The organism is Vibrio kasasachensis (genome assembly GCF_050337565.1).
GTDB classification, from domain to species: domain Bacteria; phylum Pseudomonadota; class Gammaproteobacteria; order Enterobacterales; family Vibrionaceae; genus Vibrio; species Vibrio kasasachensis.
Genome location: NZ_JAKJTB010000008.1, coordinates 57672 through 115342, shown reverse-complemented (window position 1 = coordinate 115342; position 57671 = coordinate 57672). Strand labels below are relative to the sequence as shown.

The window sequence follows — 57671 nt, the reverse complement described above, 5'->3', positions numbered from 1 at the left end:
AAGAGTGTTGGCTATTGTTGAACCTTGCTCCTTTATGTATTCTATGACGATCTATTATTGTCTGTTCTAACTGAACTCACACTTTCCAAGATAACCGGATATCATCGATGCAAGAGCAATATAACCCGCAAGATATTGAACAGAAGGTTCAAGAGCACTGGGACAACAACAAGACCTTTGTTGTAAGTGAAGACCCAAATAAAGAAAAATTCTACTGTCTATCAATGTTCCCATACCCAAGTGGTCGACTGCACATGGGTCACGTGCGTAACTACACTATCGGTGATGTTGTCTCTCGTTTCCAACGTCTGCAAGGCAAAAACGTAATGCAACCTATCGGTTGGGATGCATTCGGTCTACCAGCAGAAAACGCAGCAGTCAAAAACAACACTGCACCAGCGCCTTGGACATACGAAAACATCGAATACATGAAAAACCAGCTTAAACTGCTCGGTTTTGGTTACGATTGGAATCGTGAATTCGCAACGTGTACTCCTGAGTATTACCGTTGGGAACAAGAATTCTTCACTAAGCTTTACCAAAAAGGCTTGGTTTACAAAAAAACTTCGTCAGTCAACTGGTGCCCGAATGACCAAACGGTACTAGCAAATGAGCAAGTTGAAGATGGCTGCTGTTGGCGTTGTGATACCCCTGTAGAACAGAAAAAGATTCCTCAGTGGTTCATTAAAATCACAGAATATGCACAAGAGTTACTTGACGATCTAGACAACCTTGACGGTTGGCCTGAAATGGTAAAAACCATGCAGCGCAACTGGATTGGTCGCTCTGAGGGTGTAGAACTGTCTTTCTCTGTTAAAGGGGAAGAAGCACCACTAGAAGTCTACACAACGCGTCCTGATACACTAATGGGTGTGACGTACGTTGGAATTGCAGCAGGTCACCCTCTAGCTGAGAAAGCGTCTGAGACGAACCCTGAGTTAGCAGCATTCGTTGAAGAATGTAAAAATACAAAAGTAGCTGAAGCAGAACTTGCGACAATGGAGAAGAAAGGTATGGCTACGGGCCTTACCGCTATCCATCCATTAAACGGTCGTGAAGTACCTATATTTGTTGCTAACTTTGTTTTGATGGACTACGGCACTGGCGCAGTAATGGCTGTACCAGCTCACGACCAACGTGACTACGAATTTGCTACCAAATACGCACTAGATATCGTCCCTGTAATCAAACCTGCCGATAATAGCGAGCTTGATGTTTCAGAAGTTGCTTACACTGAAAAAGGCGTACTGTTCAATTCTGGTGAATTTGACGGTCTAGATTTCCACGCAGCTTTTGACGCAATTGCAACGAAACTTGAAGCCGAAGGTAAAGGCACCAAAACAGTAAACTTCCGTCTACGCGACTGGGGTGTCTCTCGTCAACGTTACTGGGGTGCACCAATCCCAATGGTAACAACTGAAGATGGCGAAGTTCACCCAGTACCGACAGACCAACTACCCGTAATTCTTCCAGAAGACGTGGTAATGGATGGCGTAACAAGCCCAATCAAAGCAGACAAAGAATGGGCGAAAACTACCTTCAACGGCGAACCAGCACTACGTGAAACCGATACCTTTGATACCTTTATGGAATCATCTTGGTATTACGCACGTTACTGCTCACCACAAGCTGATGACATCCTAGATCCAGAAAAAGCAAATTACTGGCTACCAGTAGACCAATACATCGGTGGTATCGAGCACGCTTGTATGCACCTATTGTACTCGCGCTTCTTCCACAAATTGCTTCGTGATGCTGGCTACGTAACTTCTGACGAACCGTTCAAACAACTACTGTGCCAAGGTATGGTATTGGCAGATGCATTCTTCTACACCACAGAGAAAGGTGGTAAAGAATGGATTGCACCAACGGATGTAACCATTGAACGTGATGGTAAAGGTCGTATCGAGAAAGCAATTGATAATCTAGGTCGTAACGTTGAGCACTCGGGCATGATCAAAATGTCTAAGTCGAAAAATAACGGTATTGACCCGCAAGAAATGGTCGATAAATACGGCGCTGACACAGTACGTCTATTCATGATGTTTGCATCACCTGCAGACATGACGCTTGAATGGCAAGAGTCAGGCGTAGAAGGCGCAAATCGCTTCCTAAAACGTGTTTGGAAGTTAGTGAAAGTACACTCTGAAAAAGGCGCAGCAGAAGCAGTAGATGCTGTAGCACTTTCTGGCGAGCAAAAAGCGCTTCGTCGTGACGTTCACAAAACTATCGCCAAAGTAAGCGATGACATTGGGCGTCGCCAAACCTTCAATACCGCTATCGCAGCAATCATGGAACTGATGAACAAGCTAGCGAAAGCACCGCAAGAGTCAGTGCAAGACCGCGCTATTCTTGATGAAGCTTTGAAAGCGATTGTCACAATGCTATACCCTATGACTCCGCACATTTCATACGAATTATGGAGTGCGCTGGGTGAATCAGACATCGATAACGCTTCTTGGCCAACGTTTGATGAAAAAGCACTCGTTGAAGATGAAAAAACTATTGTTGTTATGATCAACGGTAAGCTACGTGCCAAGCTAACGGTTGCAGCTGACGCAACAGAAGAGCAAGTGCGTGAACTTGGTCTAAACGATGAAAATGCGACTAAGTTCCTTGACGGTTTAACAATTCGAAAAGTTATCTACGTTCCAGGTAAACTACTAAACATCGTTGCTAACTAAATTTATTGCGAACTAATCGTATTAAATAAAGCCTTAAACAGGGTAGTATCACTACCCTGTTTATTTATCTCAAACCATTCTCCTGAGTGGCTTCAGATAAATAATCAATAACAGAGAGCCGTACGTCAATGCGTCTATTTTCCCTATCCTCAATTAAGTTAACTAGTGTAGTACTAGCAGCCACCTTACTGACTGCTTGTGGTTTCCATTTAAGAGGCGATTACTCTATCCCTGAAGAACTCGACACCATGTCTCTCACCAGTTACGACCAATACAGCACGTTTACTCGTATGATGCGTGGTCAGCTACGCATGAGTGAAGTCACCATAGTACCACCAGCGGCAAACGTACCTAATCTACACCTGCTCAGCGAAGGTGTGAGTGAGCGTACTCTCTCTCTTTATCAAAACACTCGTGCGGCAGAGAAAGAGCTGACCTTCAATGCATCATACCGAGTTACCATTCCGGATCTCGGTTCGCGTGAGTTTACAACTAACGTAACTCGCAGCTACTTAGACAACCCATTAACCGCACTGGCAAAATCAGTAGAACGCGACATGATTGAAGATGAGATGCGTAAGCTTGCTGCTAGCCAAATCATTCGACAAATGGCACGCCTAAAATCAGATATCGAAGCTGGCACTATGCTAACCGGTCAAGAAGTTGATGAGCAAAAAGCTCAGCAAAGAATGGAAGAAGAACAAGACCGTATTCAAACGATTGAAAATGAGACTAACTCAATTGATCTTGAGCAATAAGAGTCATTAATGCGTATTTTTGCAGATCGCTTAACGGATCAATTAAACAAGCAGCTCCATCCTATCTATCTGTTGTTTGGTAATGAGCCTCTACTCATTCAAGAGTCACGCCAAGCCATTCAACAGGCAGCCAAACAACAAGGCTTTGATGAACGGTATCGATTCGCTCTCGATACCGGCTTTGATTGGAATCAAGTCTATGACTGTTGCCAAGCACTAAGCCTATTCTCTTCTCGTCAATTGATTGAGTTGGAATTACCTGAAGCGGGCGTCAATGCGGCTATAGCTAAGGAATTAATTAATGTAGCTGAGATGCTACACCCTGATATCCTATTAGTATTGATTGGCACTAAGCTCAGTAAAGCGCAAGAGAGTGCTAAATGGTTTAAAACTCTTAATGGTCAAGGTTGTTGGGTCAGTTGCCTAACCCCTGACTTACAGCGCTTACCGCAGTTTGTGCAAGCTCGCTGCCGAGCCTTAGGTTTAATGCCTGATGCTGAAGCAGTGCAAATGCTAGCGCAGTGGCATGAAGGCAATCTATTTGCCTTAACTCAAAGCCTTGAGAAACTGGCTTTGATCTACCCTGACGGACAACTAAATATGGTTCGTTTGGAAGAATCATTAAGCCGCCACAACCATTTCACCGCGTTTCATTGGATTGATGCGCTACTTGCAGGTAAAGGGAATCGCGCACAACGCATTTTACGCCAGCTAGAAGCCGAAGGTGTCGAGGTCGTCATTTTGGTGCGTACCGTTCAGAAAGAGTTAATACAGCTACTGCAAATGCAGATGCAAGCCCAAAACAGCTCAGTTCCTCAAGTGTTTGATAATTATAGAATCTGGCAAAACAAGCGACCACTTTACTCTGCAGCAATGCAGCGCCTAACTGTCGCTCGCCTACAATCCCTGCTACAACTATTGGCTCAAGCTGAAGTATTAAGTAAAACTCAGTATGACCAGTCAAGCTGGCCACTATTGCATCAACTAAGTGTCGAGCTTTGCTTACCGCAAGTGAAGCTATAAAAAGCGTGTTATAATCCGCCGCCTAATTTAGCGCCAATAACTGCGATTCATCGCCAAGTTTCATTGAGGGTATCAATTTGCAACACCAACAACTAAACGTATTTCTTGTAGACAAAATAGACGACATGAAAGCACTAGATATTAAAACTATCGACGTGCAGGGAAAATCTAGCATTACGGATTTTATGATCGTTTGTACCGGAACTTCAAAACGTCATGTTGCCTCAATTGCTGACTATGTAGCGCGTGAAGCAAAACTAGTCGGTCTCGAACCACTCGCAGTAGATGGCGAAGCAGAAGGTGAATGGGTCGTAGTCGATATGGGTGATACCATCCTACATGTGATGCAAGAAGAACAACGCGAAATATACCAGCTCGAAAAACTCTGGGCTTAAGCTATGAAATTACAGTTAATCGCTGTTGGCACGAAAATGCCCAAATGGGTTGAAGAAGGTTTTCAAGAATACCGTCGACGCTTTCCATATGACATGCCTCTAGAGCTCATTGAGATATCTGCAGGTAAGCGTGGTAAAAACGCTGATATTGCCCGAATTTTGCAAAAAGAAGGCGAAGCAATGTTAGATGCCGTGCCAAAAGGCAATCGAATTGTTACGCTCGATATTCCAGGAAAAAAATGGGATACGCCGCAACTAGCTGAACAGTTAGAAAGCTGGAAGCTCGATGGTAGAGACGTGTCAATTTTAATTGGAGGACCTGAAGGTCTTTCACCGGCATGCAAAGCCGCTGCAGATCAAAGCTGGTCTTTATCCGCCCTAACTTTGCCACACCCTCTGGTACGTATCGTCATGGCAGAGAGCCTGTATCGTGCGTGGAGTATTACTGCAAACCATCCATACCATCGAGAATAAGCGTACATGTTGAGGAAGCGCAACAAAATCAGAGACTACCAAGAGGAATCTCGTCTGTTCTCCAGCCGAGCTATTGTCGCATTTCTTGGTATTGTCGTGATGATGGGTCTTTTAGTGGTTAACTTATACAACATTCAAGTTAACCAATATCAAGACTACAAAACTCGCTCGAATGACAACCGAATCAAAGTCGTCCCAATCTCGCCTAACCGCGGTCTAATTTACGATCGTAATGGTGTGTTGCTGGCAGAAAACCGGCCTGTATTCAGTTTGGAAATAACACCAGAAAAAATTAAAGACATGGATGGCACTATCATACGCCTCCAGCAAATATTGGACATAACACCAGAACAAGTAGAGCGCTTCCAAAAAGAGCGCCGTCAAACGCGTCGCTTTAAATCCATCCCCATTCTGACTCAGCTTTCACAGGAACAGGTTGCCAAGTTCTCGGTCAACCAACATAAGTTCCCTGGTATTGCGGTAAATGCAAACCTTAAACGTCATTATCCTTTTGGGGAAATACTCACCCATGTGATTGGCTACGTTTCACGTATCAATGACCGTGATATGCAACGTTTAATCCGCGAAGAGAAAGACGCCAATTACCAAGCAACTCGAGATATCGGTAAGCTAGGTATTGAACGCTATTACGAAGATCTGTTGCACGGCACCGCTGGCTACCAAGAAGTTGAAGTCAACAGCCGTGGACGAATCATCCGCGTATTAAAATATGTACCGCCGACACCGGGTAAAGACATCGTTCTCAACCTCGATATAGATCTGCAAACCTACATCCACAGCTTACTCGCCGGTCGTCGTGGTGGCGCCGTGGTACTCGATCCTCATGATAATGGCGTCTTGGCTATGGTTTCGAGCCCAAGTTACGATCCAAACCCATTTGTGCATGGTATCTCAGGTAAAGCCTACCGTGCTCTCTTAGACAATAAAGATCGCCCTCTTGTAAACCGAGCCACGCTAGGGATCTACCCTCCAGCTTCCACAATTAAACCAATGATGGCTGTCGCGGCGCTGCAAGAAGGCGTGATTACGCCATACACGACTCGTAATGACCCTGGGTTCTGGAAGATACCAAACTCAAAAACCAAGCCATTTCGCGATTGGTTGCGTTGGGGGCATGGTAAAGTCAACGTTCTCAAGTCGATTGAAGAATCTGTCGATACCTTCTACTACCAAGTTGCTTATGACATGGGCATTGACCGGATCTCACGTTGGATGATGATGTTTGGTTTTGGTGACTACACTGGAATTGATATTCATGAAGAGAGCAAAGCTAACATGCCAACTCGTGAATGGAAAATGGCTCGTCACCGCACACCTTGGTATCAAGGCGATACTATCCCAGTAGGTATTGGGCAAGGCTATTGGACTGCGACTCCAATTCAAATCGCCAAAGCAACATCAGTCGTCGTCAACAAGGGTCAAGTGATCGCTCCTCACCTACTTCGTGCCACGGTAGAGAATGGTGACGAGTACACCAATAGCACAATGGCGGAAGTCATCACTTATCCACCAATCACTGGCGTAAAAGATCGATATTGGGATATTGCTCAAGAAGGTATGCGTTTAGTAAACCATGGTAAGAAAGGTACCGCTCGTCGAGCATTTGCCAAGACAAAATACGTTAGTGCGGGTAAATCAGGTACCGCGCAAGTATTTGGTTTGGGTGAGAATGAAGAGTACAACGCGGATGAACTCGCGGAACACTTACGAGATCATGCACTCTTTACTGGTTTTGCACCCGTCGACGAACCACAGTTGGTTGTCACTGTGGTACTTGAGAATGCCGGTGGTGGTTCAAGCAACGGTGCCCCTGTCGTGCGTAAAGTGTTCGACTATGTATTAGTAGATAAGAACAAGGAAAAGTAATGGATTTTGCCCAAGCTACCGGACAAAAACGATCACTGTTTGACCGTTTGCATATCGATTTGCCCCTCTTACTCGGTATTTTGGTACTGATGGGCTTCGGTTTGGTTGTGATGTACAGCGCTAGTGGGCAAAACTTCGCTATGATGGATCGCCAAGCAATGCGTATGGCACTCGCGCTAGGGGTGATGGTCTTACTCGCGCAAATTCCACCTCGAACCTTTGAAGCATTGGCACCATTCATGTTTTTTTGTGGCGTGATATTGCTCATCTCGGTGCTGTTTTTCGGTGAAGCATCGAAAGGCGCACAGCGTTGGTTAAACCTAGGTTTTGTTCGCTTTCAACCTTCTGAACTACTCAAACTCGCTGTGCCGTTGATGATCGCGCGGTATATCGGACGTCGCTCACTTCCGCCGACATTTCAAACCATTGTTGTTTCGCTGGTGATGCTTTTTGTACCAACTATCTTGATCGCAAAACAACCTGATTTAGGTACTTCGATCCTAATAGCCGCGTCGGGAATATTTGTCATTTTCCTTGCCGGCATCAGTTGGAAAATTATCTTCGCGGCTATTTGTGGATTGGGGGCATTTCTCCCTGTGCTGTGGTTTTTTCTCATGCGCGAGTATCAGAAGGTGCGAGTCCGTACTCTTTTTAACCCCGAATCTGACCCATTAGGCGCGGGATATCATATCATCCAGAGCAAAATTGCTATTGGTTCAGGTGGCGTTGCAGGCAAAGGCTGGCTTCAAGGAACCCAATCACAGCTAGAGTTTTTACCAGAGCGCCACACCGACTTTATTTTTGCAGTTATTGCTGAAGAGTGGGGATTGATCGGCATTCTCGTTTTACTCAGCCTGTACTTGTTTATTATCGGACGCGGTTTATTCCTCGCGAGCAAAGTCCAATCTGCTTTTGGTCGTATGATCGCAGGTAGCATTGTTTTAAGTTTTTTTGTTTACGTATTTGTAAACATTGGTATGGTCAGTGGCATTCTCCCAGTGGTTGGGGTTCCACTACCTTTAATTAGTTATGGCGGCACCTCCATGGTTACCCTAATGGCCGGTTTTGGTATTTTGATGTCTATACATACTCATAGAAAAGCATTCTCGAAGGCAAATTAATGAAAACATTCCACAAATTCGCCTCTTTGGCATTAGTAAGCAGTGTTATCGTTGGTTGTTCATCTTCGCCTTCTGAGCCTGAAGCGACTCCTACGAGTCCTCCACTCTCTCAATCTGATCGCTATCAAGCTGAGCGGTATGAACTCAAAGATGACGTAGCGCCTGAAAAACCGATGTCTGTCGAACATATTGAAGAGACAATACCTCAATATGAACCCTACAGTTTGGGAGGCAACAAAAATTACACCGTACGAGGCCAACGCTATCAGATTGTTAAAAACGTAGAAGGTTTTAAACAACAAGGGCAAGCCTCCTGGTATGGCAAGAAATTCCATGGGCACCAGACGTCTAATGGCGAAGTCTACGATATGTACTCAATGACAGCAGCACATAAAGAACTGCCACTACCAAGTTACGTAAAAGTCACCAATAAAGACAATGGCAAAAGTACTATTGTTCGCGTCAATGACCGCGGTCCATTTCATTCAGGTCGTATCATCGACCTCAGTTTTGCAGCAGCAACCAAGCTGGATGTGATTAAAACCGGCACCGCCAATGTCGCTATTGAGGTGATCACGGTAAAAAGACCGACCGAAAAAGTTAAGATACAAGCACTACCTCAATACCAAATTCAGGTGGCTTCATCACAACATCAAGATCGAGTGGAAACTTTAGCGCAAGATCTGGGTCATAAACTATCAGTGGCAAGCTCAGTAAATTCTAATAAAGAGATTTACCGTGTGATATTGGGTCCATTTGATGACTATGCTCTGACGCAAAAAACGTTAGAACAAGTTAAACTATTGGGCTATTCAAGTGCCTTCATCCGAAAAAATTAGTTCCCAACGCATTCAGATCCCCTCCTCGACTAGTTTGAGCCATGGTTTCTGTTAAGATATGGTCAGTTCAAGATAATTCTGTAGTCAATATGAAAAAAACAACGTTACTAAAAACCGTTTTTGCGTCTTCTATTGCGCTTTCAACCACTTTTGCATCACAAGTGATTGCATCGCCAATTGTAGTACCAGATCCACCACAAATCGCCGCAAAAGGCTACGTGTTGATGGATTACCATTCTGGTAAAGTGCTCGCAGAAAAAGAGATGAATACTAAGCTGTCTCCAGCAAGTTTGACCAAAATGATGACTAGCTATGTCATCGGTCAAGAGTTGGCTCGTGGCAACATCCAAGAAAACGACGATGTCACCATTAGCAAAAATGCTTGGGCAAAGAACTTCCCTGATTCTTCGAAGATGTTTATCGAAGTAGGAACCACTGTAAAAGTAAAAGATCTTAACCGTGGTATTATCATTCAATCAGGCAACGATGCATGTGTAGCAATGGCAGAGCATATCGCAGGCTCAGAAGATGCCTTTGTTGACCTAATGAATGCTTGGGCAAATACGCTAGGCATGAACGACTCGCACTTTGCTAACGTGCACGGTCTAGACAATGATTCTCTTTACTCAACACCATATGATATGGCACTACTAGGCTCGGCACTGATTCGTGACGTACCAGAAGAGTACCGTATTTATTCTGAGAAAAAGTTCACTTACAACGGCATCACTCAGTACAACCGTAATGGTCTACTGTGGGATAAAAGCATGAATGTGGACGGCATCAAAACAGGTCACACAAGCAATGCCGGTTACAGCTTAGTAAGCTCTGCAACCGAAGGTAAAATGCGCCTAGTTGCGGTAGTAATGGGCACAAAAAATGCCAACGCGCGTAAATCAGAAAGCAAAAAGCTACTGAGCTACGGCTTCCGCTTTTTCGAAACAGTAGCCCCACATAAAGCGGGTGAAACATTCGTAGAAGAAAAAGTATGGATGGGAGACAAAGATATGGTTGCCCTTGGTTTAGACCAGGATACCTATGTCACTCTACCGCGTGGTCAAGCCAAAAACCTTAAAGCAAGCTTCGTACTTGAAAAAGAGTTAGAAGCACCAATTAATAAAGGCGACATCGTCGGTAAGCTATACTACCAATTAGACGGTGAAGATATTGCACAATACCCTCTTCTTGCGCTTGAAGACGTGCAAGAAGGCAGCCTATTTAGTCGCCTATGGGATTACATTGTAATGCTGGTTAAAAGCTTCTTCTAATCTCGGCAACAATTGATAGTTATGAAGCCGCCTATGGGCGGCTTTCTGTTTTAGCACCGATCATAGTGTTAATCTTGAGATTCAATCTGATTGGCAGTAATATTCCGCGCAGCTCAGATCCCTATTCCAACTTGGAGTTTTCAACATGTTGAACATCAACTCAGACGCTAAACTGAAAGACCTGCTTGAGTTTCCTTGTCCTTTCTCATACAAGGTTATGGGCTATGCAAAGCCTGAACTACCAGAGAAGGTACTTGCAGTTATCCAACGCCATGCTCCAGGTGACTACAGTCCTAAAATTAAACCAAGTGCAAAAGGTAACTACCACGCTGTTTCTGTGACCATCACAGCAACATCTATCGAACAGGTAGAAATACTTTACAAAGAACTTGGTGAAATCGACATTGTCCGCATGGTTCTATAACTTTATTTTAAAGAATAAATTATTTTTGAAAGCAGCTTTGGCTGCTTTTTTGTTATTTATCAGTCAGATAAAAACCCTGCATTAGTAGTAGGGTTAATAATGTGTTATCAGCATATAGTTCAAAGTGTCAAAGCGGTTTATAATCCAAGCACTTTATTGATAAAAGATGGACTCAGGAATGCAACAAACTCTGGTTGTGAAGCATCTTGGTAAACAGGACTACGAGCCTATTTGGCGTGCTATGCATGATTTTACCGATCAGCGTACAGACGAAACGCGTGACGAAGTTTGGTTTGTCGAGCACAACCCTGTCTTTACCCAAGGTCAAGCTGGAAAAACAGAGCATTTGCTGAATACAGGCGATATTCCAGTGGTACAAAGCGATCGTGGTGGTCAAGTAACTTACCATGGTCCAGGTCAGCTGGTGGTCTACTTCCTAATCAATCTACGTAGGAAAAACTTTGGTGTGCGAGATCTCGTTACACACATTGAAAACCTCGTGATCAATACACTGAAAGCATACAATATCGATGCGGCAGCTCGACCCGACGCCCCTGGCGTTTATGTCGATAATAAAAAAATCTGCTCACTGGGTTTACGGATCCGCAAAGGCTGTTCGTTTCACGGGCTGGCCTTAAACGTTAATATGGACCTTTCTCCATTTCAAAGAATCAACCCATGTGGTTATGCCGGAATGGAAATGATCCAAGTAAACCAACTTGGTGGGCCAGAAAATGTTGACCGCGTCGCCGAGCAATTATTAAAAGAACTCGTTGCTTTGTTGGATTACCAACAGATAGAAACCAGTAACGCAGTCCCAAACGATAAGAAACTGAAGTATGAGTAAACCAATCCAAATGGAAAAAGGCATCAAATACCGTGATGCTGACAAGATGGCATTAATTCCAGTCAAGAATATGCCGACAGAGCAGAAAGAAATTCTGCGTAAGCCAGACTGGATGAAGATCAAGCTACCAGCAGACAGTCAACGTATCCAAGATATCAAATCAGCGATGCGTAAAAATGATCTGCACTCTGTTTGTGAAGAAGCCTCATGCCCAAACTTAGCGGAATGTTTTAATCACGGTACTGCTACTTTTATGATTTTGGGCGCGATTTGTACTCGTCGTTGTCCATTCTGCGACGTTGCACATGGTCGTCCCATGGCACCAGAAATCAATGAACCACAAAAGCTCGCGCAAACGATCCATGATATGAAACTGAAGTATGTGGTAATCACTTCAGTAGATCGTGATGATCTGCGTGATGGTGGTGCACAACATTTCGCTGATTGTAATCGTGAAATTAGAGTCTTGAATCCACATATTAAGATTGAAACTCTGGTTCCTGACTTCCGTGGTCGCATGGACGTTGCGCTTGATCTTATGAAAGACAATCCGCCAGATGTGTTTAACCACAACCTAGAAACTGCACCTCGTCTATACCGTAAAGCTCGCCCTGGTGCTAACTATAAATGGTCACTCAATCTTCTTAAAAAATTCAAAGAGCAGCACCCTGAGATCCCGACTAAATCTGGGATTATGATGGGTTTGGGTGAAACCAAAGAAGAGATCGTTGAAGTGCTTAAAGATCTGCGTGACCACGGCGTAACTATGCTAACCCTAGGTCAATACCTAGCGCCAAGCCGCCATCACCTTCCAGTAGAGCGTTATGTACCGCCAGCGGAATTTGATGAGCTGAGAGACATTGCCCTTGAGCTTGGCTTTACCCATGCCGCTTGTGGTCCATTTGTTCGCTCTTCTTACCATGCAGATCTTCAGGCACAAGGTATCGAAGTGAGCTAGTCGACACAACTTGGATTGATTTGAAGACCAGCCATACGCTGGTCTTTTTTTTGTCCTAATTTCATTGCTATATCTTGCAGCTCTTAATATGCACTTCTAGTCTTATTAAGGTGTTTTGATTTCGCTGACCGGCAAATGAACACGCGCGAAAACAATAATAGGATAAATAGCCATGGAAAAACTTGCTTTGCTTGCCATAAGCGCTAGTACACTTTTACTTGGGTGCAGTTCCCCCTCACAACAAGATAATTATCGAGAAGCATCATTTGAACTATGCAATACCGAAGTAGATATATACTCCGTCAGTGATGATGGCAGAGTACGTATTCTTTGCTCTGATGGCTCTAAATTCGCCCTGACACAGCAAAATACCCTAGAGACTATGCGTGATATTAATATCGACTATTGCGACGGCGAAGGATTGGGAAAGTTTAGCGAAAGCTCTCGATATTACTCATTCAAATGTAAATCTGGCACACTGCTGAGCATTTACAAGTAGTGGCAAACGCCGCTAGAAACACAAAAGGAGCCCTAAGGCTCCTTATACCCAAGAAACTTGAAGGTGCAGGTAGGCGGCAAGTAAGAAAGTCCCCTGAGCATAGGTGAACTATGTGATTGGGGCGCGCGAACACAGCCAACACCGCTGCAACTTCAAGTATGACGGATATATCAAACTATTTTCAAATTGAATGGCTTTTACTTCAAGGAAAAGGCGCGCAGTTTACCGTTGTAAACGAGCACCTTTGACACAGAAATAGAATCATTCAAGCAGAAAATTAGGCGTAAACTGGTAGACGCTTACAAATTTCAAGCACTTTAGCTTTCGTAGCTTGAGTAACATCATTATTGCCGATGTTATCTAGGACGTCACACATCCAGTTTGCCAGGTCTTTTGAATCTTCTACGCTAAAGCCACGGCGAGTAATAGCTGGCGTACCAACACGTATACCTGATGTTACAAACGGGCTACGTGGATCATTTGGTACAGAGTTTTTGTTTACCGTTATATTCGCTGCGCCTAACGCTGCATCTGCATCTTTACCTGTGATGTCTTTGTCGATTAAATCAACAAGGAACAAGTGGTTCTCAGTGCTGTTAGATACGATCTTATAACCACGTTCTTGGAACTGAGCTACCATAGCTTTTGCGTTCTGTACTACGCGCGCTTGATATGCTTTAAATTCCGGTTCCATCGCTTCTTTGAACGCCACCGCTTTACCAGCGATTACGTGCATTAATGGACCACCTTGACCACCAGGGAATACAGCTGAGTTCAGCTTCTTGTACATGTCTTCGCCAGCATTAGACAGGATCAGACCACCACGAGGACCAGCTAGCGTTTTGTGCGTTGTTGTTGATACTACGTGTGCATGTGGTACCGGTGTTGGGTATACACCAGCTGCAATTAGACCCGCTACGTGCGCCATATCAACAAACAGGAACGCGTTTACTTTGTCTGCGATTTCACGCATGCGTTTCCAATCAACGATTTGTGAGTATGCAGAAAAGCCACCGATGATCATCTTCGGTTTATGCTCAATTGCCAACGCTTCCATTTCGTCGTAGTTGATTTGACCAGCTTCATCGATGCCGTAAGGAATAACGTTGTAGTGTTTACCAGAGAAGTTTACTGGTGAACCGTGCGTTAGGTGACCACCGTGCGCCAAACTCATACCTAAAACGGTATCGCCTGGATTTAATAGCGCCATGTACACTGCACTATTTGCTTGAGAACCTGAGTGAGGTTGAACGTTAGCATATTCACAACCAAACAGTTGGCATGCGCGGTCAATTGCTAGAGTTTCTGCTTTATCAACGTACTCACAACCACCGTAGTAACGCTTGCCTGGGTAACCTTCAGCGTATTTGTTAGTAAGCTGAGAACCTTGGGCTTCCATTACACGTGGGCTTGTGTAGTTTTCAGAAGCGATAAGTTCAATGTGTTCTTCCTGGCGAAGTGTTTCTTCTTGGATAGCTGCGAACAATTCCGCATCGTAATCTGCGATGTTCATATCACGCTTAAGCATCTGTATCTCCTGACTCAGATTTAGACTGAAAGTTGCAAAAAACTGGCAAACGACCCCGACGCAAACGTTTTCGTCACCGTATTGGCGCGCATTTTAACTAATTTGATCTTGGTCATAAAGAGAAAATTTCAATTTTCTCATGCAGTTTTTTCATATTGAATTTCAAGGTTTATCATGTAGACCTAGATTTCATGTGACTTGAGCCACATAAAGCTTCACACCTTGTAAACGACAATTACATAGGTTTACCTCAAATTGCCTTCTCAAGCTACCGAAAAGCTGATCTTTTCAATACTATGCACACCTTTCGTTCAACCAATCAATAATCTTTGATGGCAAAAAATACACGTAGAGAATACCCAACAGCGATTCAAGAGAGAATTGCTGCTAGTTATTTCTCTATCAGCAGGATTCTTGTTTCATAGGGACGCAATGCTACCATGCTACCTTCAAGTTGAAACGCTTGATTGTCATAGTTAGTGAGTAAGCACTTCGCATTCGCGAGTTCAATATTCGCTGGGAGCTCACACTGAGCTTGCTCAGCATAATAGTTACTAATGGAAATAAGCTGCTGCGTGGCACTCTCTCGCAAATAGACATAACACTGATTGTCTTGTGGCAACAAATCTTGGAACGAGCCTTGAGTAATCACAGGCTGCTGTTTACGTAGTTCAATCAATCTTTTGTAGAAGTAAAACACTGAGTTTGTGTCTTTCAATGCGGCTTGCGCATTAAGATGTAAGTAGTTACTTGCAACCTCAAGCCAAGGCGTACCTTGAGAAAAGCCAGCGTGCAATGAATCATCCCATTGCATAGGTGCGCGGGAATTATCACGCGATTTTTGCGTTAAAATCGCCATCATTTCATCATGGCTCACACCTTGCTGGTTAACCATAATGTCGTACATATTGGTACTTTCAACATCTTGATATTGGCTGATCTCTTGATAACCTGGGTTGGTCATACCCAGCTCTTCACCTTGGTAGATATACGGTGTGCCTTGCATCATATGCAGTGATGCTGCGAGCATTTTTGCTGATTCAACTCGGTATTGTTGATCATCGCCTAAGCGGCTCACAACGCGGGGCTGGTCATGGTTACACCAAAATAGCGCCCCCCAACCATTACCACTTAAGCCAGTTTGCCAATGATTGAAAATCTGCTTTAGTTGAATGAAATCAAATGGCGCATTACTCCACTTCTCACCGTTTGGGTAATCGACTTTCAGGTGATGAAAGTTAAACACCATAGACAATTCTCTACCATCCAGTGCCGAATATTGCTGGCAATGCTCCAGTATTGTCGATGACATTTCCCCCACGGTGACACTGCCATATTTTTGGAACACCGCTTGGCTGATCTCTTGCAAATATTCATGCACTCGGGGACCGTCAGTATAGAAACGGCGCCCGTCACCAATATCATCATTGGGGAAATCTTGCTGCTTTGAAATCAAGTTAATGACATCTAAACGAAAACCATCCACGCCTTTTTCAGCCCAAAAACTAATTACTTTTTTTACTTCTTCCCGCACGGCTGAATTTTCCCAATTTAAGTCCGCTTGTTCAGTAGCAAATAGATGCAGATAATATTGGTTAGTGACTTCATCCAACGCCCAAGCGCTGCCACCAAATTTAGATTGCCAGTTATTCGGCACACAGCCTTCAACGGGGTCTTTCCAAATATAGTAATCTCGGTAAGGGCTATTCATGTCTCCTAGAGCTGACTGAAACCATTGATGCACCGTTGAAGTATGGTTAACAACGATATCCATAATAATGCGGATGTCACGTTGATGTGCCTCTTTCAGAAGCAAATCAAATTCTGCCATGTCACCAAATTGCGGGTTTATCGAGTAGTAATCCGAAATATCATAACCATTATCCACCATCGGCGATTGATAGACAGGTGTTAGCCAGATGGCATCAATACCTAGTGTTTTTAAATAATCGAGCTTGGAAATAATACCACGAATATCACCAGTGCCTTTATCCGCCGAGTCACAAAAGCTTTTCGGATAAATTTGGTAGATGGTGGCACTTTTCCACCAATCTTGCTGCTGTTTCATTATTGTCATAACGGTTATCACTTACCAAGTTGAGCTAACATCCGGCTCAGGAAAACCCACGACATCGCAATCCATTGTCGTGGGTAAAGAAAATTATGCGTTGGCTGTCTCAAGCTCGCCTTTTGCTTGCGCGCGCTTGTAGAAGAATAAGGTCAGAATTGCAGGGACAACAATGGCAACAAGCATTGCCACTGCATAGATACCCCAATACTGTGGCTGGATAGATAGAATGCCCGGCAAGCCACCCACACCGATACCATTAGCCATCACACCCGCCATGCCACAAATAGCCGCTGCAGCCGCAGAACCTACCATTGCACTGAGCATTGGGAATTTGTACTTTAGGTTAATACCGTACATGGCAGGCTCTGTTACACCTAGGTATGCAGAAATCGCTGCCGGTACTGAAATATCACGCTCACCATGTTTTTTACTGATGATAATGATGCCAACGACCGCTGACGCTTGAGCAATGTTTGAAAGTGCAATCAATGGCCAAATTGGCGTGCCGCCTAACTCTTGCATCAGTTGTAAATCCACTGCATTGGTCGTGTGGTGAATACCGGTAATAACCAATGGTGCATACAAGAAACCAAAAATTACGGAACCAATCACGGCAAAATCGCCCATCATTGCTGCTTTAGCTGCAAATGCCACACCATCACCTAACATACGACCGAATGGACCAATTATTGAGTGTGCTAGCACCACTGAAATGATAATCGACACAAACGGTACAACGACGAGATACAGGTAAGATGGAACGATGCGTTTTAAATTGGTTTCAATAAATGCTAGAGCAACACCCGCTAACATCGCTGGGATCACCTGAGCTTGATAACCGACTTTCTCAATCACAAATAAGCCGAAATCCCACACTTCTGGCACTTGCTTACCAATTAAGTAAGCATTCATTAGCTGAGGAGAGACAAGCGTGACCCCTAAAGTAATACCAAGAATAGGCGTACCACCAAGTTTCTTCACTGTTGACCAACACACGCCAACTGGTAGGAAGAAGAAGATAGCTTCACCAATCAGCCAAAGGAAGCTATGCACCGTTGCCCAGAACTGGCTAATTTCCGTAAGGGACTGACCATCAAACATTTTGATGTCACCAATCACGTTACGAAAACCTAAAATCAAGCCGCCGGTAATAATTGCAGGAAGCAGTGGTACAAAGATTTCAGCTAAATGAGAAATACCACGCTCAAGAATATTCATGTTTTGGCGAGCGGCGTTTTTAGCATCATCTTTCGACGCTTCAGATTGACCTGATAGCTCAATCAGTAACTTATAAACTTCATCGACTTCAGTACCAATCACCACTTGAAATTGACCCGCATTGGTAAAACAGCCTTTTACTAGGCTCAAGCTCTCTAAACCTTGTTTATCGGCTTTGTCTGTATCATTTAATACGAAGCGAAGACGCGTAAGACAATGGCTCACACTGGCAATATTTTCAGCTCCGCCGACGAGTTCGATCAGACGCGCGACTTCTTGTTTTGCAATCTTACCCATAACCTTGTCCACCTTAATTGGAGTCATTCTGTTATCGTTATTGTGTAAATGGGAACATTCCCATTGATTGCTCATTATATTGACAGAATTGATTAACCCACAAAATGGGAACAGTCCCATTAATTGAATGTGATCACAGTATAATTTTAAATCAGTTTAAAAAGAGTGGCTTATTAATAAACAGGTTTTTGAGTAAGGTGAGTCAGCGATCCTTCACCATCAATATGAGATATCAATAACTTAGCCGCTTTTATGCCGGCTTTGGCATAACCAGGGTCAATACTGAAAACATTCGGGAACAGGAAGGAAAGTAGCTCATTGCCGCCAACTCCGGTGACAATCACATCTTCACGATTAAGCTCTTGTAGACGCTTTATCACTCCAAGTGCGAGCGTATCACTGGCGCAAACAATCGCTTGAGTTTGTTCATTGAGCACCTTGTCGACAAGTTGGTAGGCACTTTCATGATGAAGATCACCAGTTTGATAGTTGGCGACCAACTGGTGCGTCTGACACCATTCAAGATAAGAGTCTAAACGTAACTTACCTGTTGTTCGGTCGCTGGAGTTGACCCCAATATAGGCAATATTCTCAACCGACTGTTGGCTCAAATATTCCAACGCTTGGGTAATCACACCATGGTTATCATAGTTAATCGAAGATACTTGCTGAGTATCCATCGCAATCACAACGGCTCGATTTTTCCATTGCTCTAACTGGGTAAGGTCAAAATTACTAAAACCAAATACGATCACACCATCTACATTACGTCGCTTAAGGACACTAAGGTGCTCGCTGGTTTTATCGCGATCAAACTGACTTTCCATCATCACAACATCGTAGCCTTCTTGATAGAGCGCTTGTAGCATGCTACCGACAGCTTTGTTCTCTGATGGTGAATCTAGACGAGAAATAATCACCCCAACCACGCGCTGGCTACCACTTCGCATTAATTGCGCCGACTTAGATGGCACATAGCCTGATTCGGCAATCACCTGCTCCACCTTAATACGAGTTTCAGGTTTTACTTTAGGATCGTTAGTTAATACACGAGAGACCGTCGACTTACCAACGCCAGCAATACGCGCAATATCTAAAATAGTCAGTTTTTTATTCATACTTCAGGGGTTCAATGAGAATGATTTGATAGTCAGCGGCTAAGGTTTAGCTAACCAACCTCAGCCAGAGCTAACATTAATGACTTTCGCAGTTTTTGTAAACTTGACGACCTAGCTCTAAGCGAGCGTAATCACCTTTAGTATATAAATTCACAGGCTTGATATCAGTTTGCGCGTTTTCCGGCAAAATGTAACGCGTCCCTGAACCAGATGGTACTTGGATTAATGCATAGTCCACACCATCCACTTGCACTAGCGCCCCTTGTTCTTCAATCAAATAATCAGCTTTAAACTGCTTACCTTCACTGCATTCATAGCGGTAGCTATAATTATTTGGGTCATTGTTAGTCATTGCGTCGTTGCTGCTCGAACAACCTACAAGTAGCACAGCGCTTGCAATGAATATGCCTGCTCTGATCATGATCACCTCCAATTAAAAAAGGCTGCGATTGCAGCCTTTAAATAATAGTCTATTTACTTAGATAGTTAGGGACATCACAAATACTATCAAGCACAACACTCGCGAGAGCCTCGCCTTGCTCAGTAACTGGTTTACCTGTACGCACCAATATTTTGCTTCCTACACCCGCAGATTCAGCAGCCATCATATCTTCTGCTTTGTCGCCAACCATCACTGAGTTAGCCATATCAATATCTAAAAAGTCGCGTGCAGAAATAAACATACCTGGTTTTGGCTTACGGCAATCACAATCTTCTTTGTAGATACCTTGTCCGTGATCTGCATGGTGTGGACAGTAATAGATACCATCTAGCTCTACACCATTATCAACAAAGTTCCAATCCATCCACTGTGTTAGAGACATGAATCGATCTTCACTAAACATTCCGCGAGCAATACCTGACTGATTGGTAACAAGCACGAGCATATAACCCATCTGTTTTAGCTTTTTGGTCGCTTCGAATACACCTTCGATAAACTCAAAGTCATGCTCATCATGTACATAACCGTGGTCAACGTTAATTACGCCATCACGGTCCAAAAAGACTGCTGGTTTCGCCAAAATTTGCTTCTCTGTCTGCTTTCTATGCCAAGAATTATTGCACGCTTTATTTCTTTCATCACTATCTAATTACCTAATCGTTTGCCTGAAACGAACTTTTAGCCGTCTAGACGTAGAAATATCTATTGACACTAATTCGACAAACCCATAGCATCATCTAACAAATGAGATGTAGATCAACATAATATACTGTCAAAGACTCGAGCATAAGCAGGTTTCTCAATGATTGAAATTAATCAGGTAAATAAGGTTTTCTACCAAGGCAAAAAGGAAATTATTGCTTTGGAAGATATTAACCTCCATATCTCCCAAGGGACTATTTTTGGGGTGATCGGCGCATCCGGCGCTGGCAAAAGTACCCTGATCCGCTGTGTGAATATGCTTGAAGCACCAACTAGTGGTGAGATCATCGTCGATGGGGTCGATTTAACCAAATTAGGTAAATCGCAACTGAGCGAAGCTCGTCGTAACATTGGTATGATTTTCCAGCATTTTAATCTGCTGTCTTCGCGCACTGTTTTTGAAAACGTCGCACTGCCTTTAGAGCTAGCAGGTAAAGACAAAACTCAAATCAAAACCAAAGTCACCGAACTTCTACAACTAGTTGGTCTCGTAGACAAACACGAAAGCTACCCATCAAATCTAAGTGGTGGTCAAAAACAACGTGTTGCAATTGCACGTGCCTTAGCATGCGAACCAAAAGTTTTATTATGTGATGAGGCAACGAGTGCACTTGACCCGGCAACCACCCAATCGATTCTTGAATTGCTACGTGAGATAAACCGTCAACTACAAATCACTATTTTGCTGATCACTCATGAAATGGATGTCGTTAAAAGCATCTGCCACGAAGTAGCGATTATTGGCGACGGTGAACTGGTTGAGAAAGGCACGGTAGGAGAGATTTTTGCTCACCCTAAAACAGAGCTCGCACACGACTTTATTCGTTCAACACTCGACTTGTCGATTCCTGAAGACTATCAAGTTCGTTTACAACCAACGCATGTAGAAGATAGCTACCCGCTGGTTCGGTTGGAGTTTACAGGCGCAACTGTAGATGCTCCATTGATGAGCCTAATATCTCGAACGTACAATATCGACGTGAATATTCTGAGCTCAGATCTCGATTATGCTGGCGGCGTAAAGTTCGGCATGATGGTCGCTGAGTTATTTGGTAGTAAAGAAGATCACAACAACGCGATTGAATTCTTGCGTGAACATAACGTTAAAGTAGAGGTGCTTGGCTATGTCCTTTAATACAATTTCTGATTGGCTAAGCTTGAACACTGATCTTTTGCTTGGCGCAACATGGGAAACGCTATACATGGTGGCTGTGGCGGGCGTGGTTGGTTTCGCAATTGGTATCCCTCTCGGTGTTATTCTGCATACCACTAAAAAAGGTGGTCTGTTAGAAAACCCAAGACTTAATAGCATTTTAGGCGCCGTTGTAAATGTAGGTCGTTCTGTGCCTTTCTTGGTTTTGATGGTCGCGATTATCCCGATCACTAAGTTACTCGTAGGCACATTTATCGGTACAACAGCCGCAATCGTCCCGTTGACTATTGGAGCAATTCCTTTCGTTGCCCGCTTAATTGAAAGTGCGCTTCTCGAAGTTCCAACTGGGTTGGTTGAAGCTGCTCAAGCCATGGGTGCGACCCCACTACAAATTATTACTAAGGTTTTGCTTCCTGAAGCAATGCCAACCATCGTCAACTCAGTCACCATTACCATGGTAACGCTAGTAAGCTACTCAGCGATGGCCGGCACAGTTGGTGGCGGTGGCTTAGGTGACGTAGCAATTCGCTATGGATTCCACCGCTATGATGTGGTGATAATGGCTGTCACTGTCGTGATGCTAATTGTGTTAGTACAAATTATTCAGTCTATCGGTGATGCCGTTGTGCGCCGTGTAGACCACAGGTAAAAATTCATATAAGGAGATAGTTATGAAATTTAGTTTAAAGAGTTTACTTGCTATTGCAGTAGCATCATCAGCACTAGTACTTTCTGGTTGCGGTGAAAAGGAAGTCGATACCAGCAAGATTAAAGTGGGTGTTATGGCTGGTGCAGAAGAACAAGTGGCAGAAGTGGCAGTAAAAGTAGCCAAAGAAAAGTTTGGTTTAGAAGTAGAGCTAATCATCTTCTCTGATTACGTAACACCAAACGCAGCACTTGATGATGGTTCGATTGACATCAATGCTTTTCAGCACAAACCATACCTTGATCAACAAATTGCTGACCGCGGCTATAAACTAGCGATCGCTGGTAACACATTTGTCTACCCAATCGCAGGTTACTCTAAGCAAGTTAAATCGGTTGAAGAAATTCAAGATGGCTCTCGTATCGCGGTACCAAACGATCCGACTAACCTAGGTCGCTCACTACTGCTGCTAGAGCAACAAGGTTTACTTAAGCTACGTGAAGACATTGGTCTACTTGCTACCGTGCGTGACATCGTTGAAAACCCTAAAAACATTACTATTGTTGAACTGGATGCGGCTCAACTGCCACGCTCACTTGACGATGTAACGCTTGCGGTAATTAACAATACTTACGCTAGCTCTATCGATCTAACACCTCAACGTGATGGTATCTTTGTTGAAGATAAAGAATCACCATACGTGAACATCATTGTTGCTCGTGAAGACAACCTAAATGCTGAAAACGTAACAAACTTTGTTAAAGCATACCAATCTGAAGAAGTATACACAGCCGCTTCAGAAATCTTTAAAGGTGGCGTAGCGAAAGGCTGGTAATCCGGTTTGTTATGTACCCAAGAAACTTGAAGATGCAGGTAGGCGGCAAGTAAGAAAGTCCCCTGAGCATAGGTGAACTATGTGATTGGGACGCACGAACACAGCCAACACCGCTGCAACATCAAGTATGACGGGTATAGCGCTTAAAACAAAAAGGCTGGCACATAGTGTCAGCCTTTTGTTTAACTCATTTTTGCTCTTATTAATCAAGCCATGAACTCTTCTTCTCAATATTTCTACTCAACTCCGCTACTTTTGTACCGCTTTAAATCTAGGGTTTGCTTTGCAAATCACGTATAAGCGACCACGACGCTTAACAATTTGACAATCTGGATGACGATTTTTGGCACTTTTCAAAGACTTTAGTACTTTCATTTCTATTCCTTAAATTGACCAAAACGACGATTGAAGTTGGCAATTCTGCCCTCAGTCTGAACCACGCGTTGCTTGCCGGTATAGAAAGGATGCGACTCTGATGACACATCCAAGGTGCAATATGGATAGGTTTTGCCATCTTGCCAATCAATGGTGCGCTCGGTCTGCAACGTCGAACCGACAATAAAGTACTTATCAACGCTAGTATCATGGAATACCACCTTGCGGTATTCCGGGTGGATATCGGCTTTCATCTATTACCTCATATTAACTTGTTATGTTATAACATACCAAATGATAATTATTATCAAATAAAGTTGCAAGCACATTTTTTGTTCCTCGGATTGCCGCATACTTGAGTTCGAGTGTGTGCTATCTTGTGCGGGATTTTTTCACTGAGATAATGGCATGCATACCATTGACCCAATTGGCATAATCGAAAGCCCATATAAAGAGAAATTTGCCGTACCAAGACAACCACGTCTAGTGCCTACAGCCACCGCGCGCGTAAGGTTAGTCGGTGAAGTTAACTGCGCTGAAGCGATTCGCGGTATCGAACAATTTAGTCATATTTGGTTATTATTTCTGTTTGATCAAAATTTAGCTGCTGGCTGGAAACCCACCGTACGTCCACCTCGTTTAGGTGGAAATGAACGTATGGGCGTATTGGCAACTCGTTCAACTTTTCGCCCTAATGGAATTGGAATGTCTGCGGTTGAATTGAAAGGCATTCACCAAAAAGGCGACCAATTTTACCTAGAACTTGGTAGTGTCGATTTAGTCGACGGCACACCGATAGTGGATATAAAACCTTACATCCCCTACTCTGATGCAATTATTGATGCCAAAGGTGGATACGCTAATCAAGAGCCCGAAAAAGCGCTTGTTTGCTTTTTGCCAAGTGCAGTTGATAGTTTAGAGCAGCTTGAAAATGCTCACCATATACGCCAAGTGATTGAGCAGGTATTGGCACAAGATCCTCGTCCAGCGTATAAAAAAAACAAACCAGATAACAAAGAATACGCTGTAAACTTGTTCAATTTGAATGTTAAATTCACCGTAAACGATAACTTAGTGTCTGTAACCGTCATTGACCCCTTTTGACAAAGACGATTGGCTGATATTATAAACGGCTAAATTGAACTCCCATTGCGGGATCGCCAAACTCCTAACCATTTCGGTTGGAGTCTTAACTTTAATAAACGGATAAATTGAATGCGTACCAGTAATTATCTTCTTTCTACTCTGAAGGAGACTCCAAACGACGCAGAAGTAGTGAGCCACCAGCTCATGCTACGTGCAGGTATGATCCGTCGTCTAGCTTCAGGTCTATACACCTGGCTACCAACTGGTCTACGTGTATTGCGTAAAGTCGAAAACATCGTTCGTCAAGAGATCGACAATGCAGGTGCAATCGAAACTTTGATGCCCGTTGTTCAGCCGTTTGAACTTTGGGAAGAGACAGGTCGCTCTGAAAAAATGGGCCCTGAGCTACTTCGCTTTACTGACCGCCATGTTCGTCCGTTTGTACTAAGCCCGACAGCTGAAGAAGTTATCACTGCACTGGTTCGTAACGAAGTCAGCTCTTACAAGCAGCTTCCGTTAAATCTGTACCAAATCCAGACTAAATTCCGTGACGAACGTCGCCCACGTTTTGGCGTTATGCGTGCACGTGAATTCTGCATGATGGATGCATACAGCTTTGATATCGATAAAGCGGGTCTAGAGAAATCTTATCAAGCAATGCACGATGCCTACTGTAAGGCATTCGATCGCATGGGTCTTGAGTACCGCCCTGTACTGGCTGATTCAGGTGCAATCGGTGGTAGTGGCTCTCAAGAGTTCCACGTATTAGCTGAAAGTGGCGAAGATCTAATCGCATTCTCTACTGAATCTGATTACGCGGCAAACATCGAGAAAGCCGAGGCCCTAGCGCCTACAGCTGAACGTGCTGAGCCAACTCAAGAGATGACGCTTGTTGATACACCAAATGCAAAAACTATTGCAGAATTGGTTGAACAGTTTGATCTTCCTATCGAGAAAACCGTTAAGACGCTATTTGTTAAAGCATCTGACGAAATCGACGCACCGATCATTGCGCTAATTGTTCGTGGTGACCACGAACTAAACGAAGTAAAAGCTGAAAACTTGCCACAAGTAGCTTCTCCATTAGAGATGGCAACGGAAGGCGAAATGCGCGATCTAATTGGTGCAGGCGCAGGCTCACTAGGCCCTGTCGGTCTTGAACTGCCATTCATTGTTGACCGCAGCGTTGCGGTAATGAGCGATTTCGGTGCAGGTGCGAACGTTGACGATAAACACTACTTCGGTATCAACTGGGGTCGTGATGTTGAACTTGGTCAAGTTGAAGACCTACGTAACGTCGTTGAAGGCGATCTGAGCCCATGTGGCCAAGGTACGCTAATGCTTAAGCGTGGTATCGAAGTTGGTCACATCTTCCAGTTAGGTACAGCCTACTCTGAGAAGATGAATTGTGGCGTACTTGATTCGAACGGTAAGAACTCAATTCTAGAGATGGGGTGTTATGGTATCGGTGTTTCACGTGTTGTGGCATCAGCTATCGAACAGAACAACGATAAATACGGCATCATCTGGCCTGACGCTCTAGCGCCTTTCCAAGTTGCTATCGTACCAATGAACATGCACAAATCTGAGCGCGTTCAAGAAGCCGCTGAGAAGCTATACGCTGAATTAACAGCTATGGGCATCGAAGTGCTATTTGATGACCGTAAAGAACGCCCTGGTGTAATGTTCTCTGACATCGAGCTGATCGGTATTCCACACACTATCGTGATTGGTGATCGCAGCATCGACGAAGGTAACTTCGAATACAAGCACCGCCGCAGCGGTGAGAAAACAGCTGTGGCAATGGCTGATATTGTTGAACACGTTAAAGCTCAACTCGCTTAATTGCTTTATTGTTGTTAGAAACATGAAAAAGGCTGACGATATCGTCAGCCTTTTGTTTTATACATCATAGAAGGTTTAGTTGAGCGGTTCTGTTGGCGCTTGACTCGCGACTTTTTTGGGCGCAAATGCCACATCCACTAGCTCATCTTCGTTGCCATCAACTAACTCACCAAAATGGAAAATACCAAACTCACCCGGCTTCATTCGGTGCCAATTTTCATTGTCTGTTAGCGGTTGCGTCGCAATCACTGAAACGACATCATTGGGTGTGGTCTCTTCATGAAAGTTAATCGTGACATCTTCATCAATCAATGTCGCTTTACCAAATGGCGCTCGACGAGTGATCCAATAAAGATGATTAGTACAGTATGTCATCACATACTCACCATCAGAAAGCAGCATATTAAATACTCCTTTCTCTCGTAATCGGTCACAACACTGGGCAATAAAGCGGAATACGCCAACCATATCTTGTGGCGGCTCTGGATAACGTTCCTCTAATTGCTTCAGCAACCAACAAAAAGAAAGCTCACTGTCTGTTTGTCCAACAGAGCGAATACGCCCAGTTTGCAGATCTTGATAGTCACTCAGTTGACCATTGTGAGCAAAAGTCCAATAACGACCCCATAGTTCGCGTGTAAACGGATGCGTATTCTCCAAATTCACCGCACCACGGTTAGCTTGACGAATATGGCTAATCACCGCGAGACTTTTTATCGGGTAATTTTGTACCAGCTCTGCAATTTTTGAATCGCAACTAGGGTTAGGATCTTTGAAAGTTCGAAAGCCTTTGCCTTCGTAAAAGGTGATCCCCCACCCATCACGATGTGGACCGGTATTTCCCCCACGCTGCATTAAGCCAGTAAAGCTAAAACAGATATCCGTTGGTACATTTGCGCTCATACCAAGCAATTCACACATGGCTTACTATTCTCCCTCTAAATCAACCAGCATCAGCAATCGTTAATCATAATATGTGATAAACGATTATACCCAAGTAACCCCAAGATGCTTAGTTCAGCGAGAGTTGTTAGGTTTGCAGGCAAGGCGTCGATTTGAAAATCTAGTCGCTCTAAATTAAGAATCGATAACGTAGTCTGCGAACCTAACAAACTCGCCCTGTGGGAGTCTGTCACTGGAACCATTTTTGCGTCAAACAACTCGGAAATAGATGATTATTCCACGTCGTTGTTTTCCTTGAACTGGTACCAGTGACAAGACTCTGAATCCTGCATCTTGAAGTCACTTGGGTATACCTGATGTTGACTTAAACCGTGTGGTTTGAAACGGAGATTACTTCTCCATTTCCTTTTCAATTAGCTGAATCACAATATGGATGATCTTGATATGAATTTCTTGAATTCGATCGGCGTAACCGAAATGAGGCACTCGGATCTCGATATCCGCACACCCTGCCATTTTGCCGCCATCTTTACCCGTTAGCGCGATCGTCTTCATGCCTTTTACTTTTGCCGCTTCAATCGCATTAAGGATGTTACCTGAGTTACCAGATGTCGACAGACCGAACAGCACATCACCTTTTGAACCTACCGCTTCAAGGTAACGAGAAAACACAAAGTCATAACCGAAATCGTTGCTTACGCATGATAGATGACTAGGGTCTGAAATAGCGATACCTGGATAACCTGGACGGTTTTCACGGTAACGACCAGTAAGTTCTTCAGCAAAGTGCATCGCATCACAGTGAGAGCCACCATTACCACAAGACAAGACTTTACCGCCTTGCTTAAATGAATCAGCAATCAGTTTCGCCGCTGCTTCAATTTGTGCAATGTTGTGATCATCACTAAGGAACTTGTTCAGTACGTCAGCAGCTTCAGTTAGCTCACTTTTAATCAAATCCTGGTACATAAGCCTTCTCTTAAATCAGTATTAATGGGGATTTTCTACCCCTAACAGTTCTGAGTTTACTCGAACCATCTGTACTGTCGATAGTTAGCAGGCAACATTTCGGTGATTCTTGAGATTTCCCGTACACAAATTGGTCATTACCACACAAATATAGAATCTTTACTCTACTTAGATCACTTTTTAGACAACTGAGAGTTTTACATTTTGTTAATAAGTCGATTACAATTTAACTGGTTAGACCACTAAATTAAAACAGACGATAAAATAAGTAATCGGTCTGAAAAGGAAATCGATATATGGATATCTTGCTCTCTATACTTGGCTTTGCTGCGGTACTTGGTATATGCCTCTATCACCGAACATCCTTAATGATCGCCTTAGCAGCATTGACCACGACAATGGTCGCGCTAACACTGCTGGGCGGCTTGGGTTCCTTTAGTTGGGTTCTCTACCTTGCTGCCTCCACTGTGCTAACCATTCCATCAATTAGGCAATCATTGATCAGCCGGAAAGCATTAACACTGTTTCGCAAGGTCCTCCCTGCAATGTCTCAAACCGAAAAAGAAGCGCTCGATGCGGGCACGGTTTGGTGGGAAGCCGAGCTATTCAAAGGTAAACCTGATTGGAACAAGCTGCAGCAAATAAAAGCACCGAAGCTTAGTGCAGAAGAAAAAGCATTCTTAGATGGTCCTGTAGAAGAAGTGTGTGCCATGGTAAATGATTACCAAGTCACCCATGAACTTGCCGATCTCCCTCCACAAGTGTGGCAGTTCCTTAAAGAACATAAGTTCTTCGCCATGATCATCAAAAAAGAGTATGGCGGTCTTGAGTTTTCAGCCTATGCACAATCATTGGTGTTACAAAAGCTTACCGGTGTTTCTGGCGTCCTTTCTTCGACAGTAGGTGTGCCAAATTCATTGGGTCCCGGCGAACTACTGCAACACTACGGCACCAAAGAGCAAAAAGATCACTACTTACCTCGCCTTGCGCAAGGTAAAGAGATCCCGTGTTTTGCTTTAACCAGCCCAGAAGCTGGGTCAGATGCGGGAGCAATTCCCGATTATGGTGTGGTTTGTTACGGCGAATGGCAAGGTGAGAAAGTTCTTGGTATGCGTCTTACTTGGAACAAACGCTATATTACTTTAGCACCCGTTGCGACAGTTTTAGGACTGGCATTTAAACTACGTGACCCAGATGCCCTGCTTGGTGATACTGAAGATCTCGGCATTACTTGTGCGTTGATTCCAACCCATCTAAAAGGGGTTGAAATTGGCAATCGCCACTTCCCGCTTAACGTTCCATTCCAAAATGGTCCCACAACGGCTAGCGAACTGTTTGTACCCATTGAGTACATCATTGGTGGGCAGAAGATGGCAGGTCAAGGCTGGCGTATGTTGGTGGAATGCCTCTCTGTTGGTCGTGGTATCACCCTGCCTTCAAACGCAACGGGCGGCATTAAAACCGCAGCACTGGCAACCGGTGCATACGCGCGAATTCGCCGTCAGTTTAAACAGCCGATTGGTCGAATGGAAGGTGTCGAAGAGCCACTAGCGCGCTTAGCAGGTAATGCCTATGTGATGGATGCAGCCAGTGAACTCACCGTCGCAGGTATCGATTTAGGTGAGAAACCTTCGGTGATTTCCGCCATTGTGAAGTACCACTGTACCCATAGAGGTCAGAGTTGCATTATCGATGCGATGGATATCGTAGGCGGTAAAGGGATCTGTATCGGTCCTGCTAACTTCCTTGCGCGTGGCTATCAAGGTGCGCCGATTGCTGTCACGGTTGAAGGGGCAAATATACTCACCCGTTCAATGATCATCTACGGTCAAGGCGCGATTCGCTGCCATCCTTATGTATTAACTGAAATGGATGCCGCCTATTCAGAAAACAGTGATGCATTAGAGAAGTTCGATGCCGCATTAGCAGGTCATGTTAACTTTACCATTAGCAACCTAGTACGTAGTTTCTGGCTAGGTTTAACCGATGGTCGTTTATCTACCTCTCCGGAAAAAGATGAAACCCAACGCTACTATCAGCAGCTCAACCGTTATAGTGCCAACATTGCGTTGTTGTCCGATATTTCAATGGCAGTATTAGGTGGTTCACTCAAGCGTAAAGAACGTTTATCCGCTCGTTTAGGTGATGTATTGAGTCAACTTTACTTAAGCTCTGCTACCCTGAAACGCTATGATATTGAAGGGCGCAATAAACCAGATCTACCATTGGTTCATTGGGGCATGCAAGATAGCCTATACCAAACTGAACAAGCGATTGAAGGTCTACTGGAGAACTTCCCTAACCGAGTGATAGCAAAACTAGTGAAGTTTATTGTTATGCCACTTGGTCGCACACGCAAAGCACCAAATGACAAGTTAGATAGCCAAGTAGCACAACTGCTGCAAACGCCAAGTGATACGCGCTCTCGCTTAGGTCGCAACCAGTACCTAACCGCCAGCGAGTTCAACCCAGCAGGCCGAATCGAACAAGCACTGCATCTGATCTTGGATGCTGAACCATTGTTTAACAAAGTCTGCCAAGCTCTAGGCAAACGTAAGCCATTTATAATGTTAGATAAGATCGCCGAGCAAGGTCTAGAGATGAGCGTAATCAATCAACAGGAAGCCGAGCTACTTATTGAAGCTGAGAAGCAACGTTTGTATGTGATTAATGTTGACGATTTTGAGCCACAAGAGCTGGCAGCGAAACCGTTACAACCAATGACAATGGAAGAAGTTGCCTAGTTGACTACTACAAAAAGAAAAAGAGCTGCAATCGCAGCCCTTTTTCTTTAGTCAATTCAATGTTGATGCAAACGTTGATACCTTATTTCTTTGGCATTTCCAACTGCATTTCTGGAATAGCAGCCCGCTTTGCTTTCATCTTACGCATGACAAACCAGACCACCAAGCCCACCAATACAATCACTACATTACCAATGGCAATGATCGCGATACTCATCTTACGTTGTTCATCTCGCGCTTCTTGAATTCTTTGCTCTTCCACAAGCTTGCTCTGTTTAATGCGCTCTTGTTCTTGCAAACGGCGAGTCTCAGCCAAATCGATATCTTTCACCACACTGTAAGTATGTTGAGAAAGTGGGAACATTAACTCACGTCCGGAACCAAGATCGGTAGCAAATAGGTCACCAATCCATGAGTATTCACCAATAACACCAGAGTATGGAATGTTCATTGCCACTTTCATCGCATATTCCGAAGCCGCAACACCTTCCACCGCAATAACTTCACGCTTAGCATCAGTATGTTCGATATGGGCAGCTAAACTGCCCGGTTGAATCATACCTTGCTCGCCAGAGAAGATAACTTGATGTACCTGATCTTCTTGTCGTGATTGAATAAATGCTAACTCAATTGGATTGGGGTATACCAATACCTCTTGCTCTTGAGCTCGTAAGAACACACCATTACCTGATGTGATTCGCACCCGATACTTACCTGGCTGGGGAGATATGGGAAGTTTTACTGTAAAGACGCCGTCACCCGCTTTTTCATCCAGTTGTTGACCATCATCGGCAAACTCACCAATTTCAACGGGGACGGGACGCGCCTCTTTAATAAGCGACTCTTCGTTTTCAACAAACTTGGTAAAAGTGATCTTCAGCTTAACCCGATCAAGAAAATCTCGCAGCACCAATGGCTGACCGTCAGAAGTTAATCGTGCCGTAAACTTGAGTTCTTCGTTTTGGAATAATCGTTCCGGCAGTACGTCAGCAGATAACTTAAGATGAGAGATCAACTTAATCTTGTTTTTCGGCGTCACTTTACCAATTGCTTGCCAAGGACCCGACATTGGGTTGTCTATTGAGATAATATCCATCGAAGGTTCTTGATACCAACGCACCTTCTCAACATTTTTATGAGAATAATATTTCTTTCCATCTGGTCGAACGAGTACCACAGGTTGTGAGTTTTGCGCACGATAGATCACAAATGTGATCTGTTTAATACTGGGATCAACTCGAAAGCGGTTATCCAATAACGACATTGAGGAGCTCTGGGCTGCGTAACCCAATGAACTGACTAAAAGCCCTAGCAGGGCAAATCCTATCCTCAACATCCGATCTCCTATTGACGCCAAAGGCAACTACCGCTTTTATTCACGATATCTAAACGACTGTTATGTGCTTCTATTTCATCGGCGGTTGCACGTAAAACCTTTAGCGTTTTTCGCTGTTCAGAAACACGTTTTATCGACTCACCTCCCACACCCTCACCACCAGCGTTGAATTGCAAAGAAGTCTGTCCACCTGTCATCAATAGATAGACATCAGCCAAAATCTCCGCATCGAGCAATGCCCCGTGGAGAGTTCGATGAGAATTATCAATGCCGTAACGAGTACACAATATATCAAGATTGTTACGCTTACCTGGGAAGATTTTCTTCGCCATCGCCAACGTATCGGTGACTTTGCAGTATTGTGTTGTTTTGCCTATGCTTGGATTGAGTTTTTCAAACTCATAATCCATAAAGCCCACATCAAAGGGCGCATTATGGGCAATTAACTCAGCGCCGTTAATAAATGCTAAAAATTCTTGGTGCACATCTCGATATTCTGGCTTATCGCGCAAGAATTCGTCGGTAATACCGTGTATCTCAACCGCTTCTGCTTGAATTTCACGATCGGGTTTTATATAGACGTGAAAATGCCGACCGGTCAATTTTCGGTCAATAATCTCCACCGCACCGATTTCGACAATACGATGCCCAAGGTAATGAGGTCCGCCATCTTGGTTCATACCTGTGGTTTCGGTATCGAGTACCACGATACGATGCTGATTCGAATTGTTACTGGTATTCATTACAAACTCTGTGTCAGACTATCAGTCATTATATGCAAGCTCTTATAGTATCAAATCATGACGAAACAAGTGGAAATTTTCACAGATGGTTCTTGTTTAGGCAATCCAGGGCCTGGGGGCTATGGCATAGTGTTGCGTTACAAGCAAAATGAAAAGACCTTAGCAAACGGCTACACACTAACCACCAATAATCGAATGGAAATGATGGCGACCATTGTCGCATTAAAATCCTTGAAAGAACCGTGCGAAGTGATTTTAACCACCGATAGCCAGTATGTTCGTCAAGGCATCACGCAGTGGATTCACAACTGGAAAAAGCGTGGCTGGAAAACCGCTGACAAGAAACCAGTAAAAAATGCCGACCTTTGGCAACGTTTAGACAGTGAATCACAACGTCATAAAATCGACTGGCGCTGGGTTAAAGGGCATGCTGGTCATCGCGAGAATGAAATGTGTGACGAGCTAGCTCGAGCCGCAGCCGAGAATCCTACAGATGAAGATATCGGCTATATCCCAAATTAATTTGATTTGGATGAAACTTTGTAATTGACGCCAACTGGCGTCAATTTTCGTTTTAACTTCCAGTGGGGTCTGATGGGTTTTAACGGATAGGTCCGTTTACGTGCAACTATATAGTACACACTGCCAAAAGGGGCAGCCCAATCACCGATACTGTTCTCTAACCATGTCCACATCGTGCGCGAGCGCTGCATTGGAAACAGTCCATATCGGTCACACTCAATCACCTGATAGTTTAAAATTCCTAGCCAATCTTTAATTCTACTTGGAGTAAACATCCGCCCACTCCAAGGCAAGTTATTCTTCCGCCAAGGCATCAAACTGGCTAACCCCGTAAAGCTAATTGGGTTAAAGCCAGTAATAATCAGGTAACCATCATCCATCATCACTCTATCCACTTCTCGCAACATGCGATGTGGGTCATTGCAGTAATCAAGTTGATGGGCAAGAATAGCAGTATCAAAACTTTTCTCTAAAAAGGGTAAATCATAGCCATCTGCAATCACATTATGCAATGGATTGTGGATATCTAGGTTAACTTGATGTTGAATATTGCAATTACAGCTCGTTAATTCACAACTCAAGCCACCTAGCTTAAGCATGTGGTAACCAAAAAGCTTGGGGCACCACTCATCAAGCCGAGTTTGGATAGATTCGTTAACCCATTGACCATTTTTCAATTGAGCCCAAGAATGGGGCTGAATAAGTTTTTTTTCACTGCGTGCTGGTTTCATAGCTAGCTCACTTTGAAGTATGGAGACCCAACCATGTTAGACATCAAAAGCATACCTGCATTTAACGACAATTACATCTGGCTGATCAAAAATAGCGATCGCCGTTGTGCTGTCGTCGACCCGGGTGATGCAGCTCCCGTGTTGGCTTACCTCCACGCCCATGAGTTAACTTTAGATGCAATTTTAATTACCCATCACCACAATGATCATATCGGTGGCGTACCAGAGCTGGTCCGCCAATTCCCTGGAGTTGATGTTGTGGGACCTGCTGATGAGCCTGTGCCAACGTTAACTCATCCTGTTACCCCGGGGGATCAAATCAATTTGTTTGATGAAATATTTTTGGTCTTGGGCTTAGAAGGGCACACTCTCGGTCATATCGGCTACGTGGGCGATGGCAAACTATTTTGCGGGGACACTTTGTTTTCAGCCGGCTGTGGGCGAGTGTTTGAAGGTACCATGGAGCAAATGTACCAATCTTTGCAAAAGCTCGTCAGCCTTCCTGAAGAAACTTTGGTGTATTGCGCGCATGAATACACCGCGAGTAATGTCGCTTTTGCGCTTGCTGTAGAACCTGACAATCGCCAGTTACAAGATTATCGCGATGAAGTGAACCGCTTACGTGCGCAAAATCGACCAACATTACCAAGCACAATTCGCCGTGAAAAATGGATTAATCCATTCTTGCGCATTAATGAACCAAGTGTCATAAAGTCCGTCAATAGCCGAACTACTCAATTTGATCCAATATCAATTTTTACAGCGTTACGTGAGTGGAAGAACGAATTTTAACGTTTTCTTGCTTGTCAGATAACCAAAGTCGCAAGTATTATCAGCAGCCAATTTTTATAAGGGCTGTACCATGCGATTTAAACATAGCTGGGTGCTTGCACTGGTTTTAGCCGGTTGCCAATCTACCCAGCCCACTACTCAAAAGTCAGATGTAGACAAAACATCCGACAAACATTCTACTGTTGTGGTAGCTCCAGCCCCATCGGTGACTACACCCGTAGAACCAAAAGTAGTTGTTACGCCTCAGTCACAAGAAGATGTATGGCAACGTATCGCTATGCAACTTGACATGCCAATTCCAGACCACAAAAAAGTGGATTACTACCGAACTTGGTATTTAAAGCACCCAAATCATCTCAAAACGGTTTCACAACGCGCTCAGCCTTTCCTATTCCTTATTACTGAGCGAATTGAGCAACGTGGCTTACCACTTGAACTCGCGCTATTACCTATCGTAGAGAGCTCATTTGACGCATTTGCCTACTCACATGGCAGCGCCGCAGGTCTTTGGCAATTTGTGCCTTCAACAGGCAAGATGTACGGTCTAGAGCAGAACTTCTGGTACGATGGCCGACGTGATGTACCCGCAGCAACCGATGCCGCGCTCGATTTCCTAACGGACTTAAGCCAACGCTTTGATGGTAACTGGTCACATGCGATTGCTGCGTACAATAGCGGTGGCGGTCGTGTTTCAAGTGCCATCAGAAAAAACAAGAAGCTAGGCAAGCCTATTGATTTCTTCTCTTTAGACCTACCAAAAGAAACTAGCAGTTATGTACCTAAGCTACTCGCTTTAGCCGACATCATTGCCAACCAAGAAAAGTATGGTATCGATATCCCAGCAATTGCTAACAAAAAGGTGGTTAGCATTGTTCAACCGAAAGAGCAACTAGACCTAGCGATTGCTGCAAACTACGCTGGTATTTCTGTTCGCGAGTTACAAGGCTTGAACCCAGCTTATAATCAGTGGGCTACCGCACCAGATGGCAATACTCAATTACTTTTACCGATAAGTTCACTGGAGAAGTTTAATTCTGAATTGAACGCGAACCGCGGCAAAGGAATGAAGGTCGTTCGATACAAGGTCAAATCAGGCGATACGGTAAGCGTGCTTGCCCGTAAATACAGTACTACCGACAAAGTCATTCGCAACGCGAACAATATGAGTAATAACAACATTCGTATTGGGCAACACTTATTGATTCCAGTTTCAACCAAAGACGACCAAGCTTATACATTAAGTGCGTCAAATCGATTGGCAAAAACGCAATCGACGGCTCGTGGAAAATACAAACTAACCCATACTGTGAGTAAAGGTGACAGTTTATGGAGTATCGCTAAAAAGAATAAGATCTCCCATACCTCACTGGCCAAGTGGAATGGTATGGGACCACGCGATACATTGCGTATAGGTCAAAAACTGGTTATTTGGAAAAATAGCTCTGATGGCGCTATCATTCGTACTGTGTTTTACAAAGTACGCAGTGGTGACACCGTGAGTGGTATTGCCAATAAATTTAAAGTGAAAAGTCACGATGTCGTGAAGTGGAACAATCTACAACAGAAAAAGTATCTACAACCCGGTCAAAAACTTAAACTATATGTCGATGTAACTAAGGTTAGCGTATGACGCCATCAAGCAACCCTTTGACAATGCTAGTCGATATTTTTCGATCGCCTAGTGCTTGCTTTATCGCCCTGCACCAACGAGGCATGTGGGGCTGGCAACCGTTCATAGTATTGCTTGTAACCCCTTTCCTTTTTTGGGGCGCCTATTTTGACTTGGTTGATTTTGAGTGGCTCAAGCTAAGCTTGATTCCTCAACTACAGCAGGTTAGCCCGAATCAAATTGAGTTGCTTGACGCAAATACCTTAATGGCATCCGAAATTATCTTAGATATTTTCGGGCGCATCACGACAATCGTTTTACTCGCGTTCTGGTTCTTTTTTGCTACGAAACCAAGCCAACACCAACATGGCTTTTGGCAATGGTTCGCGGCAAGCTGCGTGGTCATTTTCCCAGCAGTACTGGGCGATCTAGCCAGTTATGTCAGTGCACTACTAAAGCATGGGCAAGTATTAAGTTATGCAGCTGATTTAAATAGCCTTAACGGTTTACTTAAACTGCCAATGACCAGTGATTGGTTCGAATTTGCCAATGCATTCCCGTTATTAATGCCTTGGTATATCGCTCTGGGTTATGCTGCTGTAGGAGCATGGACAGAATTTGAACGCGGTCAAGCGCTCGCGATTTCTGCTTTACCTTGGGTCGCCTACTTTACCGCATGGGCTTTATATTTAACGATTTTCTAATGTTTTAAAACATATATTCGTTAATGCAAATGAAAGTAAATCTCTATCGGATTATGATCAGAGGCGTCAGAGATTGGCGCCTTAGCTTTTTCTAGTATTAGGTCACGATAAAACACATGGTCAAGTGGCAACCCATTAAGAAACTGCTTACGATGGTCCGGCTGATAGAGCACCTCTTTAACGCCTAGGTTCTCTAAGACCGATTTCATCACAGTTAAACGCTCTTCGCTCCAACTATTAAAATCCCCCGCAATTATCATCGGACCAGAATGCTTCGACAATGCTTTCGTCAGCTCATTTAACTGGCGATGATACTCTTGTGTTCCATAAGTGAAGTTAATTGCATGGATATTGACCACAGCCAACACTTCACCATTAGAGAGCGGGTAAGTCGCGTATATGGCAGATTTAGGTAACCTTAACCATGGCTCCATCTCAGTATAAGCACAAGCCAACTTTGGTAATTGATGGGCTAAATTGAGTACGCCAGCTGAAGTATCAAACGCTTTAAACGCATCGACAATATTACCGCTCCACTTTCCGTTATCAATCCAAGCACGCAAGTCCGTCGTCATACTTGCCTCTTGCAATAGCAGTAATTGTTTATCTTTCGCCAAAAATTGTAATGCACTTTGCCAACTGGAGCGATTTTGCTTGTAAATATTCCACACAAGTACGTTCAACTTACCTTTTTGGTCAATGACATCGGGTAATGGATTGTGATAGCAAGCAAGCTCAGGGGCTTCAACTGTCTGAGATAATGTCGATACTTTAGCCGAATCTGGCAACGTAAAAATGATTTGGAAAGCCATTATGGTTACTGCGATCGCAATAACGGGGAGTGCAATTAATATTTTTTTTCTCATAACACGGATATCTCTTATCCAGCTAAATGCAGTTAAATATCCTTATCGAGTGTAGCAAAGGTCATTCACTTTTGACCCATAAAACAAAAGAGCCTTACGGCTCTTTATCGGGATTATACTGCTTCTTCGTCTTCTTCACCGGTACGGATACGTACAACACGTTCGACGTTAGTGATAAAGATTTTACCGTCACCGATTTTACCAGTTTGCGCAGTTTCAATAATGGTATCAACACACTGATCTGCCACGTCATCAGTTACAACGATTTCCAACTTAACTTTAGGTAAGAAATCCACCATGTATTCCGCTCCGCGGTAAAGCTCTGTATGACCTTTTTGACGGCCAAAGCCTTTTACTTCAGAAACTGTCATACCAGTAATGCCAACTTCTGCTAAAGCTTCACGCACGTCATCCAATTTAAAAGGCTTAATAATTGCCTCAATTTTTTTCATGTTCATCCCTTAAACTTACGTTGTTTGACGCATTATCCCAAAAAGCTACTGTAATAAAAAGCCCAAGTAATAAAAAGCCCGAGCGTCTTTGCTCGGGCTAAAAATCAATAAATCAGGTTGGTTTACTTCAAACTTGCATAGTATGCAGCCAAGTTCGCGATATCGGCATCACTTAACATATCAGCTTGAGCTTTCATCACGGCAGACAAACCACCCGTTCTCTGATTCGTTTGGTAAGCTTTAATGGATGACACGATATATTGCTCATTCTGCCCTTTCAGATGTGGGTATCCCGGAATCATAGCGATACCATCAGCGCCATGACAAGCCGCGCAGACTGCCGCCTTTGCTTTACCGGCTGCAGCATCACCCGCCGCCAGCGCTTGACCGCCGATTAATCCCATCGCGAGTACCAATCCAATAGAAATTTTCTTCATTGTTCTTCCTTATGTATAGGCTGGCTCATTCAACCTAGTTATTGTGTTTTTATTTACACAAAATTGTCACATAAGTTATAAGGTCTTGTCCCAGATAAGTTCACAATCTTGGCCGACAAATTGCTGATCAATAAATAAATTTGCGATGGCGACCACCTGTTCTCCACATACTAAGATCGGTAAACGGCGACGAAGCCAACTCGGCACACCGTACTCTTGAAACAGTTTTTTCAGTTTTCGGCTATGGCGACGTTCAACAGGATGTGCGCTCAACCCTTCAGGATTAAAAATGACGTTAAGTGGTGCTTCTTGAAGTGCCAATAAAGAGAGATTGCCTTGCGATGAATTAATCAGCGTAAGCGAACCTAAATCATCGGGTAAAATTACTGGCTGATTTAATTCCAATTCTTGTTGCCAATCCGTCACATCGACAAATGCACTAACCCAATATAAACGTCCGGAAAAGCGGCGAACTTGACCTTGATTCAGGTTTAATATCGGATTAGCGTCTTGCTGTGCTAATGCGACTTCCTGCCATATTCGATTGAGATGCTCTCTGCTCGGCATCTTTAGCTGCATAGTTGCAAACCACATACGAATAAGTTGAGTTCGCACTCGTTCAGATTGCTGCGCCAAAAAAGGGATCAATAAGCTCTGATCACCATTCGTTGCTTGCGCCAATTTATCGCTAAGCAACTCCTCTAACAAGGCCTCTTGATCCGCACACAATTCACTGGTTCGTTGCACCGCCGAGTGAATATGTATCCATCTTTTTTTTAAAATTGGCGTAATCTGATGACGAATAAAGTTACGGTCAAAACGAGTATCCTGATTACTCTCATCTTCAACCCACTCTAAATCTTTAATTACGGCATACTGCTCAATCTGTTCACGAGAAACATTGAGTAGCGGTCGAATCAAGGTTGCCCCTTTGAACGGCATTTTTTTTGCCATTGCCGATAAGCCTTTAGGTCCACTTCCACGCTTCAGAGCCAATAGAAAGGTTTCGAGCTGATCATCACTATGTTGTCCTGTAAGCAAAACATCCCCCACATCGAGATGTTTCTCCAGCGCTTGATAGCGAGCTTCGCGTGCACACTCCTCAATGCTGTGACCTTGAGGGGATAACTGCACTTTCTCAACCACTAACTCGATCCCCGCTTGAGAGCACCAATTTTGGCACTGCTCAGCCCAATCATTCGCGTTAGTACTCAAACCATGGTGAACGTGAACGGCTAAACAAGAAATAGCTGACCGTCTTTGATAACAACTCAATAACTCAAGTAGCACTCTCGAGTCCACTCCGCCACTCAACGCTAAGACGATCTTATTGGCCTTGGTGCCATCAAGTGAACGAGAAAATACAGCAGATAGGGAATCCATACTTCAACACATTAGGGGTTAGTTAGATTATTCTACACCAAAACAAAAAGGGTTGAGACTATGCTCAACCCTTGTTTACTTTTTAATGAATCAGCAGTAACCATAATTCATAAGACGCTGGTAGCGACGAGCCAATAGCGCTTCTTCATCAAACTGTTCCAGTTCTTCTAACTGACGCAGCAATGTCTGTTTGATGTTTGCTGCCATCTGCTTATGATTACGATGCGCGCCACCTAGTGGTTCTTCGATGATTTCATCAATCAAATCAAGCTCTTTCAAGCGTGGAGCAATTAACCCCATCGCTTCTGCTGCTTGCGGAGCTTTATCAGAGTCACGCCAAAGAATTGAAGCGCAGCCTTCTGGTGAAATAACAGCGTAAGTTGAGTATTGCGCCATGTTGACGTAATCACCCACACCAATTGCCAATGCACCACCTGAACCGCCTTCACCAACAACGTTACAAATTACCGGAACTTTCAATCCAGCCATCACTTTTAGATTGGTTGCGATAGCGCCAGATTGACCACGCTCCTCTGCGCCCACACCTGGGTACGCGCCAGCAGTGTCGATAAAGGTAATGATAGGCATGTTAAAACGCTCTGCCATTTCCATTAAGCGCAACGCTTTACGGTAACCCTCAGGCTTAGGCATACCAAAGTTACGTTTTACTTTCTCTTTGGTTTCACGGCCTTTTTGATGACCAATGATCATCACAGGGCGACCTTCGATGCGCGCCATTCCGCCTACGATCGCTTTATCGTCTGCGTAAGCACGGTCACCCGCAAGCTCATCAAACTCAGTAAAGATGTGCTCAATGTAATTAAGCGTATAAGGACGTAAAGGGTGACGAGCTAGTTGAGCTGTTTCCCATGCGCCTAAATCACTAAAGATTTTCTTTTTAAGCTCTAAACTTTTCTTCTCCAGTTGTTCAATCTCTTTCTCGAGATCGACACCCGAATCACCACCATGGCGAGAAACACCACGCAGTGCTTCGATTTTGGCTTCAAGTTCTGCGATAGGCTTTTCAAATTCTAGAAAGTTCAGGCTCATCTATCGATCCTTTTTGATTCGGCAACTTGTGCCAAATTTAGTTAAATTCGAGTTCTACTTGGTCGGAACCGAGCAGGTGTTTTAAATCATCTAATAGAGCATCAGTTGGCGTTACTCGCCACTCTGTTCCCAACGTCAAACGTGCTCTCGCATCACGGCGTTGGTAGTAAACGTGAACAGGAATTGTTCCTGCTCGATGAGGCTCTAGAACGCCACTAAGGCGCTCAAAAAACTGGCTGTCGACTTGCGATTCGCTAATCGATACAGAAAGGCCACGTGCATATTTTTCACGTGCAGCGCCAAGATCCATTATCTCGCGCGCGATCATTTTAAGCCCCCCGTTAAAATCATCAAAGCTGACCTGTCCAGAAACGACAAGAATTTTATCATTTTCAAGTAAGTCTGCGTATCTTTCGAGTGCATCCGAGTACAACATCACTTCCATACGACCACTACGATCGTCGAGCGTCATAAGACCAATCCGTGTACCTCGCTTGGTCGTCATCACACGTGAAGCGATCACTAAACCTGAGATAGTTACAGATTGATCGCGTCGCGTCGGTGTCGCGTCTTTTAATCGACAACTGGTATATTTACTAAGTTCCTTGATGTAGGCGTTAACTGGGTGCCCGGTCAAATAAAGACCTAATGTTTCACGCTCTCCATCTAGCCATACCTTCTCAGGCCAAGGTGGAACTTTAGTGTACTTATTCTCAACTTCTTCCGGCGCTTCTGTCAAAACGCCAAACAAATCAGACTGACCAAAAGCCTCGGCTTGGTGATGCTGACTCGCGGCTTTCACCGCATCAGGTAGTGATGCCATTAATGCGGCTCGGTGTGGTCCAAGTCTATCGAGAGCCCCTGCATAAATCAGCTTTTCGATTACTCGTCTATTGACCTTCTTAATATCGATACGCGCACAGAAGTCAAATAAATCTTTAAAGTGACCACCGTTGTTGCGCGCTTCAAGGATGACTTCAATCGGAGCTTCACCCACCCCTTTAATCGCACCAATACCGTAAACAATTGCCCCATTATCATCAACATTGAATCGATACAGACCCGAGTTAATATCTGGTGGCAACAATTTGATTTTCATGCGCAAACATTCGTCGACAAGACCAACCACTTTCTCGGTGTTGTCCATATCAGCCGTCATTACCGCGGCCATAAACTCGGCTGGATAATGGGTTTTTAACCACAGCGTTTGATAAGAAACTAACGCATAAGCAGCGGAATGCGATTTGTTAAAGCCGTAACCTGCGAACTTTTCCACCAAGTCGAAGATTTTCATCGCCAACTCGCCGTCTACGCCATTGTCTACCGCGCCTTCTTCGAAGGTGGCTCGTTGCTTAGCCATCTCTTCAGGTTTTTTCTTACCCATTGCGCGGCGCAACATATCTGCACCACCCAAGGTATAGCCAGATAGCACCTGAGCGATCTGCATTACCTGCTCTTGGTAAAGGATAATGCCGTAAGTTGGATCGAGTATTTCTTTCAGCGATTCATGCTGCCACTTTTCATCTGGGTAAGAGATCGCTTCTCGTCCGTGCTTACGGTCAATAAAGTTATCTACCATGCCTGATTGCAATGGTCCCGGACGAAACAATGCTACCAATGCGATGATGTCTTCAAAACTATCTGGTTGCAGACGTTTGATGAGATCTTTCATACCGCGTGATTCAAGCTGAAACACCGCGGTTGTCTCCGAATTTTGCAATACTCGGAACGCCGCTTCATCCACCAGTGGAATAGATTCGATGCGGATCGGTGCTTCGCCATTACGTTCTAAGCGAGGATTAATTAGACCTAACGCCCAGTCGATAATAGTTAAAGTTCGTAGACCCAAGAAGTCAAACTTAACCAAGCCGGCGGTTTCTACATCGTTCTTGTCAAACTGAGTAACGGGAAAGTGCCCTTCGGCATCAGCATAAATGGGCGCAAAGTCTGTAATTGTGGTTGGTGAAATAACCACGCCACCAGCATGTTTACCCGCATTTCGTGTACAACCTTCAAGGATGCGACACATGTCGATCAGCTCTTTAACTTCCTCATCCGCAGCATAAAGCTCAGGGAGTGCTGGTTCAGCTGCAAACGCTTTCTCCAACGTCATGCCAGGATCAGGTGGTACCAACTTTGATATGCGATCAACGAAGCCAAACGGATGCCCAAGCACGCGCCCGACATCTCGGATCACAGCCTTTGCCGCCATAGTACCGAAGGTGATGATTTGTGATACTGCATCACGACCGTACATTTCCGCTACGTGTTCAATAACTTGATCACGTTTATCCATACAGAAATCAACGTCAAAATCGGGCATCGATACACGTTCTGGGTTGAGGAATCGTTCAAAAAGCAGGTCGTATTCAAGTGGGTCAAGATCGGTAATGCTAAGTGCGTACGCCACTAGTGAACCAGCACCAGAACCACGACCAGGACCTACCGGGATATCATTATCTTTAGACCACTGGATAAATTCCATTACGATCAGGAAGTAACCAGGGAAGCCCATATTGTTGATTACTTCGAGTTCTATTTTTAGGCGGTCATCGTATTCAGGTCGGCGCTCGGCACGTATCGTTGGATCAGGAAATAAAAATTCAAGACGGTCTTCTAAGCCTTCTTGTGATTTCTTGACCAAAAATTCAGTTTCTTCCATCCCTTCAGTTGGGAATGCAGGTAGGAAGTATTCATCAAGTCGAACCGTAACATTACAACGCTTAGCAATTTCTACGCTGTTTTCCAGCGCTTCAGGAATGTCAGCAAATAGCTCACACATCTCTTCTTCACTGCGTAAATATTGCTGAGAGCTGTAGTTTTTAGGGCGACGAGGATCTTCTAATGTATAACCATCGTGAATCGCAACTCGAATCTCATGCGCATCAAACAGATCTTCAGAAAGAAAAACAACATCATTAGTAGCAACAACAGGCAGATCTTTTTCTTGTGCCAACTCAAGCGCAAAGTGTAAATAGGTTTCTTCATCTGCTCGACCAGTACGAGTCAGTTCCAAATAGAAACGATCAGCAAAATGCTGCTGGTAGAATTCCACACACTGATCAACAAGGCTTTTATTGCCTTTGAGAAGCGCTTTACCAATATCGCCGCTCTTACCACCTGAAATAAGAATCAACCCTTCGGCTAAATCAAGTAGCCAATCTCGATCAATCACAGGTTGATGTTGTACATGACCCCGCAAATAGGCTTTAGAGATCAACAATGTCAGATTTTTATAGCCAACATTGTCAGAAGCAAGCACCGTTAACTTAGTCAACTCCTCACCAAACTCAGCAGACTGCACAGCGAAATCAGCACCAATAATCGGTTTGATACCACAGCCATGCGCCGAACCGTAGAATTTCACTAAACCACACAAGTTAGTAAAATCAGTCAATGCTATGGCTGGCATGCCCATTTCCGCCACTTTTTTCATCAATGGCGAAACCTTAGTTAGGCCATCGACCATGGAATAATCGCTGTGTACACGAAGGTGAATAAACTTTGGTTCTGACATTAATACTTTCCGGCTTTGGCGCTGACTGTCTATTCTACGCGATTAATCTTCGAGTCCGAGTGCTTTTTTCACTGGTCTGAAGCTTTTACGATGTTGCTCAATCACGCCATGCTGATCGATGGCGTCAAAATGAGCTTTAGTTGGATAACCTTTGTGCTTAGCAAAGCCAAACTGAGGATATTGCTTATCTAGCTCTTCCATTTCTTGATCGCGTACAACTTTGGCAACAATAGAAGCGGCACTGATCTCTGCGACTCGCAAATCGCCTTTAACTACCGCAACTGCATCCATTGGCAGTTCCGGAGTACGATTGCCATCAATCAAAGCCAAATCAGGCTGTATGTTTAAGCCTGCGATCGCTCGCTGCATTGCCACCATCGTCGCTTGCAATATATTCAGCTGATCTATTTCTTCTGGCGAACAACGCCCTATTGCCCACGCTAACGCTTTCTCTTTGATTTCTGGCAACAAAGCCAAACGCTTTTTCTCACTTAGTTTTTTTGAATCGTTCAAACCTTCAATCGGATTATTCGGATCTAAAATTACCGCCGCTGTCACGACATCGCCCACCAAAGGACCACGCCCTACCTCATCAACCCCAGCAATGAGCTGGTAACCCTGAGGGTATTCAAATGGCGGCAGTTCTTTTTTTTCTGTAGTCATGCTTCTTTGCTCATTCCAATTAAATCTAACACCGCGCTCGCAGCTTGGTGATCGGCATCTTTACGGATCCAATGGTGCATTTCAGTAAATTTCTCCACCATCTTGTCACCTTGATCGCCCAACAAACGATCCACTTCTGACGCAAGATTATCTGCCGTGCAGTCTTTAAGTAGGTACTCTTTCACCAATTCTTCATCAGCCAAGATATTAGGCAGCGAAACGTACTTAGTTTTTACCATCCGACTCGCTATGAATGCGGTCAAGGCATTCACTTTGTAGCCGACTACCATTGGACGCTTAACCAACATACATTCAAGTGCCACAGTCCCTGAAGCAAGCATGACAACATCGGCTGCTGTGATGACATTCTTTGCTGTGTCATCAACTAATACAAACTTTAATTCTGGTGCGTGTTGTAGCCAAGCCATTTCAAATTGTTCGCGGCGCTTTTGATTGACCACAGCCACAACAAAACCTAAGTCGGGATGCTTGGCATGAAGTTGTTTACAAGCCTTAATAAAAGGCTCAGCCAACATTTTAAGCTCACTTCCTCTGCTTCCAGGAAGAACAGCAAGCCAGCGCTTATTCTGTTCTAAACCAAGTAATTCACGCGCTGGGGCTTTTGCTGATTCAAGAGGGATCGCATCCGCCAAAGTATGACCAATAAATTCACATGGCACGTTATATTTATCGTAAAAAGCCTTTTCAAATGGTAAGAAAGCCAACACCAAATTGGTCGCCGCTTCGATGCCAAAAATACGTTTTTGGCGCCAAGCCCATACAGAAGGACTCACGTAATGTACCGTTTTAATACCGGATTTTTTCAGATCGAGTTCAAGGCGTAAATTGAAATCAGGCGCATCAATACCGACAAAAACATCCGGTGGATTATCAGTGAAAAATTTAACTAATTCCGCTTTGACTTTCAAAAGCCTAGGCAGACGACCAAGCACTTCCACTAGCCCCATAACCGATAACTCTTCCATATCGAAAAGAGAGTCGCAGCCTTGAGCTATCATTTTAGGACCACCAATACCGACAAACTCAGCATTGGGATAACGCTGCTTAATCGCCTTAATAAATCCTTCGCCTAATATATCACCAGATAATTCTCCAGCAACAATACCAATTCTAAGCGGTCTTTCCATCGTCAAATTTCCCCAGCTTTAAAACACAAAAAAGATCGCAGTTTGGCACTGCGATCTTTTTATTCTTAAAGTGCTCAATTGTTTAGCGAATAATGCCACGTTCTGTGGATTGAAGCATCTTAAGCATTGGCTCAATTGATGCCCACTCTTGTGCCATTTCAACCAAAATAGGTTTTACTTCTTCTAGCGTTTTGCCCGATCGGTAAATCTCTTTATAAGCTTTTTGCAAAGCTCGTAATTCTGGCTTTTCAAAACCATTACGCTTTAAGCCTACAAGATTTAAACCAAACGGTGTGGCATGGTTACCTTGCGCTAATACATAAGGAAGCACATCTTGTACGACTGCCGAGCAGCCACCAATATAAGCATATTCGCCGACAGTGCAGAACGGATGAATGGCAGAAAGTGCCATAACACCAGCATGATCACCTACAGTCACATGCCCACCGAGAATGGCGTTGTTACCAATGTGTGTATGGTTGCCAACAATAACATCATGTGCGACGTGTGCATTCACGCATAGTAAATTGTCATTGCCAATCACTGTGGTTGCTTTGTCTTGTGTTGTGCCACGATGAATTTGGACAGCTTCACGAATCACATTACGATCACCAACAACAACTGTTGTGTCTTCACCACCGTATTTCTTATCTTGGTTTTCTTCACCGATCACCGCATGCGGGAAAATACGGTTGTCTTTACCTATTTTCGTGTGACCTTTAATCACAACATGCGACATGATTTCAGTACCGTCACCTATCTCAACATTTGATGTGATGTAAGTAAATGGACCGACAACGACGTTAGCGCCAATTTTAGCGCCATCTTCTACCACCGATGCTGGGTGGATTTGAGCTGTTTCATGAATCATAGATTAAAACTCTCTACGAGCACATTTCAGGTCTGCAGAACAAACCACCTCACCATCGACTTTCGCTTTACAAGTAAATGCAGCAATGCCGCGGCGCTCTTTAATAAACTCAACTTCGATAACCAGTTGATCACCAGGTGTGACTGGTTTACGAAACTTTGCGTTGTCTACGCTAGCAAAATAGTACAACTCATTACCTGATGGTTCACCAAATGATTTAAACGCTAGCAAGCCAGTCGCTTGCGCCATAGCTTCAAGAATTAGGACACCAGGTAGTACAGGAAGTTGCGGAAAATGACCAGTAAATTGAGGTTCATTCACAGAGACGTTTTTAATTGCGGTGAGATATTTTGCTTCTTGATAATCTGTCACTCGATCAATTAATAAGAATGGGTAGCGATGAGGTAACAATGCCTGAATCTCAGTAATGTTCATCGTTTTCTTGTCAGTAGTCAAAGTCATATTCCTATAGTGAATGCTTAATTCATTTTCTGGCAGGCATTATACCCAAGTAAACTATCGATGCTATGTACAACGATACTTACTCGGTATATAGACAAAAAAGACCCGCCCTTTGCGAGTCTTCTTCGAAGTCGCGGAACTACGATTCCGCTTTTTCTTCCAGCTGTTTCTCTACAGCTTTTAAGCGTTTATTCATCTCATCGATTCGGTGCACTCGAGTTGCCGTTTTACGCCACTCTTTATTTGACTGCAAAGGAATACCGGATGAATACATACCTTTATCTTCAATACTGCGCATGACCATACCCATGCCGGTAATCGTGACACCATCAACAATTTCAATATGACCATTGATCACGCATGCACCACCTATAATACAGTATTTACCGATTTTAGTGCTACCAGCAACAACGGTACCACCAGCCATCGCTGTACCATATCCAATCTCTACGTTATGAGCGATTTGAATCTGGTTATCGATAATCACGTTATCTGCAATAACGGTATCATCCAACGCACCACGGTCAATCGTCGTACCTGAGCCGATTTCCACACGATCACCAATGCGAACAGAGCCTAACTGCGGGATTTTAATCCACTCGCCTTTCTCATTAGCATAGCCGAACCCATCGCTACCGATAACAGTATTTGACTGCACAAGACATGCTTGCCCAATCTCGACATTATGGTAAACGCTGACATTTGCCCACAACTGCGTATCATTACCAATTTTGGTCTGTTTACCAATAAAACAACCAGCACCGATAATCACATTGTCGCCGAGTTCTACCCCGTCTTCGATAACCGCATTCGCACCCACAGATACATTTTCACCCAGTACGGCACTTTCAGCAATGACAGCTGAAGGCGCAATGCCATTAGCCGCTTTAGGTGTGGTATCCAGTGCTTGTGCTACTTTCGCAAAAGCCACGTAAGGATCATTGACGACTAGAGTATTTCCTTTACACAGCTCAAGCTGGGCTGCTTTTACCATTACAACGGTTGCTTGGCACTGAGCTAAATGCTTTGCATACTTTGGATTTGACAGAAAAGTCACGTGACCTTTCTGCGCTTTATCCATCGGTGCTACCATGGTTACTGTTGCTGAGGCGTCACCATGTAGCTCGCCCCCGGTAATCATTGCCAATTCGGCTAAAGTTAATGTCTTCATAGAGTATTATTTTAGTGCGTTAATTACGTCTTCTGAGATGTTGTACTCTGCTTTTGAGTATTGCAGTGCCGTGATATCAATAACCATATCGTAGCCTTGCTTCTCAGCCACTTCTTTTACTGCTTTTTGAATAATTTGGAAAAGTTTTGCTTTTTCCTGAGCTTCACGACGTGCCGACGCTTGCTCAAGCGCTTGTCCTTTAATTTTGTATTTACTATCTAGTTGACCGATCTCAATACGAAGTTTTTCAACTTCTTCTTGGCCAAGTAGCTCACCATCACGCTTGAGCTTTTCAATCTTAATTTTTGCTTCAGCTTGAATAGCTTTTAGCTCGTCAGCTTTATCTTTAAATTCTTTCTGCATCTGCTGCAGCACAGCTTCACGCTGAGGGAGCTCTTGAAATACTTGCGCTGTATTAACGTAGCCAATTTTCTGAGCGGCTTCTGCTGCATTAGCAAAAAGAGAAGATGTCATTACCAAAAGACCAAGACCAGCCGCTTTAATTGTTTTGTTCACTGTAAATTCCTTTAATTTAGAAGGTTCTGCCGATAGTGAAAGTGAAGAATTCTTCATCATCACCTTCTTTACTTTCAAGAGGTTTCGCTACCGAAAATACCAATGGTCCCATTGGCGATATCCACTGCAGCGCTACACCGTAAGAGGAGCGATAATTGCCTGGGTCTGAATAATCTTCGATTCCATCACGGGCAACAAATTCTGTGTCCCACACACTTGCTGCGTCAATAAAGGTACTCGTACGTATTTGGCTACGTACTTCCTCTGACACAAATGGTGCTGGGAAAATAAGCTCTAAGCTCGCAAGGGCCACAGCATTACCACCCACAGAATCATCCGTCGCGGTCGCACAGCCGTTGTTGCCACAACTACCAGAGCGATTAACTTGTACCGCTCGAGGACCGACGCTATTTGAAGCAAAACCACGTAAGCTGGTAAAACCACCCGCGTAGTAGTTTTCATAGAATGGGAATAGGTTGTCATTACCATCCGTTTTGCCGTAACCATTACCATAGCCTAAACGACCACGCATCAATAGCGAGAAATCATGTTTTTTGGTCAACGGGGTGTAATTACGCACATCGTATTGCAATTTAAAGTACTTAGCATCTGAGCCTGGCACTGTCATCATGTATGAAGCACGTTGGTGACTACCGGCTGTTGGGAAATATCCCTTGTTGAGGTTGTTACGCGTCCAAGCAAGATTGATATCAAAATCATTGGTAATAATATCATCTCCTGGCTCCACCCCTATACTTTGCATAAATCTAGCAATATGCTCATAGGAATCATCCGCATCGCCAATCTTATTATGCGTATAGCCTAAACCAAATTCAAAACGGTTGAGCTCATCAAATGGGAAACCCCAGGTTAGATTCGTACCATAGCTTTCGTTGGTATAGTCAACAATACCGGCTTCTGAGGCTTCAAAAGTATTGAAGAAAACTTTACCACCAAGACTGACGCCATCAAGGTTCCAGTATGGGTCACGATACTCCAATGTCAGGTTTTTTTGGTAATCGTTCATCATGGCGTTAATACCAACTCGGTTACCAGTACCAGCAAAGTTATCTTGCTGCAAACCAACCTGAAAACTAATACCAGATTCAGTTCCGTAGCCAACACCAAAGTTAACGCTACCCGAGTTTGCTTCTTTCACCCGGTAAACCAAATCAACCTGATCTTCGCTGCCTGGCACTCGAACCGTTTGTACGTCGACAGTCTCAAAGAAACCTAAGCGGTTTAGACGACCTTTACTGGTATCAATAGCTTTCGAGTTCAACCAGCTACCTTCCATCTGACGCATTTCGCGACGTAAAACTTCGTCTTTAGTAGCATTATTCCCTACAAAGCGAATATCACGGACATAAACCCGTTTACCCGGCTCAACATTGACGACCAATGAAACTTGCTTAGTCTCTTCGTTAAATTCAGGAATCGTACGTACTTGTGGGTAGGCATAACCAGCTTCGCCAAGAACACGCTTAACCCCTTCTTCCAACGACGTAACCGCTGAGCCTTTATAAACTTCACCCGGTTCAAACGTCACTAAACTATCAAAGTCAGCTTCTTTACCGATCAAATCACCACGAAACTTAACTTGATCAACCGTGTATTGCTCACCTTCCGTTATATTTAGGGTGATATACACACCTTTCTTATCTGGAGAGATAGCAACTTGTGTCGAGGTCACTTGGAATTTCAAGTAACCGCGATCAAGGTAGTATGAGCGAAGGGCTTCAATATCACCGGCAAGTACTTGTTTCTGGTATTTATCGTCAGATAAGAAATTCCACCAAGAAACGTTGGCATTAAGATTAAATCTCGACATTAAGTCATCGTCTGAGAAAATTTTATTACCGATAAAGTTAATCTGCTGAATCTTAGCCGACACACCTTCTGTAAACACGAACTTCAAGTCGGTACGGTTACGAGGTAGCGGTGTAATAACCGCTTGTACTGTTGCGTTATATTTACCAACGCTGTAGTAAAAATCTTCTAGACCCTTTTCAATATTTGACAAGGTGGTGCGGTCTAACGCCTCGCCAACTCGGATACCAGACGCATCCAAGTTTTGCTGCAATTGCTCATCTTTAATCGCGCTGTTACCAGAAAATGAGATAGTCGAGATAGTTGGGCGCTCAGTAACCTGAACAACCAAAATATTATCATCACGTGAAACTTTAACGTCTTCAAAGTTTCCGGTTGAATAAAGCGCTCGAATGATTTCTGCAACATCTTGGTTGCTAATCGAATCGCCAATACGTATTGGCATTTTTAACAGAGCTGCACCTAAAGCAACACGTTGCAAACCTTCGATTTGAATATCTTGCACTACAAAGTTTTCAGCCCCGTGAGCTGATACGCTGGTCGCCAAAATTGTTGCCAACAGAATTTTTTTCATCGCCATATTTTTTTTAGTTATTCCTTACTACAACCATCATCCACGTTATAAGCGTGCAAAGTCGTTAAAAATCGCTACGGCCATAAGGGAAAATAATATTACACCACCGAATCGGTAACCCATTTCCTGTATTTTTTCTGGTACTGGGCGTCGAATTATTGCTTCGATTGCAAAAAACAATAGATGTCCACCGTCAAGCATCGGTAATGGAACTAGGTTAATAATTCCTAAATTCACGCTAATTAATGCCAAAAAACCTAAAAAGTACACTAAACCATAATCAGCAGTTGTGCCTGCACCTTTCGCAATGGTTATCGGACCGCTTAAGTTATTTAAACCAACATCACCGACAATCAGCTTTTTAAGCATGACCATGGTCAGGTCAATAATTTGACCAGTTTTATCTACCGCTTTACCGATAGATTCAAATACACCAAATTGCAGGTCGAATCGATAATTTTCCGGCCATTCTGCGACTTCTGGTGCGATTCCGGCAAAACCGATCGTTGTACCATCATTCAATTCTTTACTTTGAGGAATCAGCGTAACATTCAACTCAGCTCCCTCACGCAATAAATCGACGCTAAGCGAACGATTAGGATGACTGCGAACCAACTCTACCAATTGTTGCCATTCTTGAAGTTCTTGGTCATTAATCGCGAGCAGTTTATCACCAGCCAGTAGACCGGCAATATCACCAGCACTACCTTCAGTAATCGCCTGCAACGTCAGAGATATTTCAGGTGTATAAGGTCTAAACCCTAAAGCTGACATTGGTGATTGATTCTCTGGATCAAATTGCCAATTCGAAATATCAAGGCGAACCAGACGTTCACCTTCAATACTATCAGGCGGTACCACTGACATCGTCAAAGTATCTTCACCAATGTGGGAGACCAACCTCATATTGACTGATTCCCAATCCGCGGTTTTGACGCCCGAAATCGCTTTTAGTTCCATACCAGATTCTAATCCGGCTTGCGCGGCTATAGAATAAGGCACAACTGGACCTACAACAGGCTTAACGGCAGGAACGCCAATAAGGAACACCAGCCAATAAGCAAATATCGCAAACAAAAAGTTAAAAATGGGTCCAGCAGCCACAATTGATGTTCGCTGCCAGAGAGGTTTTCTATCGAAAGCATGTTGCAGCATTTCTTGAGGGACATCATCAACCCGCCCATCAAGCATTTTCACGTAACCGCCCAAAGGGATTATTGATATGGTGTACTCAGTGCCATCTTTGCCGACTTTACGCCAGATCGATTTACCAAAACCGATAGAAAAGCGCTCAACTTTAACGCCACAGCGACGAGCGACCCAAAAATGTCCAAACTCATGCACCGTAACCAAAATACCTAAGGCTACGATAAATGAGACAAAATCCCACAATATGCCGCTCATGCTCTACGTCCACAGATAAAGTTTGTCGCTAAAGAACGTGCCATTCTATCGACCTCCAAAATACTTTCCAAGCTATCACATTTTAGCTGTGCATTCATCGAACAAATCCGTTCCGTCACCCAATTATTGACGCGTGCAATATGTGTGAACGGGATCTCTCGATTTAAAAACGCTTCAACTGCAATTTCGTTAGCAGCATTCAATGCCGTAGTGGCATGCTGACCAATATAACAAGCATCAATCGCCAATTTTAAGCATGGGTATCGCTGAAAGTCTGGTTGTAAAAAAGTCAGCTCACCAACTTGGGTAAAATCTAAAGCTTTTACACCGGCAGTGACACGCTCTGGATAAGAGAGTGTGAGTGCAATAGGTGTAGCCATATCAGGCTCCCCAATCTGCGCTAAAGTGGAGCCATCTTTGTATTGCACCATTGAGTGTATAACCGATTGCGGGTGAATTAAGACCTTCATTTGCTCACGAGTAGCATTAAACAACCACTTCGCTTCAATGTACTCAAGCCCTTTATTCATCATAGTCGCGGAGTCGACTGAAATTTTAGGTCCCATCGACCAATTGGGATGTGCGATTGCCTGCTCGGGAGTAACCCGCTCTAAGTCGTCTAAGTTACTGTAGCGAAATGGACCACCGGAACCTGTCAATAAAATGTGCTCAATGCCATGCTGGCTAAGATCGCAATGACCTAAATTAGTTTGAATTTCACTTGGCAAACATTGAAATATCGCGTTGTGTTCACTATCGACTGGCAGTAACTCGGCGCCACTTTGCTTTACGGCATCAACAAATAACTGACCAGACATCACCAATGCTTCTTTATTGGCTAATAAAACTCGTTTTCCCGCTTTCACTGCCGCCATCGTTGGCATCAGCCCTGCTGCGCCGACAATTGCCGCCATCACAGTATCAACTTCATCGAATGACGCGATCTCACACATCGCTTCTACGCCAGCCATAACCTTCGTTCTTAAGCCTAACGAGCGCAACTGCTCAGCTAAGTGTTTGGCAGCCTGCTCATCGGCCATTACAGCGTAATCTGGCTGCCACTTAAGGCAAAGCTGAAGCATCTTATCCGAATTCTTCCCGGCAGCTAAAGCAACAACTCGGAACTGTTCTGGATTGTTTTCAATAACTTTTAGAGTGCTCGCCCCGATGGAACCTGTTGCACCCAAAATTGTTAATTTACGCATAGCTAGAGACCGATAGTTAAGAGAGCGAGTAAAATCTCGCTCTACTTAAGAGAATAAGAAATAAAGAAGAGCAAATACAGGAAAAGCGGCCGTTAAACTGTCAATACGATCAAGTACGCCACCGTGTCCAGGAATAATATTGCTACTGTCCTTAATTCCCGATACTCGTTTGAACATACTTTCAACCAAGTCACCTAGTACGGAGATAACCACTGTCGCCAAAGTGATAGCAATGAAGGCTGGAACGCTAGCAAACTCTATATCAAACCATTGGGTTGCTCCCCACCCAACTAGCAATGCGGTAATCAGCCCACCGACCAAACCTTCAATGGTTTTGTTCGGGCTAACATGAGGTGCCATTTTGCGTTTCCCCATGCTTTTTCCAACAAAGTATGCGCCACTATCTGCTGCCCAAACAATGAAACAAACATAAAGCACCAGTTTGGAACCATGATAGGGATCTAGCGCCACGTCTTCTGCGCGCAGCATGATAATGCTCCATAGAAATGGCAGCAGTGTAAGAATACCAAACAGGTGACGAAGAAATTTAGAGTGTTGCCAAAGTGAAGCAGATTTAGGATAAGTGATTGCCAATGCGCTAGAGAAAATCCACCAAAGAAAGCCGATCGCTAGAATTGCATAATGACTTGTGGATAGATGATTTAGGCTAAATGCATCAAATGGAACTAAGGCAAAACTCAAACCAGTAACAACAATGCCTGGCAACAAAGTTGCGATGCGGGAATTAAGTTGAACGAATTGCGTCCACTCCCAGAAACCAACAACAGTAACCAAAGCAATCAAGGCGATAAAAAGGGGTAGAGAAAGCTTAAAAATAGCCAAAATCACTAATGGAGCAAGGATAAGTGCGGTGATAATTCGTTGTTTCAAACTTGAGTCCTTATTGGCATTCCATTAATGCTCTAACTTGCTCGCCAGTGCAACCGAAGCGACGTTCACGCTCTATAAACCACGAGACAGCTTCTACTAAGCTATCCTCATTAAATGCTGGCCAATAAACTGGGGTAAAATAAATCTCAGCATAGGCTAATTGCCAAAGCATGAAATTACTAATACGGCACTCGCCACTAGTACGAATCAACAGATCGACGGCTGGCAAATCAGCCATTGTCAAATGCTGAGTTATCAAGGTTTCGTTGATGTCGTCGATAGAGAGTTCACCTCGTTGTACTTGCAGCGCAATTTGTTTGGTCGCTTCTGTGATGTCCCACTTGCCGCCATAGTTAGCCGCAATATTGATCACCATACCACCATTGCCCGCAGTCAACGCTTCAGCTTGAGCGATTTTTTTTTGTAGTCTTTCGCTAAATCGTCCTGTATCGCCGATAACTCGAAGGCGCAGACCATTTTTATGTAGCTTCTTTACTTCTGTCGATAACACAGTAATAAACAGCTCCATTAGCACTCCAACCTCTTCTTCGGGGCGGCGCCAATTTTCGCTACTAAAAGCAAACAAGGTAACAGCTTTAATACCTAAGCGGGCAGCGGTAGAAATCGTTTTTCTAACTGCGACAACGCCATTTTTATGTCCGAAGACTCTTGGCTTGCCTTGCGCTTTTGCCCAACGACCATTGCCGTCCATTATGATGGCAATATGCTTGGGAAGCTGTTCAGGTGAGAGTTGTGAATTTTGCATAGAGGTTTAAAAATTACTAGCAGGGGTCAAAGGGTAGCATAAAAAAGCACTGCGCGGTGAGCACAGTGCTTTTTTTTGAAGAAGGTTGAATAATTAAACTTCCATCAACTCTTTTTCTTTTGCAGCAAGCACGTCATCGACATTCTTAACTGCAATATCTGTTAGTTTTTGAATTTCATCTTGACCTTTACGATCTTCGTCTTCAGAAATCTCTTTGTCTTTCAATAAACCTTTCAGATCACCGTTCGCGTCACGACGAATGTTACGCACTGCAACACGGGCACCTTCCGCTTCACCACGTACAATCTTAACGAGATCTTTACGGCGTTCTTCCGTTAGTGGTGGAAGTGGAACTCGAATAATAGTACCTGCAGACATAGGATTTAAACCTAGGTCAGATTGCAAAATCGCTTTTTCAACTTTCTGAGTTAACTCACGGTCGAATACTGTGATAGCAAGTGTACGAGCGTCTTCAGCTACAACGTTTGCCACTTGGTTAAGAGGCGTTGGCGCACCGTAATATTCTACAGATAGACCAGAGAGCAAACTTGGATGTGCACGACCCGTGCGAATTTTAGAAAGGTTGCTCTTTAGTGCTTCAACACTTTTTTCCATGCGCTCTTGCGCGTCTTTTTTGATTTCGTTAATCACGGTTTCACCTTAATAATTCTTCTTTCTCAGAGAAATTCTAACAGGGCTATTCGGTAAGTTACCGCTTTTTCCGAACAGCAACTGCTCAGATTAAGCTTTATCGGTAATTAAAGTACCTTCAGCTTCACCCATTACCACGCGACGTAATGCACCTGGTTTGTTCATATTGAATACGCGGATTGGCATTTTGTGGTCGCGAGCAAGTGTAAATGCCGCTAAATCCATCACTTTTAGTTCTTTATCAAGAATCTCAGCGTAAGTCAGTTTA

Annotated in this window: 54 protein-coding genes and 1 pseudogene (1 of these 55 only partly in view); 23 read left to right on the top strand and 32 right to left on the bottom strand. The window is 43.9% G+C overall.

What is annotated here, in order from left to right; translation table 11 throughout:
• The first annotated feature begins 107 nt into the window (after window positions 1-107).
• The 13 genes from leuS to L4C38_RS00790 all read left to right on the top strand — a co-directional run bounded on the left by leuS (window position 108) and on the right by L4C38_RS00790 (window position 13177).
• Window positions 108-2684, top strand: coding sequence for a leucine--tRNA ligase (gene leuS, locus L4C38_RS00850; protein ID WP_428795641.1), 2577 nt, complete (start codon window positions 108-110; stop codon window positions 2682-2684).
• Between the two features lie 128 nt (window positions 2685-2812).
• Window positions 2813-3442 carry an LPS-assembly lipoprotein LptE gene (locus L4C38_RS00845; protein ID WP_428795640.1) on the top strand — a complete coding sequence of 210 codons (630 nt, stop codon included), beginning with the start codon at window positions 2813-2815 and terminating at the stop codon, window positions 3440-3442.
• A 9-nt stretch (window positions 3443-3451) separates the two neighbouring features.
• Window positions 3452-4465 carry a DNA polymerase III subunit delta gene (gene holA / locus L4C38_RS00840; protein ID WP_428795639.1) on the top strand — a complete coding sequence of 338 codons (1014 nt, stop codon included), beginning with the start codon at window positions 3452-3454 and terminating at the stop codon, window positions 4463-4465.
• A gap of 77 nt (window positions 4466-4542) precedes the next feature.
• Window positions 4543-4860 carry a ribosome silencing factor gene (gene rsfS, locus L4C38_RS00835; RefSeq protein WP_428795638.1) on the top strand — a complete coding sequence of 106 codons (318 nt, stop codon included), beginning with the start codon at window positions 4543-4545 and terminating at the stop codon, window positions 4858-4860.
• A 3-nt stretch (window positions 4861-4863) separates the two neighbouring features.
• Window positions 4864-5334, top strand: coding sequence for a 23S rRNA (pseudouridine(1915)-N(3))-methyltransferase RlmH (gene rlmH / locus L4C38_RS00830; RefSeq protein ID WP_428795637.1), 471 nt, complete (start codon window positions 4864-4866; stop codon window positions 5332-5334).
• A gap of 6 nt (window positions 5335-5340) precedes the next feature.
• Window positions 5341-7221 carry a penicillin-binding protein 2 gene (gene mrdA, locus L4C38_RS00825; RefSeq protein ID WP_428795636.1) on the top strand — a complete coding sequence of 627 codons (1881 nt, stop codon included), beginning with the start codon at window positions 5341-5343 and terminating at the stop codon, window positions 7219-7221.
• A complete protein-coding gene (gene rodA / locus L4C38_RS00820) occupies window positions 7221-8342 on the top strand; it encodes a rod shape-determining protein RodA (RefSeq protein WP_428795635.1) in 1122 nt (373 codons plus the stop codon). Before mrdA ends, rodA begins: the two co-directional genes overlap by 1 nt.
• A complete protein-coding gene (locus L4C38_RS00815) occupies window positions 8342-9181 on the top strand; it encodes a septal ring lytic transglycosylase RlpA family protein (RefSeq protein WP_428795634.1) in 840 nt (279 codons plus the stop codon). The genes rodA and L4C38_RS00815 overlap by 1 nt, the downstream gene beginning before the upstream one ends.
• An 89-nt stretch (window positions 9182-9270) precedes the next feature.
• Window positions 9271-10449 (top strand): serine hydrolase, encoded by a 1179-nt coding sequence (locus L4C38_RS00810; RefSeq protein WP_428795633.1) that lies wholly within the window; start codon window positions 9271-9273, stop codon window positions 10447-10449.
• Window positions 10450-10594: 145 nt separating this feature from the next.
• Window positions 10595-10873: a DUF493 family protein YbeD gene (gene ybeD, locus L4C38_RS00805; RefSeq protein ID WP_428795632.1), complete on the top strand. Its 279-nt coding sequence runs from the start codon at window positions 10595-10597 to the stop codon at window positions 10871-10873.
• Between the two features lie 178 nt (window positions 10874-11051).
• The gene (lipB, locus tag L4C38_RS00800; RefSeq protein WP_428795631.1) at window positions 11052-11720 is read left to right on the top strand and encodes a lipoyl(octanoyl) transferase LipB; all 669 of its coding nucleotides are present in this window, start codon (window positions 11052-11054) and stop codon (window positions 11718-11720) included.
• Window positions 11713-12678: a lipoyl synthase gene (gene lipA, locus L4C38_RS00795; RefSeq protein ID WP_428795630.1), complete on the top strand. Its 966-nt coding sequence runs from the start codon at window positions 11713-11715 to the stop codon at window positions 12676-12678. Before lipB ends, lipA begins: the two co-directional genes overlap by 8 nt.
• A 172-nt stretch (window positions 12679-12850) precedes the next feature.
• On the top strand, window positions 12851-13177 hold the full coding sequence (locus L4C38_RS00790) for a hypothetical protein (protein WP_428795629.1): 327 nt from the start codon (window positions 12851-12853) through the stop codon (window positions 13175-13177).
• 277 nt (window positions 13178-13454) lie between these two features.
• On the opposite strand, the gene glyA is transcribed toward L4C38_RS00790, so the two are convergent.
• The 6 genes from glyA to gmhB all read right to left on the bottom strand — a co-directional run bounded on the left by glyA (window position 13455) and on the right by gmhB (window position 20431).
• Window positions 13455-14705 carry a serine hydroxymethyltransferase gene (glyA, locus tag L4C38_RS00785; RefSeq protein ID WP_428795628.1) on the bottom strand — a complete coding sequence of 417 codons (1251 nt, stop codon included), beginning with the start codon at window positions 14703-14705 and terminating at the stop codon, window positions 13455-13457.
• Between the two features lie 391 nt (window positions 14706-15096).
• Window positions 15097-16782 (bottom strand): alpha,alpha-phosphotrehalase, encoded by a 1686-nt coding sequence (gene treC, locus L4C38_RS00780; protein ID WP_428795627.1) that lies wholly within the window; start codon window positions 16780-16782, stop codon window positions 15097-15099.
• 84 nt (window positions 16783-16866) lie between these two features.
• Window positions 16867-18291 carry a PTS trehalose transporter subunit IIBC gene (treB, locus tag L4C38_RS00775; protein ID WP_428796008.1) on the bottom strand — a complete coding sequence of 475 codons (1425 nt, stop codon included), beginning with the start codon at window positions 18289-18291 and terminating at the stop codon, window positions 16867-16869.
• Between the two features lie 173 nt (window positions 18292-18464).
• Complete coding sequence (gene treR / locus L4C38_RS00770; protein WP_428795626.1) at window positions 18465-19409, bottom strand: trehalose operon repressor TreR; 945 nt, start codon at window positions 19407-19409, stop codon at window positions 18465-18467.
• A 76-nt stretch (window positions 19410-19485) separates the two neighbouring features.
• Entirely contained in the window at window positions 19486-19830 is a 345-nt protein-coding gene (locus tag L4C38_RS00765) for an MliC family protein (protein ID WP_428795625.1), read from the bottom strand.
• 49 nt (window positions 19831-19879) lie between these two features.
• Window positions 19880-20431: a D-glycero-beta-D-manno-heptose 1,7-bisphosphate 7-phosphatase gene (gene gmhB / locus L4C38_RS00760; protein ID WP_428795624.1), complete on the bottom strand. Its 552-nt coding sequence runs from the start codon at window positions 20429-20431 to the stop codon at window positions 19880-19882.
• Window positions 20432-20653: 222 nt separating this feature from the next.
• On the opposite strand from gmhB, the gene metN reads away from it, so the two are divergent.
• From metN to L4C38_RS00745, 3 genes are read left to right on the top strand one after another with little or no spacing between them, the layout of a single operon-like run.
• Window positions 20654-21688, top strand: a complete 1035-nt coding sequence (gene metN / locus L4C38_RS00755; RefSeq protein WP_428795623.1) for a methionine ABC transporter ATP-binding protein MetN — start codon at window positions 20654-20656, stop codon at window positions 21686-21688.
• Complete coding sequence (locus L4C38_RS00750; protein ID WP_428795622.1) at window positions 21678-22355, top strand: methionine ABC transporter permease; 678 nt, start codon at window positions 21678-21680, stop codon at window positions 22353-22355. The genes metN and L4C38_RS00750 overlap by 11 nt, the downstream gene beginning before the upstream one ends.
• A 22-nt stretch (window positions 22356-22377) precedes the next feature.
• Window positions 22378-23187 carry a MetQ/NlpA family lipoprotein gene (locus L4C38_RS00745; protein WP_428795621.1) on the top strand — a complete coding sequence of 270 codons (810 nt, stop codon included), beginning with the start codon at window positions 22378-22380 and terminating at the stop codon, window positions 23185-23187.
• A gap of 249 nt (window positions 23188-23436) precedes the next feature.
• Here the strand turns inward: L4C38_RS00745 and ykgO are convergent, their stop codons facing one another.
• Together ykgO and L4C38_RS00735 are read right to left on the bottom strand one after the other, a co-directional pair.
• On the bottom strand, window positions 23437-23562 hold the full coding sequence (ykgO, locus tag L4C38_RS00740) for a type B 50S ribosomal protein L36 (protein WP_093276815.1): 126 nt from the start codon (window positions 23560-23562) through the stop codon (window positions 23437-23439).
• A 2-nt stretch (window positions 23563-23564) separates the two neighbouring features.
• The gene (locus tag L4C38_RS00735) at window positions 23565-23816 is read right to left on the bottom strand and encodes a type B 50S ribosomal protein L31 (RefSeq protein WP_428795620.1); all 252 of its coding nucleotides are present in this window, start codon (window positions 23814-23816) and stop codon (window positions 23565-23567) included.
• A 154-nt stretch (window positions 23817-23970) separates the two neighbouring features.
• On the opposite strand from L4C38_RS00735, the gene tsaA reads away from it, so the two are divergent.
• Both tsaA and L4C38_RS00725 read left to right on the top strand, forming a co-directional pair.
• Window positions 23971-24666, top strand: a complete 696-nt coding sequence (gene tsaA, locus L4C38_RS00730; RefSeq protein WP_428795619.1) for a tRNA (N6-threonylcarbamoyladenosine(37)-N6)-methyltransferase TrmO — start codon at window positions 23971-23973, stop codon at window positions 24664-24666.
• A gap of 111 nt (window positions 24667-24777) precedes the next feature.
• Window positions 24778-26493: a proline--tRNA ligase gene (locus L4C38_RS00725; RefSeq protein WP_428795618.1), complete on the top strand. Its 1716-nt coding sequence runs from the start codon at window positions 24778-24780 to the stop codon at window positions 26491-26493.
• A 75-nt stretch (window positions 26494-26568) separates the two neighbouring features.
• On the opposite strand, the gene L4C38_RS00720 is transcribed toward L4C38_RS00725, so the two are convergent.
• A complete protein-coding gene (locus L4C38_RS00720) occupies window positions 26569-27414 on the bottom strand; it encodes a class II glutamine amidotransferase (RefSeq protein ID WP_428795617.1) in 846 nt (281 codons plus the stop codon).
• Between the two features lie 372 nt (window positions 27415-27786).
• On the bottom strand, window positions 27787-28365 hold the full coding sequence (gene lpcA, locus L4C38_RS00715) for a D-sedoheptulose 7-phosphate isomerase (protein WP_428795616.1): 579 nt from the start codon (window positions 28363-28365) through the stop codon (window positions 27787-27789).
• Between the two features lie 296 nt (window positions 28366-28661).
• Between lpcA and fadE the strand changes: the two genes are divergently transcribed.
• Entirely contained in the window at window positions 28662-31109 is a 2448-nt protein-coding gene (gene fadE, locus L4C38_RS00710; protein ID WP_428795615.1) for an acyl-CoA dehydrogenase FadE, read from the top strand.
• An 82-nt stretch (window positions 31110-31191) separates the two neighbouring features.
• Here the strand turns inward: fadE and L4C38_RS00705 are convergent, their stop codons facing one another.
• On the bottom strand, window positions 31192-32445 hold the full coding sequence (locus L4C38_RS00705; protein WP_428795614.1) for a TIGR03503 family protein: 1254 nt from the start codon (window positions 32443-32445) through the stop codon (window positions 31192-31194).
• Window positions 32446-32453: 8 nt separating this feature from the next.
• Window positions 32454-33188 (bottom strand): DNA polymerase III subunit epsilon, encoded by a 735-nt coding sequence (gene dnaQ, locus L4C38_RS00700; protein WP_428795613.1) that lies wholly within the window; start codon window positions 33186-33188, stop codon window positions 32454-32456.
• 57 nt (window positions 33189-33245) lie between these two features.
• Here dnaQ and rnhA point away from each other — a divergent pair, with 57 nt between their 5' ends.
• Entirely contained in the window at window positions 33246-33710 is a 465-nt protein-coding gene (gene rnhA, locus L4C38_RS00695; RefSeq protein WP_428795612.1) for a ribonuclease HI, read from the top strand.
• Here rnhA and L4C38_RS00690 read toward each other — a convergent pair.
• Window positions 33707-34441, bottom strand: a complete 735-nt coding sequence (locus L4C38_RS00690; protein WP_428795611.1) for a class I SAM-dependent methyltransferase — start codon at window positions 34439-34441, stop codon at window positions 33707-33709. The two genes, rnhA and L4C38_RS00690, sit on opposite strands and share 4 nt — an antisense overlap.
• A 33-nt stretch (window positions 34442-34474) precedes the next feature.
• On the opposite strand from L4C38_RS00690, the gene gloB reads away from it, so the two are divergent.
• The 3 genes and pseudogenes from gloB to L4C38_RS00675 all read left to right on the top strand — a co-directional run bounded on the left by gloB (window position 34475) and on the right by L4C38_RS00675 (window position 37546).
• A complete protein-coding gene (gene gloB, locus L4C38_RS00685; protein ID WP_428795610.1) occupies window positions 34475-35233 on the top strand; it encodes a hydroxyacylglutathione hydrolase in 759 nt (252 codons plus the stop codon).
• 220 nt (window positions 35234-35453) lie between these two features.
• Window positions 35454-36863 (top strand): annotated as a pseudogene (locus tag L4C38_RS00680) (lytic transglycosylase); the annotation flags it as partial.
• Complete coding sequence (locus L4C38_RS00675) at window positions 36860-37546, top strand: YIP1 family protein (protein ID WP_428795609.1); 687 nt, start codon at window positions 36860-36862, stop codon at window positions 37544-37546. The pseudogene L4C38_RS00680 and the gene L4C38_RS00675, both read left to right, overlap by 4 nt.
• Window positions 37547-37566: 20 nt before the next feature.
• On the opposite strand, the gene L4C38_RS00670 is transcribed toward L4C38_RS00675, so the two are convergent.
• From L4C38_RS00670 to pyrH, 19 genes are all read right to left on the bottom strand, one after another.
• Window positions 37567-38412, bottom strand: a complete 846-nt coding sequence (locus L4C38_RS00670) for an endonuclease/exonuclease/phosphatase family protein (RefSeq protein WP_428795608.1) — start codon at window positions 38410-38412, stop codon at window positions 37567-37569.
• Between the two features lie 113 nt (window positions 38413-38525).
• A complete protein-coding gene (glnB, locus tag L4C38_RS00665; protein WP_428795607.1) occupies window positions 38526-38864 on the bottom strand; it encodes a nitrogen regulatory protein P-II in 339 nt (112 codons plus the stop codon).
• Between the two features lie 122 nt (window positions 38865-38986).
• Window positions 38987-39301, bottom strand: coding sequence for a c-type cytochrome (locus L4C38_RS00660; protein ID WP_428795606.1), 315 nt, complete (start codon window positions 39299-39301; stop codon window positions 38987-38989).
• A gap of 75 nt (window positions 39302-39376) precedes the next feature.
• On the bottom strand, window positions 39377-40684 hold the full coding sequence (gene tilS, locus L4C38_RS00655; protein WP_428795605.1) for a tRNA lysidine(34) synthetase TilS: 1308 nt from the start codon (window positions 40682-40684) through the stop codon (window positions 39377-39379).
• Window positions 40685-40774: 90 nt separating this feature from the next.
• Window positions 40775-41734: an acetyl-CoA carboxylase carboxyl transferase subunit alpha gene (gene accA / locus L4C38_RS00650; protein WP_428795604.1), complete on the bottom strand. Its 960-nt coding sequence runs from the start codon at window positions 41732-41734 to the stop codon at window positions 40775-40777.
• A 37-nt stretch (window positions 41735-41771) separates the two neighbouring features.
• Entirely contained in the window at window positions 41772-45251 is a 3480-nt protein-coding gene (dnaE, locus tag L4C38_RS00645; protein WP_428795603.1) for a DNA polymerase III subunit alpha, read from the bottom strand.
• A 42-nt stretch (window positions 45252-45293) separates the two neighbouring features.
• Complete coding sequence (gene rnhB / locus L4C38_RS00640) at window positions 45294-45914, bottom strand: ribonuclease HII (RefSeq protein ID WP_428795602.1); 621 nt, start codon at window positions 45912-45914, stop codon at window positions 45294-45296.
• Complete coding sequence (lpxB, locus tag L4C38_RS00635) at window positions 45911-47062, bottom strand: lipid-A-disaccharide synthase (protein WP_428795601.1); 1152 nt, start codon at window positions 47060-47062, stop codon at window positions 45911-45913. The genes rnhB and lpxB overlap by 4 nt, the downstream gene beginning before the upstream one ends.
• Window positions 47063-47144: 82 nt before the next feature.
• A complete protein-coding gene (lpxA, locus tag L4C38_RS00630) occupies window positions 47145-47933 on the bottom strand; it encodes an acyl-ACP--UDP-N-acetylglucosamine O-acyltransferase (protein WP_428795600.1) in 789 nt (262 codons plus the stop codon).
• Window positions 47934-47936: 3 nt separating this feature from the next.
• A complete protein-coding gene (gene fabZ / locus L4C38_RS00625; protein WP_428795599.1) occupies window positions 47937-48389 on the bottom strand; it encodes a 3-hydroxyacyl-ACP dehydratase FabZ in 453 nt (150 codons plus the stop codon).
• 145 nt (window positions 48390-48534) lie between these two features.
• Window positions 48535-49566 carry a UDP-3-O-(3-hydroxymyristoyl)glucosamine N-acyltransferase gene (lpxD, locus tag L4C38_RS00620; RefSeq protein WP_428795598.1) on the bottom strand — a complete coding sequence of 344 codons (1032 nt, stop codon included), beginning with the start codon at window positions 49564-49566 and terminating at the stop codon, window positions 48535-48537.
• A 6-nt stretch (window positions 49567-49572) separates the two neighbouring features.
• Window positions 49573-50082, bottom strand: a complete 510-nt coding sequence (locus tag L4C38_RS00615; protein ID WP_428795597.1) for an OmpH family outer membrane protein — start codon at window positions 50080-50082, stop codon at window positions 49573-49575.
• Window positions 50083-50098: 16 nt separating this feature from the next.
• A complete protein-coding gene (gene bamA, locus L4C38_RS00610) occupies window positions 50099-52492 on the bottom strand; it encodes an outer membrane protein assembly factor BamA (RefSeq protein WP_428795596.1) in 2394 nt (797 codons plus the stop codon).
• Window positions 52493-52531: 39 nt separating this feature from the next.
• Window positions 52532-53890, bottom strand: coding sequence for a sigma E protease regulator RseP (gene rseP, locus L4C38_RS00605; RefSeq protein WP_428795595.1), 1359 nt, complete (start codon window positions 53888-53890; stop codon window positions 52532-52534).
• Window positions 53887-55095 (bottom strand): 1-deoxy-D-xylulose-5-phosphate reductoisomerase, encoded by a 1209-nt coding sequence (ispC, locus tag L4C38_RS00600; protein WP_428795594.1) that lies wholly within the window; start codon window positions 55093-55095, stop codon window positions 53887-53889. Before ispC ends, rseP begins: the two co-directional genes overlap by 4 nt.
• A gap of 45 nt (window positions 55096-55140) precedes the next feature.
• Complete coding sequence (locus L4C38_RS00595; RefSeq protein ID WP_428795593.1) at window positions 55141-55986, bottom strand: phosphatidate cytidylyltransferase; 846 nt, start codon at window positions 55984-55986, stop codon at window positions 55141-55143.
• A 10-nt stretch (window positions 55987-55996) separates the two neighbouring features.
• Window positions 55997-56752, bottom strand: coding sequence for a polyprenyl diphosphate synthase (uppS, locus tag L4C38_RS00590; RefSeq protein ID WP_428795592.1), 756 nt, complete (start codon window positions 56750-56752; stop codon window positions 55997-55999).
• Window positions 56753-56845: 93 nt separating this feature from the next.
• Window positions 56846-57403 carry a ribosome recycling factor gene (frr, locus tag L4C38_RS00585; RefSeq protein WP_428795591.1) on the bottom strand — a complete coding sequence of 186 codons (558 nt, stop codon included), beginning with the start codon at window positions 57401-57403 and terminating at the stop codon, window positions 56846-56848.
• A gap of 90 nt (window positions 57404-57493) precedes the next feature.
• A protein-coding gene (pyrH, locus tag L4C38_RS00580) for a UMP kinase (RefSeq protein ID WP_428795590.1) crosses the window boundary here: on the bottom strand, window positions 57494-57671 show its final stretch. 554 nt of this gene lie beyond the right edge of the window; only the last 178 of its 732 coding nucleotides appear in the window; the start codon falls outside the window, past its right edge — the gene reads right to left on this strand; it ends in the stop codon at window positions 57494-57496.

Bases quoted from the DNA above. Each gene is read 5' to 3' on its own strand.
- L4C38_RS00845 (WP_428795640.1), top strand. From the start codon at position 2,813: ATGCGTCTATTTTCCCTATCCTCAATTAAGTTAACTAGTGTAGTACTA.
- rnhB (WP_428795602.1), bottom strand. From the start codon at position 45,914: ATGACTACAGAAAAAAAAGAACTGCCGCCATTTGAATACCCTCAGGGT.
- L4C38_RS00750 (WP_428795622.1), top strand. From the start codon at position 21,678: ATGTCCTTTAATACAATTTCTGATTGGCTAAGCTTGAACACTGATCTT.
- leuS (WP_428795641.1), top strand. From the start codon at position 108: ATGCAAGAGCAATATAACCCGCAAGATATTGAACAGAAGGTTCAAGAG.
- L4C38_RS00725 (WP_428795618.1), top strand. From the start codon at position 24,778: ATGCGTACCAGTAATTATCTTCTTTCTACTCTGAAGGAGACTCCAAAC.
- gloB (WP_428795610.1), top strand. From the start codon at position 34,475: ATGTTAGACATCAAAAGCATACCTGCATTTAACGACAATTACATCTGG.
- treR (WP_428795626.1), bottom strand. From the start codon at position 19,409: ATGAATAAAAAACTGACTATTTTAGATATTGCGCGTATTGCTGGCGTT.
- glyA (WP_428795628.1), bottom strand. From the start codon at position 14,705: ATGCTTAAGCGTGATATGAACATCGCAGATTACGATGCGGAATTGTTC.
- rnhA (WP_428795612.1), top strand. From the start codon at position 33,246: ATGACGAAACAAGTGGAAATTTTCACAGATGGTTCTTGTTTAGGCAAT.
- L4C38_RS00660 (WP_428795606.1), bottom strand. From the start codon at position 39,301: ATGAAGAAAATTTCTATTGGATTGGTACTCGCGATGGGATTAATCGGC.
- dnaE (WP_428795603.1), bottom strand. From the start codon at position 45,251: ATGTCAGAACCAAAGTTTATTCACCTTCGTGTACACAGCGATTATTCC.
- bamA (WP_428795596.1), bottom strand. From the start codon at position 52,492: ATGGCGATGAAAAAAATTCTGTTGGCAACAATTTTGGCGACCAGCGTA.
- rseP (WP_428795595.1), bottom strand. From the start codon at position 53,890: ATGAGCGGCATATTGTGGGATTTTGTCTCATTTATCGTAGCCTTAGGT.
- treC (WP_428795627.1), bottom strand. From the start codon at position 16,782: ATGACAATAATGAAACAGCAGCAAGATTGGTGGAAAAGTGCCACCATC.
- L4C38_RS00670 (WP_428795608.1), bottom strand. From the start codon at position 38,412: ATGAGAAAAAAAATATTAATTGCACTCCCCGTTATTGCGATCGCAGTA.
- metN (WP_428795623.1), top strand. From the start codon at position 20,654: ATGATTGAAATTAATCAGGTAAATAAGGTTTTCTACCAAGGCAAAAAG.
- lpxB (WP_428795601.1), bottom strand. From the start codon at position 47,062: ATGGAAAGACCGCTTAGAATTGGTATTGTTGCTGGAGAATTATCTGGT.
- L4C38_RS00765 (WP_428795625.1), bottom strand. From the start codon at position 19,830: ATGATCAGAGCAGGCATATTCATTGCAAGCGCTGTGCTACTTGTAGGT.
- lpcA (WP_428795616.1), bottom strand. From the start codon at position 28,365: ATGTACCAGGATTTGATTAAAAGTGAGCTAACTGAAGCTGCTGACGTA.
- glnB (WP_428795607.1), bottom strand. From the start codon at position 38,864: ATGAAAAAAATTGAGGCAATTATTAAGCCTTTTAAATTGGATGACGTG.
- rlmH (WP_428795637.1), top strand. From the start codon at position 4,864: ATGAAATTACAGTTAATCGCTGTTGGCACGAAAATGCCCAAATGGGTT.
- lipA (WP_428795630.1), top strand. From the start codon at position 11,713: ATGAGTAAACCAATCCAAATGGAAAAAGGCATCAAATACCGTGATGCT.
- L4C38_RS00815 (WP_428795634.1), top strand. From the start codon at position 8,342: ATGAAAACATTCCACAAATTCGCCTCTTTGGCATTAGTAAGCAGTGTT.
- L4C38_RS00690 (WP_428795611.1), bottom strand. From the start codon at position 34,441: ATGAAACCAGCACGCAGTGAAAAAAAACTTATTCAGCCCCATTCTTGG.
- ykgO (WP_093276815.1), bottom strand. From the start codon at position 23,562: ATGAAAGTACTAAAGTCTTTGAAAAGTGCCAAAAATCGTCATCCAGAT.
- tilS (WP_428795605.1), bottom strand. From the start codon at position 40,684: ATGGATTCCCTATCTGCTGTATTTTCTCGTTCACTTGATGGCACCAAG.
- ybeD (WP_428795632.1), top strand. From the start codon at position 10,595: ATGTTGAACATCAACTCAGACGCTAAACTGAAAGACCTGCTTGAGTTT.
- L4C38_RS00735 (WP_428795620.1), bottom strand. From the start codon at position 23,816: ATGAAAGCCGATATCCACCCGGAATACCGCAAGGTGGTATTCCATGAT.
- lpxD (WP_428795598.1), bottom strand. From the start codon at position 49,566: ATGAAGACATTAACTTTAGCCGAATTGGCAATGATTACCGGGGGCGAG.
- rodA (WP_428795635.1), top strand. From the start codon at position 7,221: ATGGATTTTGCCCAAGCTACCGGACAAAAACGATCACTGTTTGACCGT.
- L4C38_RS00705 (WP_428795614.1), bottom strand. From the start codon at position 32,445: ATGTTGAGGATAGGATTTGCCCTGCTAGGGCTTTTAGTCAGTTCATTG.
- mrdA (WP_428795636.1), top strand. From the start codon at position 5,341: ATGTTGAGGAAGCGCAACAAAATCAGAGACTACCAAGAGGAATCTCGT.
- L4C38_RS00745 (WP_428795621.1), top strand. From the start codon at position 22,378: ATGAAATTTAGTTTAAAGAGTTTACTTGCTATTGCAGTAGCATCATCA.
- fadE (WP_428795615.1), top strand. From the start codon at position 28,662: ATGGATATCTTGCTCTCTATACTTGGCTTTGCTGCGGTACTTGGTATA.
- ispC (WP_428795594.1), bottom strand. From the start codon at position 55,095: ATGCGTAAATTAACAATTTTGGGTGCAACAGGTTCCATCGGGGCGAGC.
- L4C38_RS00720 (WP_428795617.1), bottom strand. From the start codon at position 27,414: ATGTGTGAATTGCTTGGTATGAGCGCAAATGTACCAACGGATATCTGT.
- L4C38_RS00810 (WP_428795633.1), top strand. From the start codon at position 9,271: ATGAAAAAAACAACGTTACTAAAAACCGTTTTTGCGTCTTCTATTGCG.
- accA (WP_428795604.1), bottom strand. From the start codon at position 41,734: ATGAGCCTGAACTTTCTAGAATTTGAAAAGCCTATCGCAGAACTTGAA.
- dnaQ (WP_428795613.1), bottom strand. From the start codon at position 33,188: ATGAATACCAGTAACAATTCGAATCAGCATCGTATCGTGGTACTCGAT.
- lpxA (WP_428795600.1), bottom strand. From the start codon at position 47,933: ATGATTCATGAAACAGCTCAAATCCACCCAGCATCGGTGGTAGAAGAT.
- treB (WP_428796008.1), bottom strand. From the start codon at position 18,291: ATGGGTAAGATTGCAAAACAAGAAGTCGCGCGTCTGATCGAACTCGTC.
- L4C38_RS00790 (WP_428795629.1), top strand. From the start codon at position 12,851: ATGGAAAAACTTGCTTTGCTTGCCATAAGCGCTAGTACACTTTTACTT.
- uppS (WP_428795592.1), bottom strand. From the start codon at position 56,752: ATGCAAAATTCACAACTCTCACCTGAACAGCTTCCCAAGCATATTGCC.
- tsaA (WP_428795619.1), top strand. From the start codon at position 23,971: ATGCATACCATTGACCCAATTGGCATAATCGAAAGCCCATATAAAGAG.
- lipB (WP_428795631.1), top strand. From the start codon at position 11,052: ATGCAACAAACTCTGGTTGTGAAGCATCTTGGTAAACAGGACTACGAG.
- holA (WP_428795639.1), top strand. From the start codon at position 3,452: ATGCGTATTTTTGCAGATCGCTTAACGGATCAATTAAACAAGCAGCTC.
- L4C38_RS00675 (WP_428795609.1), top strand. From the start codon at position 36,860: ATGACGCCATCAAGCAACCCTTTGACAATGCTAGTCGATATTTTTCGA.